This window comes from Streptomyces sp. NPDC054866 (genome assembly GCF_053610745.1).
Genome location: NZ_JBSGZA010000003.1, coordinates 505,046 through 559,534 on the forward strand (window position 1 = coordinate 505,046; position 54,489 = coordinate 559,534).

The 54,489-nt window shown below is 70.6% G+C and carries 54 protein-coding genes (2 of these 54 only partly in view); 25 read left to right on the forward strand and 29 right to left on the reverse strand.

What is annotated here, in order from left to right:
• Positions 1-417: the 5' portion of a sigma-70 family RNA polymerase sigma factor gene (locus ACWGI2_RS17745; protein WP_453397288.1), read on the reverse strand. 591 nt of this gene lie to the left of the window's left edge; only the first 417 of its 1,008 coding nucleotides appear in the window; its start codon is at positions 415-417; its stop codon lies off the left edge, out of view.
• Between the two features lie 138 nt (positions 418-555).
• Positions 556-1,857 (reverse strand): MFS transporter, encoded by a 1,302-nt coding sequence (locus tag ACWGI2_RS17750; protein WP_453696201.1) that lies wholly within the window; start codon positions 1,855-1,857, stop codon positions 556-558.
• 62 nt (positions 1,858-1,919) lie between these two features.
• On the opposite strand from ACWGI2_RS17750, the gene ACWGI2_RS17755 reads away from it, so the two are divergent.
• Positions 1,920-2,918 carry a LysR family transcriptional regulator gene (locus ACWGI2_RS17755; RefSeq protein ID WP_160506833.1) on the forward strand — a complete coding sequence of 333 codons (999 nt, stop codon included), beginning with the start codon at positions 1,920-1,922 and terminating at the stop codon, positions 2,916-2,918.
• 166 nt (positions 2,919-3,084) lie between these two features.
• On the opposite strand, the gene ACWGI2_RS17760 is transcribed toward ACWGI2_RS17755, so the two are convergent.
• The gene (locus ACWGI2_RS17760) at positions 3,085-3,849 is read right to left on the reverse strand and encodes an alpha/beta hydrolase (RefSeq protein WP_453397286.1); all 765 of its coding nucleotides are present in this window, start codon (positions 3,847-3,849) and stop codon (positions 3,085-3,087) included.
• 114 nt (positions 3,850-3,963) lie between these two features.
• Between ACWGI2_RS17760 and ACWGI2_RS17765 the strand changes: the two genes are divergently transcribed.
• Positions 3,964-5,133: an adenosine deaminase gene (locus tag ACWGI2_RS17765; RefSeq protein WP_453397285.1), complete on the forward strand. Its 1,170-nt coding sequence runs from the start codon at positions 3,964-3,966 to the stop codon at positions 5,131-5,133.
• Between the two features lie 142 nt (positions 5,134-5,275).
• Positions 5,276-5,695 (forward strand): ATP-binding protein, encoded by a 420-nt coding sequence (locus ACWGI2_RS17770; protein ID WP_453397645.1) that lies wholly within the window; start codon positions 5,276-5,278, stop codon positions 5,693-5,695.
• 92 nt (positions 5,696-5,787) lie between these two features.
• Here ACWGI2_RS17770 and ACWGI2_RS17775 read toward each other — a convergent pair whose 3' ends face one another.
• The 5 genes from ACWGI2_RS17775 to afsQ1 form a co-directional block, all read right to left on the reverse strand.
• Positions 5,788-5,991, reverse strand: a complete 204-nt coding sequence (locus tag ACWGI2_RS17775; RefSeq protein ID WP_447050109.1) for a PspC domain-containing protein — start codon at positions 5,989-5,991, stop codon at positions 5,788-5,790.
• A 108-nt stretch (positions 5,992-6,099) separates the two neighbouring features.
• Entirely contained in the window at positions 6,100-6,690 is a 591-nt protein-coding gene (locus tag ACWGI2_RS17780) for a VanZ family protein (protein ID WP_160506837.1), read from the reverse strand.
• Positions 6,691-6,779: 89 nt separating this feature from the next.
• Positions 6,780-7,382 carry a hypothetical protein gene (locus ACWGI2_RS17785; RefSeq protein ID WP_453696202.1) on the reverse strand — a complete coding sequence of 201 codons (603 nt, stop codon included), beginning with the start codon at positions 7,380-7,382 and terminating at the stop codon, positions 6,780-6,782.
• Positions 7,382-8,959: an ATP-binding protein gene (locus tag ACWGI2_RS17790; protein WP_453397282.1), complete on the reverse strand. Its 1,578-nt coding sequence runs from the start codon at positions 8,957-8,959 to the stop codon at positions 7,382-7,384. The genes ACWGI2_RS17785 and ACWGI2_RS17790 overlap by 1 nt, the downstream gene beginning before the upstream one ends.
• Positions 8,956-9,633, reverse strand: coding sequence for a two-component system response regulator AfsQ1 (gene afsQ1, locus ACWGI2_RS17795; protein ID WP_030562528.1), 678 nt, complete (start codon positions 9,631-9,633; stop codon positions 8,956-8,958). Before afsQ1 ends, ACWGI2_RS17790 begins: the two co-directional genes overlap by 4 nt.
• Positions 9,634-9,814: 181 nt before the next feature.
• Here afsQ1 and ACWGI2_RS17800 point away from each other — a divergent pair, with 181 nt between their 5' ends.
• Positions 9,815-10,582, forward strand: coding sequence for a SigE family RNA polymerase sigma factor (locus tag ACWGI2_RS17800; protein ID WP_453397281.1), 768 nt, complete (start codon positions 9,815-9,817; stop codon positions 10,580-10,582).
• Between the two features lie 181 nt (positions 10,583-10,763).
• On the opposite strand, the gene ACWGI2_RS17805 is transcribed toward ACWGI2_RS17800, so the two are convergent.
• Positions 10,764-11,402, reverse strand: coding sequence for a uridine kinase family protein (locus tag ACWGI2_RS17805; RefSeq protein ID WP_453397280.1), 639 nt, complete (start codon positions 11,400-11,402; stop codon positions 10,764-10,766).
• A 123-nt stretch (positions 11,403-11,525) separates the two neighbouring features.
• On the opposite strand from ACWGI2_RS17805, the gene ACWGI2_RS17810 reads away from it, so the two are divergent.
• Positions 11,526-11,930, forward strand: a complete 405-nt coding sequence (locus ACWGI2_RS17810; protein ID WP_453397279.1) for a hypothetical protein — start codon at positions 11,526-11,528, stop codon at positions 11,928-11,930.
• A 25-nt stretch (positions 11,931-11,955) separates the two neighbouring features.
• Here the strand turns inward: ACWGI2_RS17810 and ACWGI2_RS17815 are convergent, their stop codons facing one another.
• On the reverse strand, positions 11,956-13,491 hold the full coding sequence (locus ACWGI2_RS17815) for an MDR family MFS transporter (RefSeq protein ID WP_453696203.1): 1,536 nt from the start codon (positions 13,489-13,491) through the stop codon (positions 11,956-11,958).
• A gap of 32 nt (positions 13,492-13,523) precedes the next feature.
• On the reverse strand, positions 13,524-14,123 hold the full coding sequence (locus ACWGI2_RS17820) for an NADPH-dependent FMN reductase (RefSeq protein ID WP_453696204.1): 600 nt from the start codon (positions 14,121-14,123) through the stop codon (positions 13,524-13,526).
• 126 nt (positions 14,124-14,249) lie between these two features.
• On the opposite strand from ACWGI2_RS17820, the gene ACWGI2_RS17825 reads away from it, so the two are divergent.
• Complete coding sequence (locus ACWGI2_RS17825) at positions 14,250-14,987, forward strand: TetR/AcrR family transcriptional regulator (RefSeq protein ID WP_453397276.1); 738 nt, start codon at positions 14,250-14,252, stop codon at positions 14,985-14,987.
• A gap of 104 nt (positions 14,988-15,091) precedes the next feature.
• Here ACWGI2_RS17825 and ACWGI2_RS17830 read toward each other — a convergent pair whose 3' ends face one another.
• The 3 genes from ACWGI2_RS17830 to deoC are packed head-to-tail and all read right to left on the reverse strand — an operon-like array spanning position 15,092 to position 18,379.
• Complete coding sequence (locus ACWGI2_RS17830; protein WP_453696205.1) at positions 15,092-15,982, reverse strand: aldehyde dehydrogenase family protein; 891 nt, start codon at positions 15,980-15,982, stop codon at positions 15,092-15,094.
• Positions 15,975-17,411, reverse strand: coding sequence for an aldehyde dehydrogenase family protein (locus tag ACWGI2_RS17835; protein WP_453696207.1), 1,437 nt, complete (start codon positions 17,409-17,411; stop codon positions 15,975-15,977). The genes ACWGI2_RS17830 and ACWGI2_RS17835 overlap by 8 nt, the downstream gene beginning before the upstream one ends.
• Positions 17,412-17,416: 5 nt before the next feature.
• Positions 17,417-18,379 carry a deoxyribose-phosphate aldolase gene (deoC, locus tag ACWGI2_RS17840; RefSeq protein WP_453696754.1) on the reverse strand — a complete coding sequence of 321 codons (963 nt, stop codon included), beginning with the start codon at positions 18,377-18,379 and terminating at the stop codon, positions 17,417-17,419.
• 122 nt (positions 18,380-18,501) lie between these two features.
• On the opposite strand from deoC, the gene ACWGI2_RS17845 reads away from it, so the two are divergent.
• Positions 18,502-19,161 (forward strand): PH domain-containing protein, encoded by a 660-nt coding sequence (locus tag ACWGI2_RS17845; RefSeq protein WP_453397272.1) that lies wholly within the window; start codon positions 18,502-18,504, stop codon positions 19,159-19,161.
• 27 nt (positions 19,162-19,188) lie between these two features.
• On the opposite strand, the gene ACWGI2_RS17850 is transcribed toward ACWGI2_RS17845, so the two are convergent.
• The 4 genes from ACWGI2_RS17850 to ACWGI2_RS17865 all read right to left on the reverse strand — a co-directional run bounded on the left by ACWGI2_RS17850 (position 19,189) and on the right by ACWGI2_RS17865 (position 24,149).
• Positions 19,189-20,427: a hypothetical protein gene (locus tag ACWGI2_RS17850; RefSeq protein ID WP_453696208.1), complete on the reverse strand. Its 1,239-nt coding sequence runs from the start codon at positions 20,425-20,427 to the stop codon at positions 19,189-19,191.
• Between the two features lie 152 nt (positions 20,428-20,579).
• Positions 20,580-22,214 carry a phospho-sugar mutase gene (locus ACWGI2_RS17855; protein WP_453696756.1) on the reverse strand — a complete coding sequence of 545 codons (1,635 nt, stop codon included), beginning with the start codon at positions 22,212-22,214 and terminating at the stop codon, positions 20,580-20,582.
• A 539-nt stretch (positions 22,215-22,753) separates the two neighbouring features.
• Positions 22,754-23,578, reverse strand: coding sequence for a purine-nucleoside phosphorylase (locus tag ACWGI2_RS17860; protein WP_453397270.1), 825 nt, complete (start codon positions 23,576-23,578; stop codon positions 22,754-22,756).
• Positions 23,579-23,711: 133 nt separating this feature from the next.
• Entirely contained in the window at positions 23,712-24,149 is a 438-nt protein-coding gene (locus tag ACWGI2_RS17865; RefSeq protein WP_160506851.1) for a gamma-glutamylcyclotransferase, read from the reverse strand.
• 118 nt (positions 24,150-24,267) lie between these two features.
• Here ACWGI2_RS17865 and ACWGI2_RS17870 point away from each other — a divergent pair, with 118 nt between their 5' ends.
• The gene (locus tag ACWGI2_RS17870) at positions 24,268-25,716 is read left to right on the forward strand and encodes an NAD(P)H-quinone dehydrogenase (protein WP_453696210.1); all 1,449 of its coding nucleotides are present in this window, start codon (positions 24,268-24,270) and stop codon (positions 25,714-25,716) included.
• A 166-nt stretch (positions 25,717-25,882) separates the two neighbouring features.
• The gene (locus tag ACWGI2_RS17875; RefSeq protein ID WP_453397268.1) at positions 25,883-26,860 is read left to right on the forward strand and encodes a DeoR/GlpR family DNA-binding transcription regulator; all 978 of its coding nucleotides are present in this window, start codon (positions 25,883-25,885) and stop codon (positions 26,858-26,860) included.
• On the opposite strand, the gene ACWGI2_RS17880 is transcribed toward ACWGI2_RS17875, so the two are convergent.
• The gene (locus tag ACWGI2_RS17880; RefSeq protein WP_453397267.1) at positions 26,846-27,487 is read right to left on the reverse strand and encodes a TetR/AcrR family transcriptional regulator; all 642 of its coding nucleotides are present in this window, start codon (positions 27,485-27,487) and stop codon (positions 26,846-26,848) included. The two genes, ACWGI2_RS17875 and ACWGI2_RS17880, sit on opposite strands and share 15 nt — an antisense overlap.
• A gap of 172 nt (positions 27,488-27,659) precedes the next feature.
• Positions 27,660-29,432, reverse strand: coding sequence for an acetyl/propionyl/methylcrotonyl-CoA carboxylase subunit alpha (locus ACWGI2_RS17885; protein WP_453696212.1), 1,773 nt, complete (start codon positions 29,430-29,432; stop codon positions 27,660-27,662).
• A 349-nt stretch (positions 29,433-29,781) separates the two neighbouring features.
• Between ACWGI2_RS17885 and ACWGI2_RS17890 the strand changes: the two genes are divergently transcribed.
• Positions 29,782-30,258: a hypothetical protein gene (locus tag ACWGI2_RS17890; protein WP_453397265.1), complete on the forward strand. Its 477-nt coding sequence runs from the start codon at positions 29,782-29,784 to the stop codon at positions 30,256-30,258.
• Positions 30,259-30,313: 55 nt separating this feature from the next.
• On the opposite strand, the gene ACWGI2_RS17895 is transcribed toward ACWGI2_RS17890, so the two are convergent.
• From ACWGI2_RS17895 to ACWGI2_RS17910, 4 genes are all read right to left on the reverse strand, one after another.
• Entirely contained in the window at positions 30,314-30,922 is a 609-nt protein-coding gene (locus ACWGI2_RS17895; protein WP_453696213.1) for a nucleoside triphosphate pyrophosphatase, read from the reverse strand.
• 46 nt (positions 30,923-30,968) lie between these two features.
• Positions 30,969-31,097, reverse strand: a complete 129-nt coding sequence (mmpB, locus tag ACWGI2_RS17900; protein WP_272902837.1) for a morphogenic membrane protein MmpB — start codon at positions 31,095-31,097, stop codon at positions 30,969-30,971.
• A 96-nt stretch (positions 31,098-31,193) separates the two neighbouring features.
• The gene (locus ACWGI2_RS17905; protein ID WP_160506857.1) at positions 31,194-31,400 is read right to left on the reverse strand and encodes an acyl-CoA carboxylase subunit epsilon; all 207 of its coding nucleotides are present in this window, start codon (positions 31,398-31,400) and stop codon (positions 31,194-31,196) included.
• Between the two features lie 26 nt (positions 31,401-31,426).
• Complete coding sequence (locus tag ACWGI2_RS17910; protein WP_453397263.1) at positions 31,427-33,040, reverse strand: acyl-CoA carboxylase subunit beta; 1,614 nt, start codon at positions 33,038-33,040, stop codon at positions 31,427-31,429.
• Positions 33,041-33,178: 138 nt separating this feature from the next.
• On the opposite strand from ACWGI2_RS17910, the gene ACWGI2_RS17915 reads away from it, so the two are divergent.
• The 5 genes from ACWGI2_RS17915 to hutH all read left to right on the forward strand — a co-directional run bounded on the left by ACWGI2_RS17915 (position 33,179) and on the right by hutH (position 39,482).
• Entirely contained in the window at positions 33,179-34,066 is an 888-nt protein-coding gene (locus tag ACWGI2_RS17915) for a biotin--[acetyl-CoA-carboxylase] ligase (RefSeq protein ID WP_453696214.1), read from the forward strand.
• Positions 34,067-34,285: 219 nt separating this feature from the next.
• Complete coding sequence (locus ACWGI2_RS17920) at positions 34,286-35,464, forward strand: adenylate/guanylate cyclase domain-containing protein (RefSeq protein WP_453696216.1); 1,179 nt, start codon at positions 34,286-34,288, stop codon at positions 35,462-35,464.
• A 123-nt stretch (positions 35,465-35,587) separates the two neighbouring features.
• Complete coding sequence (locus ACWGI2_RS17925; protein WP_453397260.1) at positions 35,588-36,385, forward strand: enoyl-CoA hydratase/isomerase family protein; 798 nt, start codon at positions 35,588-35,590, stop codon at positions 36,383-36,385.
• Positions 36,386-36,476: 91 nt separating this feature from the next.
• Complete coding sequence (locus ACWGI2_RS17930; protein WP_453696218.1) at positions 36,477-37,661, forward strand: diguanylate cyclase domain-containing protein; 1,185 nt, start codon at positions 36,477-36,479, stop codon at positions 37,659-37,661.
• A 282-nt stretch (positions 37,662-37,943) separates the two neighbouring features.
• A complete protein-coding gene (gene hutH / locus ACWGI2_RS17935; protein WP_453696758.1) occupies positions 37,944-39,482 on the forward strand; it encodes a histidine ammonia-lyase in 1,539 nt (512 codons plus the stop codon).
• A gap of 75 nt (positions 39,483-39,557) precedes the next feature.
• On the opposite strand, the gene ACWGI2_RS17940 is transcribed toward hutH, so the two are convergent.
• A complete protein-coding gene (locus ACWGI2_RS17940) occupies positions 39,558-40,334 on the reverse strand; it encodes a PepSY domain-containing protein (protein WP_453397258.1) in 777 nt (258 codons plus the stop codon).
• Between the two features lie 85 nt (positions 40,335-40,419).
• Complete coding sequence (locus ACWGI2_RS17945) at positions 40,420-40,722, reverse strand: LPXTG cell wall anchor domain-containing protein (RefSeq protein ID WP_453397642.1); 303 nt, start codon at positions 40,720-40,722, stop codon at positions 40,420-40,422.
• 128 nt (positions 40,723-40,850) lie between these two features.
• Between ACWGI2_RS17945 and ACWGI2_RS17950 the strand changes: the two genes are divergently transcribed.
• From ACWGI2_RS17950 to ACWGI2_RS17970, 5 genes are all read left to right on the forward strand, one after another.
• Positions 40,851-41,219: a hypothetical protein gene (locus ACWGI2_RS17950; RefSeq protein WP_453397257.1), complete on the forward strand. Its 369-nt coding sequence runs from the start codon at positions 40,851-40,853 to the stop codon at positions 41,217-41,219.
• A 236-nt stretch (positions 41,220-41,455) separates the two neighbouring features.
• Positions 41,456-42,733 carry a L,D-transpeptidase gene (locus ACWGI2_RS17955; RefSeq protein ID WP_453696220.1) on the forward strand — a complete coding sequence of 426 codons (1,278 nt, stop codon included), beginning with the start codon at positions 41,456-41,458 and terminating at the stop codon, positions 42,731-42,733.
• A 152-nt stretch (positions 42,734-42,885) separates the two neighbouring features.
• On the forward strand, positions 42,886-44,352 hold the full coding sequence (locus ACWGI2_RS17960; protein WP_453696221.1) for an ABC transporter permease: 1,467 nt from the start codon (positions 42,886-42,888) through the stop codon (positions 44,350-44,352).
• Positions 44,353-44,411: 59 nt separating this feature from the next.
• Entirely contained in the window at positions 44,412-45,095 is a 684-nt protein-coding gene (locus ACWGI2_RS17965; protein WP_453696222.1) for an ABC transporter ATP-binding protein, read from the forward strand.
• A gap of 129 nt (positions 45,096-45,224) precedes the next feature.
• A complete protein-coding gene (locus tag ACWGI2_RS17970; protein ID WP_453696224.1) occupies positions 45,225-48,566 on the forward strand; it encodes a S8 family peptidase in 3,342 nt (1,113 codons plus the stop codon).
• A 29-nt stretch (positions 48,567-48,595) separates the two neighbouring features.
• Here ACWGI2_RS17970 and ACWGI2_RS17975 read toward each other — a convergent pair whose 3' ends face one another.
• Positions 48,596-48,967, reverse strand: a complete 372-nt coding sequence (locus ACWGI2_RS17975; RefSeq protein ID WP_453397252.1) for a YybH family protein — start codon at positions 48,965-48,967, stop codon at positions 48,596-48,598.
• Positions 48,968-49,016: 49 nt separating this feature from the next.
• Between ACWGI2_RS17975 and ACWGI2_RS17980 the strand changes: the two genes are divergently transcribed.
• Positions 49,017-49,436, forward strand: a complete 420-nt coding sequence (locus ACWGI2_RS17980) for a winged helix-turn-helix transcriptional regulator (RefSeq protein WP_453696225.1) — start codon at positions 49,017-49,019, stop codon at positions 49,434-49,436.
• Positions 49,433-50,203 carry a globin domain-containing protein gene (locus ACWGI2_RS17985; protein ID WP_453696226.1) on the forward strand — a complete coding sequence of 257 codons (771 nt, stop codon included), beginning with the start codon at positions 49,433-49,435 and terminating at the stop codon, positions 50,201-50,203. The genes ACWGI2_RS17980 and ACWGI2_RS17985 overlap by 4 nt, the downstream gene beginning before the upstream one ends.
• A gap of 18 nt (positions 50,204-50,221) precedes the next feature.
• Here the strand turns inward: ACWGI2_RS17985 and ACWGI2_RS17990 are convergent, their stop codons facing one another.
• The gene (locus ACWGI2_RS17990) at positions 50,222-51,157 is read right to left on the reverse strand and encodes a helix-turn-helix transcriptional regulator (protein ID WP_453696227.1); all 936 of its coding nucleotides are present in this window, start codon (positions 51,155-51,157) and stop codon (positions 50,222-50,224) included.
• A 118-nt stretch (positions 51,158-51,275) separates the two neighbouring features.
• Between ACWGI2_RS17990 and ACWGI2_RS17995 the strand changes: the two genes are divergently transcribed.
• Positions 51,276-52,352, forward strand: coding sequence for an NAD(P)-dependent alcohol dehydrogenase (locus ACWGI2_RS17995; protein WP_453397248.1), 1,077 nt, complete (start codon positions 51,276-51,278; stop codon positions 52,350-52,352).
• A gap of 189 nt (positions 52,353-52,541) precedes the next feature.
• On the forward strand, positions 52,542-52,928 hold the full coding sequence (locus ACWGI2_RS18000) for a VOC family protein (protein WP_453397247.1): 387 nt from the start codon (positions 52,542-52,544) through the stop codon (positions 52,926-52,928).
• On the opposite strand, the gene ACWGI2_RS18005 is transcribed toward ACWGI2_RS18000, so the two are convergent.
• The gene (locus ACWGI2_RS18005) at positions 52,925-53,719 is read right to left on the reverse strand and encodes an alpha/beta fold hydrolase (protein ID WP_453696228.1); all 795 of its coding nucleotides are present in this window, start codon (positions 53,717-53,719) and stop codon (positions 52,925-52,927) included. The genes ACWGI2_RS18000 and ACWGI2_RS18005 overlap by 4 nt on opposite strands.
• Positions 53,720-53,779: 60 nt before the next feature.
• Here ACWGI2_RS18005 and ACWGI2_RS18010 point away from each other — a divergent pair, with 60 nt between their 5' ends.
• On the forward strand, positions 53,780-54,489 hold the 5' portion of the coding sequence (locus ACWGI2_RS18010; RefSeq protein ID WP_453696229.1) for an aminoglycoside phosphotransferase family protein. It continues 211 nt past the right edge of the window; 710 of the gene's 921 nt are visible here — the first part of the coding sequence; it begins with the start codon at positions 53,780-53,782; its stop codon lies off the right edge, out of view.

The window sequence follows — 54,489 nt, forward strand, 5'->3', positions numbered from 1 at the left end:
GGCGACGAACGCTAGCCGCACCGACTCCTTCGCCACGGCGGCCTCGGCGGGGTCGCTGACGGAGGGCAGCACGCGCGCGTCCGGCATCGGCTCCAGCCACACATTGTCCGGGCGGGGAGTGAGCGCGGCCTGGGCCAGCGGCGCCGCCGCGGTCAGGTCCATGGGGCGGGCGCGGCGGTTGCCGGCGTTCAGCATGTCCAGGCAGACGTTCGTCGCGATGCGGTACAGCCACGACCTCAGGCTGGAGCGGCCCTCGAACTTCTCGTGGCTCCGCCAGGCGCGCACCATCGTGTCCTGCACCGCGTCCTCGGCCTCGAAGGCGGAGCCCAGCATGCGATAGCAGTACCCGGTCAGCTCGACCCGGTGCTTCTCCAGCATGACGTCCACTTCGGACGTCGTCCCTGCGATGTCAGTCATCCCAACCCACCCCTGCGGCTGCCACGAAAGTCCCAGCACTTTGGAAGCTACCGCAGCCCACTGACAACGGCCCCCGGAGTCGGAAAACCCGCAGGCGGGAGGGGGTCGCCCGGGACAGCTGGTGCGCGCCCGGGACAGCTAGTGCGCGGCCACAAGCCCCCGCCGGGCCCGCCGCTCCTGGACGCGAGCCACGTGCGACCCCCACACGGTGAGCGACACGACGCCGAGCACCGCGAGAAGGCCCAGAGCCACCGTCCCCGCCCAGCCCCCGGCGTGGAAGGCGACCGCGCCGAGCGTGCCGCCCGCGCTGGAGCCCAGGTAGTACGCGGACTGGTAGAGCGCCGAAGCCTGCGCACGCCCCGTGGTGGCCGTACGGCTCACGGACGACGAGGCGACCGCGTGACCGGCGAAGAAGCCTGCGGTGATCAGGACGAGCCCGAGCAGCACCATGACCAGGGACTCGGAGAGGGAGAGCAACAGCCCGCCCGCCGTCGTACTCACCGCCAAGTACAGCGCCCCGCGCCGGCCGAGCCGAGCCACCAGCTTCCCGGCGGCGGCCGAGGAGACCGTACCGACGAGATAGACCAGGAAGATCGAGCCGATGATGCCCTGCGGGAGCGAGAAGGGCGCCTCGGTGAGGCGGTAGCCGATCACCGTGTAGACCGCGCCGAACACGGTCATGAACAGCGCCCCGATCGCGTACAGACGGCACAGGAGCGGGTTGGAGAGGTGCGAACGGATCGTGCGGCCAAGGGCCTTGGGGTTGAGCGAGCCCGCCGTGAAGTGCCGCGGCGCGGGGAGCAGCGCGCGGAAGGCGAGGGCGCACAGGACGGCCACGACACCCACCACGCCCAAGGCCACGCGCCAGCCCCATGCCTGCGCGACCCAGCCGGTGATGATGCGCCCGCTCATGCCGCCGATGGAGTTCCCCGCCACGAACATGCCGATCGCGGCGACCAGCGCCTTGGGCCTGACCTCCTCCGCGAGGAAGGCCATCGCGGAGGCCGGGAGCCCGGCGAGCGCCGCACCCTGCACGGCACGCAGTGCGATGAGGGCGCCGATGGAGGGTGCGAAGGGGACGAGAAGACCCACGACCACCGCGACCGTCAGCGAAACCGTCATCAGCGTCCGGCGCCCGAACCGCTCGCTGAGCGCGCTCAGGGGCAGTACGAAGAGGGCGAGCGCGCCCGTGGCGGCCGACACCGTCCAGCTCGCGGAGCTCGCGCTGACGCCGAAGTCGGCGGAGACGAGGGGGAGCAGCGCCTGCGTGGAGTAGAGGAGCGCGAAGGTCGCGACACCGGCGAGGAAGAGGGCGAAGCTCATCCGGCGGTAGCCGGGCCCGCCAGGGGTCAGACGTGTGTCGGTGGCTTCGGCGAGAGGGGACGACGGGGTGAGGGCGGCCGCGTGGGTGGCGGACGCCCCGCTACTGGCAGGAGGCATGCGTCGAACGTAGGCACACAAGACTCATCCGTCCAATGCATGGACTGGCCATAATCGTTCCCATGGTGCATGAGCGCAGTTCAGAGCGGCGTCTGTCGCAGAGCAGTTACGTAGGAGACATCGGCGGCGGCGCGTCGGTGCCCGCCGAGCTGACCCCCGGCTCCTGGTCGGCCCTGCTCTCTCCCCGTCTCGCCTACTTCGCGGGAGTGGCCCGTACCGAGCACGTGACGCGGGCCGCGCAGGAGATGCAGGTGCCGCAGTCGACGTTGTCGCGTGCGCTGGTGCGCCTCGAACAGGACCTGGGGGTGGACCTGTTCGCGCGCCACGGCCGTACGGTGTCGCTCACCCCGGCGGGGCGGACCTTCCTCGCCTCCGTCGAGCGGGCGCTCGGTGAGGTGGAGCGGGCGGCGGAGTCGGTACGGGCGGACGCGGACCCGGCGTCGGGCAAGGTGGCCTTCGGCTTCCTGCACACGATGGGCTCGGAGACCGTCCCAGGCCTGATCCGCGCCTTCCGCGCGGACCATCCGAGGGTTCGCTTCAGCCTCGTACAGAACTACGGGGAGGCGATGATCGAGCGGCTTCGGGCGGGGGAGCTGGACCTGTGCCTGACGTCGCCCGTGCCGGACGCTCCCGATCTCGTCGCCCGGCGCCTGGACGAGCAACGCCTGCGTCTCGTCGTGCCGGACGACCACCGTCTCGCTTCCCGGAAGCGGGTCCGCCTCGCGGAGGCGGCGGACGAGGCCTTCGTGACCCTCGAACCCGGCTACGGCCTGCGGCGCATCACGGACGACCTCTGCCAGGAGGCCGGCTTCAAGCCGCGGATCGCGTTCGAGGGGGAGGAGGCGGAGACGCTGAGGGGGCTGGTGGCGGCGGGCCTCGGGGTGGCGCTGCTCCCGCCACCGGCCGTTCCCCGTCCGGGGGTTGTCGAGTTGACGGTGACGGGGCAGCGGGCGGTGCGGGAGATCGGCGTGGCTTGGCTGGACGGCCACCCGGACACTCCGCCGGTGGCGGCGTTCAAGAGGTTCCTGCTGGGGAGGCGGGGGCGGCTGCTGCCGGAGTAGCTTCCTTTTCCCCAACCCCACCCCTTCCCGGCTGTGACATTTGCGGCTCCGCCGCGGGCCGCTCTGGCATTTCAGCCCCTCCGGCGTTTGAGGAGCGGGGTCTGGGGCGGAGCCCCAGTTTCGGGAAGGGGCGGGATTGGGGAGAGCCCCGCAGGGACCGCCCCGCTCAGTGCCGCATCGACTCCCCAAAGCCCGCGGCAAGCGGCATCCGCAGCCCCAGCGGCGGCGGAGCCGCCAGTGCGTCCTCCAGGGGGCGCGCGTACGCGTGGCCGAACAGTGAACCCAGGACGAAGTCCGAAGCCAGCGCCTGGACTTCGGCCTGGTGCTGCTGCAACCGATGGCCGTCGGAGTGGACTTCGAACCGGCACACTTCCCGGTTCGCCTTCTTCGCCCGCTCCGCAAGCCGGAACGAAAGCTCCGGATCGGTCCGCTCGTCATTCGTGCCGTGCACGATCAGGACCCGCCGCCCCGCGAGCTGTTTCACCGGTTCGGGGGACGCGGCCACATCGTCCTCGGGCAGCCAAGGAGCCAGCGCGAGGACGGAGTTGACCGCTTCGTGGCCACTGGCCCGCAGGGCGGCCCGGCCGCCCATGTCCCTGCCGACGAGGCAGATGGAGACGTCGCCGTAGAGACGGACGATCTCGTCCGCCGCCCACTCCGCGTCCCGCGCGAGCTGCGCCTGCGCCCCGTTCCACCCGCGGTAGCGGTAGTGCACGACGTGCGCCGCGAGGCCTTCGCCCCGGCCGTCGTGGGCGAGCCTGCGGCCGAGCGCGCGCACCGCGTTCGCGGCGAACGGGGACGGCTTGCGGGCGGAGGTCTCGTGGCCGCCGGGGAGCAGCAGCACCGCGCCGCTGACCGCCGAAGGACGGGTGCCGATCACGCGTCCGAGCCTGGCCGCGCGCGCGGAATCGGGCGTCGCTTGCTGTGCCATGACAGAACAGTGTCAGAAGCGATGGTGTACGCCACCCGTCCGCAGGGTCACTGTTACGTATCGACCCGTGAGATCCCCCGGGCGATCTACGCGCGTAGGCGCTAGAGTGCCGAAATGACGAGCCAGACCACCAAAGCCGGTCAGACGGACCGCGAAACGCCCAGCGCCGAACAGATCCGCCGCGCCCCGAAGGTGCTCCTGCACGACCACCTCGACGGCGGCCTGCGCCCCGGCACGATCGTCGACCTCGCCCGCGAGTCGGGGTACGAGGGCCTGCCCGAGACCGACCCCGACAAGCTGGGGATCTGGTTCAGGGAGGCCGCCGACTCCGGTTCGCTGCCGCGCTATCTGGAGACCTTCGCGCACACCTGCGCTGTCATGCAGACGAAGGACGCCCTCAAGCGCGTGGCGGCCGAGTGCGCCGAGGACCTCGCCGAGGACGGCGTCGTCTACGCCGAGATCCGGTACGCCCCCGAGCAGCACCTGGAGCAGGGCCTCACCCTCGAAGAGGTCGTCGAGGCCGTCAACGAAGGCTTCCGGGAGGGCGAGCGGCGCGCGAAGGCCAACGGTCACCGCATCCGCGTGGGCGCGCTGCTCACCGCGATGCGGCACGCGGCCCGCGCCCTGGAGATCGCCGAACTCGCCAACCGCTACCGCGACCTCGGCGTCGTCGGCTTCGACATCGCGGGCGCGGAGGCGGGCTTCCCGCCCACCCGCCACCTCGACGCCTTCGAGTACCTCAAGCGCGAGAACAACCACTTCACCATCCACGCGGGCGAGGCCTTCGGCCTGCCGTCCATCTGGCAGGCCCTGCAGTGGTGCGGCGCCGACCGCCTCGGCCACGGCGTGCGGATCATCGACGACATCCAGGTCGCCGACGACGGCACCGTGAAGCTCGGCCGCCTCGCCAGCTACGTACGCGACAAGCGCATCCCTCTGGAGATGTGCCCCAGCTCCAACCTGCAGACGGGTGCCGCGAGCTCGTACGCCGAGCACCCCATCGGGCTGCTGCGCAAGCTGCACTTCCGAGCCACGGTGAACACCGACAACCGGCTGATGTCCGGCACCAGCATGAGCCTCGAATTCGAGCACCTGGTCGGCACTTTCGGTTACACGCTCGACGACATGCAGTGGTTCACAGTCAATGCGATGAAATCAGCGTTCATTCCTTTCGATGAACGCCTGGCCATGATCAATGACGTGATCAAGCCCGGATATGCCGAGCTGAAGTCCGAATGGCTGTTCCGTCAGACCGCCTCCACCAGGGCTTCTGTCGATGTGTAACAGAAATTGAGGCAATGTGGACGCGGCCGGGAACATTAATTCCCGGCCGCGTTTTTGCTGTTTCGCTGTTTGCGGACTGCCCCTTCACATGTTTACGGTCATGGGCCGCTCGAAAGTCCCCGTCATCAAGGACGCATTGAAGATGAAGCAGTCTGCCGCCAAGACCCTCGGTGTCGCCGCTCTCGGCGCCGCCTTCGCCGCCGCGGGCGCGGGTGCCGCCAACGCCGCGCCGGCCCTGCCCGACGCCACGGGCGCACTGGGTTCCGCCACCGCCATGCTGCCCATGGAGCAGATCGGCGAGAAGCTGCCCGCCGGTGGCCCCGAGGCGATCGCCGCCGGCCAGAACGTGGTCGGCAGCACCCTGGAGGCCTCCGCGCCGACCGTGGGCAAGCTCGGCGAGAGCATGAAGCACGCCGACGACCGGGGCAAGCCCGCCGCGGCCGACCCGCTCTCGGGCCTGCTCGGTGGCCTGCCGGTCGCCCAGGCCCTGCCCCTCCAGGGTCTGCCCCTCCAGGGCCTGCCCACCGAGGGTCTGGGTGTGAACGGTCTGCCGCTCGGCTGATCCTCACGGTCTCCGCACACGCCGATGGGGCGCATCCCTTCTCCAGGGGTGCGCCCCATCGGCGTACGTACGTGGCGGTGAGGGCCGCCGGTTCACCAGGCTGCCTGCCTGGCCTTGCCCTCCGTGGGCAACAGGACCCAGAGCGCTATGTAGAGCAGGAACTGCGGGCCGGGAAGCAGACACGAGAGCACGAAGATCACGCGCATCGTGGTCGCCGACGTGCCGAAACGCTTGGCGAGGGCGGCGCACACTCCGCCGATCATCCGGCCGTGGGTGGGGCGGGCAAGGGCGGTCATGATGGCTCCTTCGTGAACCGTCGGTATGAGGTCCGGGGGCGATTCCCCGTCCGGGGGCGTTTCCCCGATGACTCAAAGCTACGTTCACGAAGCGGGCAAAGCGTCGCTCTAGGGTGCGATACCGACCCTGGGAATCGTCGGGGTCGACCCCTGAGAAGCGTCCTCCCGCAGGAGGGCCGCGCGATGCTCCACATCAGTACGGCGGCGGAGCCTGGCCCTGGCCGCGGGCACCACGGCAAGATGCGCGAGAGCCACGCCCACGGCGTTCAGGAACAGCGAGTCGATGTCGACGACCTGCCCCGGCACCCCGGTCTGCAGCAGCTCGATGCCGAGCGAGATCAGCGCGCCCGCCGCGACCGTCCGCACCAGCGAACCGAGCGGTGACACGTGAACCCGCCCACCGGCGAGCGGAAGCAGCACGCCGAGCGGGGCAAGGAGCAGCAGACTGCCGCCTATCTGCCGCGCCGCCTGGACAGGGCCGAGCGCCAGATCCGCCTTGATGCCGGCGAACGGCTGAAGATTCGCCGCGCTGACCCAGGGCACGTCCAGTGGACGCAGCGTGAACCATCCGACGAGCAGAAGATGCGCGACGAGGAGGAATCCCCCTGTCGCACGGAAGCGGATGGCGGCCCCGTGGCCGCCCGAGCCTTGACGCACGCCCCCCAAGACGCGACTAGCGGCAGGATCGGTTCCGCGCATCTACTCCCGGTACGCGGCACTGTCCTGATCGCACACCGTGACTGTCCTGATCGGCTACTTCACCGTCCCGGCCGCTTCACCGTTCTCGGCTACTTCACCGTCTCCGTGGGCGGAGCCACCGTCCCGGGGCGCTGGCGGACCGCCTGGGTGCATTCGTAACGGCGCAGCGGGGAGTCACCGGGGCCGCCCATGATCACCTCGCGGTCGTCGCCCGCCGCCGCGCTGTCCGCGAACGTGCAGACGACCTGGGCGAGTGCGAACGCCGACAGATCCTCCGGGGACGTGCTGAACCGCAGCGCGTCCTCGGGGTCCCCCTTCCCGGGGCCGCTGACGACCGTGCCGCCGCGTACGTCCGTGGCGAAGCCCGCCTGTTTCTCCGGGGCCGACGGCGCGTGCGACAGCTCGTCGAGGAGCGCCTGCGCGATACGGACCCGGTCCGTCGTCGCCTTGTCGGTGGGGATCCGCACCGACCGGTCGACAGTCACGAGCTGCGCCGCGCACACCAGGAAGACCTGCACCGGGACCCCGTTCGTGGACTGCGAGGCGATGCTCGACCCGGACATCACGCAGGGCACGCGCGAGGGGCCGGGGCCGAAGTCCGTCGGCACCTCCGTCGAGCGGATCCCGCAGCCCGCGAGGGTCGCGGTCAGTACGGTGGCGAGCAGCGCGGCGCGCAGCCGTCGGCGGTTCATCACTTCTCTCCCTCGACGGCGGTGTCGCCGTCGGTGTCCTGCTCCGACTCGTCCGCGGGCAGCAGCGCCGACGGATCGCGCGGCAGCCACAGCGTGAACACCGCGCCGCCCTTGGGCGAGTTCGCGGCGGTGATCTCCCCGCCGTGGATGTGGGCGTTCTCCAGGGCGATGGAGAGCCCGAGCCCGCTGCCCTCCGAACGCGGCCGGGACGCGCTCGCCTTGTAGAAGCGGTCGAAGACGTGCGGCAGTACGTCCTCGGGGATGCCGGGGCCTCCGTCACGCACCGCGATGAGGAGCTTCTCGCCCGCGAGCCGCACCGAGACCTCCACCGGGGAGCCACCGTGCTTGAGCGCGTTGCCGATCAGGTTCGCCAGGATCACGTCGAGGCGGCGCGGGTCGAGCCGCACCATGATGCCGCGCTCGGCGTCCAGCTCGACCGCGTCGAGCCAGGCACGGGCGTCGATGCAGGCCGTGATCTGGTCGGCGATGTCGACGTGGTCCAGGACGAGCCTGGCCGTGCCCGCGTCGAAGCGGGTGACCTCCATCAGGTTCTCCACCAGGTCGTTGAGCCTGCGGGTCTCGCTGACCACCAGACGTACGGCGGGCTCGATCATCGGGTCGACGCTGCCGGTCTCCGCGTCGAGCTCCTCCTCCAGGACCTCCGTCACCGCGGTGATCGCGGTCAGCGGCGTACGCAGCTCGTGCGACATGTCGGCGACGAAGCGCCGCGACGCCTCGTCACGGGCGCTCATGTCGTCGACCTTCTTCTCCAGGCTCTCGGCGGTCCGGTTGAACGTCCGTGACAGATCGGCCAGTTCGTCCGTGCCCGACACGCGAAGGCGCGTGTCCAGCTTGCCCTCGCCGAGCCGCCGCGCGGCGACGCCGAGCCGGTGCACCGGTTTGAGTACGGTCGTCGCCGCGGCCTGCGCGAGCAGCGCGGAACCGATGAGCGCGAGCCCGGTGGCGATCGCGAGCGACCAGCCGAGCGAACTGAGGTCCTTCGCCTCCGGCTCAAGGGACTTGAGCATGTAACCGGTCGGCCCGCCGCCGATGACCTTGGCACCGCCCACGAGGTACGGGGTGCCGCCGTCGACGGTCCGCTGCCAGTACAGGTGATACGGACTCTTGTTGCTGGAGGTGAGCGGCTGCTCCTTGTTCACCGTCTTGCGCAGGGACTTGGGCACGTCGGCGAGCGTGAAGGCGTCCAGGTCGGAGTAGCCGACGATCGTGTCACCGTCGGCGTCCTTCCCGATCAGGAGCACGCTGTAGCGCTGGCTGCTGTTGGCCATCGTCCCGGCGGCCTGCTGCAGTTCGTCCTGGGTCGGATTGGGCGGCAGCGCGCCGGCGCGGGTCTGCATCTCCTGCTGGAAGTCCTTCAGGGCCGCGTCCTGCGCGCGCGTCAGGACCGCCTCGCGGTTCAGCCAGTACGCGATCCCGGAAGCCGTCACGGCGGCGGTGAGCGCCACGAGACCGAACACCACGACAAGCCGCAGCCTGAGGCTCGTGAAGCGAAGCCCCGCCAGTATCGCCTTGCGCGCCGCGGCCCAACCGCGGAGCTTGTCCTGCGGTTTGGTCACTGAGGAGTGTCCAGCCGGTAGCCGACCCCACGCACCGTACGGATCAGTGTCGGCGAGGACGGGACGTCCTCCACCTTCGCGCGCAGCCGCTGCACACACGCGTCGACGAGCCGGGAGTCACCGAGGTAGTCGTGCTCCCACACCAGGCGCAGCAACTGCTGCCGCGACAGGGCCTGTCCGGGCCTGCGGCTCAGTTCGAGGAGCAGCCGCAGCTCGGTCGGCGTGAGCTGGAGGTCCTCGCCGTTCTTCGTGACGGTCATCGCGGCGCGGTCGATGACGAGCGAACCGAACGTCGCCGCGTCATTGGCCTCCCTCTCACCGCGCCGCAGAACCGCACGGATACGGGCGTCGAGCACCCGTCCCTGCACGGGTTTCACGACATAGTCGTCGGCACCGGACTCGAGCCCGACGACCACGTCGATGTCATCACTGCGCGCGGTCAGCAGGATGATCGGCAACTGGTCGGTGCGCCGGATGCGACGGCACACCTCGAATCCGTCGATGCCCGGCAGCATCACATCCAGCACGATCAGGTCCGGCCGCTGCTCACTGAGCAGTTTCAGGCCGTCCTCGCCGGTGGCAGCAGTAGCCACCCGATGCCCTTGGCGGGTGAGCGAAAGCTCAAGGGCCGTACGGATGGCGTCGTCGTCCTCGATCAGCAACAGGGAAGGCACGGACGTCATTCTGTCCCATGGCACGGGCACAGTTCGACTGTTGGAGCGCTCCCACACTTCTCCCCTACAAGCAGATTGGCTGTTGCAGGCCTGTGACAGTCGGCGGACACCGTCATGAAGTGGGTCCGGCAGAGTTCTGGTCACACGGAAAAAGCCGGACTCCACCGACGGGGGGCGCGAGATGAACACACTGCACAGCACCAGCTCAAGCGCAGTAATCACGCGTCTCCACGACGTGATCCGGCCTGCCGAGAGGCACGAGAAGTCCGGTGCCGTGAGCGGGCGGGGGTGCGCTCGCGGCACCGGGCGTCAGCACGCCGCGTACATGACGGTGGTTGACGCGTTCCGGGGGGAAACCCGCGGAGACGATGGGGGGGCTCACGGGGGAGCCGCGTACAGGGAGGACACGGGGGAGCGCACATCGGCGTCGGAGGCGGAGTTCACCGCCTACGTCCAGGAGCGTCGTGCCTCCCTGTACGCAACCGCCTACCACCTGACCGGTGACCGTTTCGAGGCGGAGGACCTGCTCCAGAGCGCCCTCTTCTCGACGTACCGGGCCTGGGACAGGATCAGCGACAAGGCCGCGGTCGGCGGATACCTCCGCCGCACCATGACCAACCTGCACATCAGCGCCTGGCGGCGCCGCAAGCTCAACGAATACCCGACCGAGGAGCTGCCGGAGACGGCGGGCGACACGGACGCGATGCGTGGCACCGAACTCCGCGCGGTTCTCTGGCAGGCCCTGGCCCGCCTCCCCGAACTGCAGCGGACGATGCTGGTCCTGCGTTACTACGAGGGCCGCACGGACCCCGAGATCGCGGACATCCTCGACATCAGCGTGGGCACGGTGAAGTCCAGCATCTGGCGCTCCCTGCGCCGGCTGCGCGAGGACGAGGTCCTCAGCTTCGGCCGTGACCAGGAGGAGTCCTTCGGCGAGTTGGTCGCCTAGGGATTACGGGGGGCCGCCGCTCCCGGGGGGAGGCGGCGGTAGCAGGGGGGACACGGGGGAAAACGGGGATCACGGGGGATCCACGGGGGAAACAAGTAGCGGGACCGGAAGGCCGGGGGGTCTTTCCGGTCCTTCTGCTTTGCAGGGGCGGCTTGCCGGCCGCCCCCTCGCCCGCGCGGAGCTACGCGGCCTCCGCGCGAGCCTTGGCGCACCGGCCCGCGGCAGCGGCCGCGAGCCGCCCCAGGGCCTCGTCCTTGCCGCAGGGATGGGCGCCGAGCGCGGTCTGCCGGGCGACGATCGCGCGCTCGGCCCGCATCAGCCGCCACCCGCGCCGCAGCAGGAACGCCACGGACTTGCGCCCCTCGCGCAGATCCCGCAGGAGCCGCCGCCGGAACGTGGTGGACGGCCGCCCCCGGAGACAGAGCGCGTCGGCGAGCACGCCGATCTCCCGGCACCGCTCCACGATGTCCGCCGCGAAGATCCCCTCCGCGATGAAGAGGGGCGTGCGCTCGATGTCCATCGCGGACTCGCCCGTACGCGAGCTGGTGGCGATGTCGTAGACGGGGACGCGCGTACGTCCCGTGCGGCACAGCTGCTCGATGGCGGCGACGGCGACGTCCGTGTCCCAGGACGCGGGAGAGTCCCAGTCGATGTCCGTGCTGCCGGGGACCTGCGGCAGTGTCGGGTCGTCACCCTCCTTGTAGAAGTCGTCGAGGCACAGGACGGGCAGCCCGGAGCGGGCGGCGAACGACGACTTGCCTGAGCCCGAGGGACCGGCGAGCAGCACGACTCGGGTGGGTATCGGGGGATGGGAACTCACGAGAGACCAGTGTGCTGCATTGAGCCGCCCAGGCGACCCGAAGGGTAGGGCTTTGGTGCCCACATCGCCCCTCAACTACGCTGTGTGCGCATCTGATTACTCAAGCGGATAAGGGCGGAACCCATGGCACGGCACGCAACAGCCTCCAAGCACCTCTCCCGCGTCCTGCTGCGGGCGGGTCTGACGGTCAGCGTCGCGGGCACGGCGCTCGGCATCGGCGGCGCGGCGACGGCCAACGCCGCGCCGGCCCCGACGCCTCCGGCGTCCGAGAATCTGCCGGCCGCCGGGGCGGGGGTGCTCCGGGCGGTGGAGGAGGTCACAGCCGGAGGACTCGGGCCCGCCAAGCACCTGAAGCTCAATCCGCTCGCGGGGACGGGGTCCGACCCGCTGGACAACGCCCTGGGCACCCAGATCGCGGACTTCAAGCCGGTCTCGACGGCGCCGCTGACGGCCCCGCTGACCAAGGGCGGCGGGTCCCTGAGCGACCTGCCGCTCGTCGGCCAGGCCACGAGCGTGCTGCCCGGCTAGGGTCTGCTGACGCGGAGTCCCCCTGTCACCCCTTTCGCAGGGGGACTTCCCGCACGAGCCATGCCACCGCGAAGGCCGCCGCGCCAAGAATCGCGGCGCCGAGGGCCACGCCGTGCATGCCGCCGGTGACAGCTGTGCGCACCGATTCCCGCACTCCCTCCGGCATCTCCCTGACCGCCTCGGGGGTCCATGCGGAGCCGCCCTCCGGCATGCCGCCCGATGTCAGGCGGTTCGCATAGACGGCGCCCATGACGGCGATGCCCAGTGAGCCGCCGATCGTGCGCAGGAGTGTGGTGGTTCCGGTGGCGGCGCCCATGTCGCGCGGTTCCGCGCTGTTGATGGTGATGAGCAGGGTGCTCTGGATCAGGAAGCCCATGCCCGTACCGAGCACGAACGTCAGCGCGGATGTCACGGCGGTGGGGGTGTCCGCGCCGACCGCGAGGAGCGCGAGACTGCCGACGGCCGTCAACGCACCGCCGATGATGGGGTAGGCGCGGTAGCCGCCGCCCTTGGACGTGATCCGGCCGAGCAGGAGTTGCGCCCCGAACATCCCTGCCATCAGCGGGAGCAGCAGCATGCCGCTGGCCGTGGACGAGGCGCCGCGTACGAACTGCATGTACTGCGGCAGATACGCGGACGCCGCGAGCATGGCCGCGCCCACCAGGAAGGTGAGGACCTGGGCGAGCGTGAAGTTGCGGTCGGCGAAGAGTCGGGGCGGGATGACCGGTTCGGCCGCCCGCCGCTCGACCCGCGCGAACCAGACCAGGGATCCGGCGCCGATCACGCCGAGTCCGAGGATCTGCGGCGACGACCAGCCGTACGTCGTCCCGCCCCAACTGCCGAGGAGCGTCAGGGCGAGGATGCCCGTGGAGAGGAGGGCGGCGCCGGCGAAGTCGATACGGGCCCTGACCCGCTCGGTGCGCAGGCGCAGCCGCAGGCCGATGATGAGCAGGGCGAGTCCGCCGATGGGGACGTTGACGTAGAAGACCCAGCGCCAGTCCAGTTGGTCGGTGAGGAAACCGCCGAGCAGTGGTCCGCCGACCAGCGCCACCGGCATCATCGCGCCGACCATCGACTGCGAGCGGCCCGCCTGTGACGGCGGCAGCATGACACCGATGATCGATATGGCGCCGACCATCAGACCGCCCGCGCCGAGGCCCTGTACGGCGCGGAAGGCGATGAGCTGCGCCATGTCCTGGGCGATCCCGGAGAGGACCGAGCCCGCGAGGAACACCGTGATCGACCAGATGAAGCTGCCCTTGCGTCCGTACAAATCGCCGAGCTTTCCCCAGATGGGCGTGGAGACGGAGGCGGTGAGCAGATAGGCGGTGACCACCCAGGAGAGGTGGTCAAGGCCGCCGAGGTCGCCGACGATGGTGGGCAGGGCGGTGCCCACGATCGTGCCGTCGAGCAGTCCGAGCATCAGGCCGAGCAGCAGCCCGAAGAGGACGAGCTTGGACGGGCCTTCCGACTCGGCGGTCGGCTCGATGGGCGGCTCGGCGGGCGGCTGTTCGACGCCCGCAGAGGCCGGGACGCTCGTCTCTTCCGTACGTTGACTCATGGTTGTTCCCCCTCAGCGAACGTGATGTGACGTCAGGCGTTGTACGGGCGCGCAGACTTGGCGTCCCGCAGGGCGTGCGCCCACCAGGTCAGCTGGTCGAGCAGCGCCTTGGCTGCCGTGTCGACCTGGGGGTCCTCGACGGTGCCGTCCTCGCCGAACCGGCCCCAGGCGTTGTGGAAGCTGACCGTGTTGCGGATGGTCGTGGCGTTCAACTCGGCCATGACGACGCGGAGTTGTTCCACCGCGCGCAGGCCGCCCGACAGGCCGCCGTAGGAGACGAAGCCGATCGGCTTCGCGTGCCACTGCTCGTTGTGCCAGTCGATGGCGTTCTTCAGGGATGCCGGGAAGCTGTGGTTGTACTCCGGCGTGATGAAGATGAACGCGTCGGCCGCCGCGAGGCGGGGTGAGACCAGGGCGAGCGCCTCCTCGGTGCCGGGGGCGGGCGGCTGCCCGAAGGCGGGGAAGACGGTGGGCAGCGGGGTCTCGGCGAGGTCGACGACATCGGCGGTCAGGTCGTCACGCTGGGCGAGGTGTGCGGTCAGCCACCGTGTGACGACGGGTGCGAACCGGCCCTCGCGGGTGCTGCCGACGAGGACGGCCACGCGAAGGGGCTGGGTGTCGCTGCTGGTCATTGGGGTCCCCCTGAAAACACTGGATGTGTACGGCGTATCTGGATGCGTACAACGTACACGTCGGTGTGTACAGCGTCTACACAGGGATACGTTGTACGCTCACGCCCTGACGAGAGGAGCCCTGCTGTGGCCGGCCAGAAGAAGGACGGAAAGGTGACGGTGCCGGACAAGTCGCTCTGGGAGCGCCTGGAGCAGCCGACGGCGCCCCGCGCTTCGCTGTCCCTGGAGCGCATCGGGGCCGTCGCGGTGGAGGTCGCCGACGCCGAGGGCTTCGCCGCCGTCACCATGCGGCGGCTCGCCACGGAGCTGGGGGTCGCGCCCATGGCGGCGTACCGGCATGTCTCGGGCAAGGACGACCTGTGGGCGCTGATGGCCGAGCGGGTGGCGGCCGAGCACCGGATTCCCGAGGAACTGACCGAATGGCGTGAGGTGCTGCGGGCCTTCGCCCTGCTGACCCGGGAGATGATGCTGCGCCACCCGTGGGTGGGTCAGCTGCCCACGGCCCTGTTCGTGCTCACGCCGGGCCGGATGGCCATCGCAGAGCGGCAGTTGGCGGCGCTTGACGGCCTTGGCCTGGACGAGGACGCCATGATGATGGCCTTCCGCACGGTCAGCTCCTATGCGCACGGCGCCGCCTCGTCCGAAGTGGCCCTGCGGGACTGGACGGAGTCGGAGGGCTGGTCGTCCGGCGCCGAGACCCGGATGGGCCTCGCGCCGCAGATGACGTACCTCATGGACACCGGCCGCTACCCCACCTACCGGCGCTACGGTCTGCGGTCGCGCCGCAAGGACGACGCCACCTGGACGTTCGAGACGGGCCTCGACTGCGTACTGGACGGGATCGCGGCCCGGCTCGGCATCTGACCGAGCCGGTGAAAGGGCGAAGCCCCGGCTCTCCTGGACGGAGGAGGGCCGGGGCTTCGCTGTGCGGGGTGGTTCCAGGTGGCCTCGGGGGGCCTCGGGTGGTCTCAGTACGAGGAGCCCGACGCGCCCAGCGAACCCGTGGGGTGCCAGACCGTCTTGGTCTCCAGGAAGGCCGTCAGGCGGTGCGTGCCCGGATCCGCCGACCAGTCCACAGCCTGTGGACGGACGACGCGCTTGAGGTTGTCCGCCGCGGCGACTTCGAGCTCCTTCGCCAGTACGTCGTCCTCGACACCCGCCAGGTCGATCGCGTTCACGTCCTGGTGCGCGGCGAGCGACGGGGTGATCTCCGCCGTACGGCCCGAGAGGATGTTGACCACGCCGCCCGGCAGGTCGGAGGTGGCGAGCACCTCGCCCAGCGAGAGCGCCGGGAGCGGGGAGTCCTCGCTCGCGATCACCACGGCCGTGTTGCCCGTCGCGATCACCGGGGCGATGACGGAGATCAGGCCGAGGAACGACGACTTCTGCGGGGCGACGACCGTCACCACGCCCGTCGGCTCCGGCGAGGAGAGGTTGAAGAACGGGCCCGCGACAGGGTTTCCGCCGCCCACGATCTGGGCGATCTTGTCCGTCCAGCCCGCGTACCAGACCCAGCGGTCGATCGCGGCGTCCACGACGGCGGCGGCCTTCGACTTGGACAGGCCCTCCGCCTCGGCGACCTCGCGGACGAACTGGTCCTTGCGGCCCTCCAGCATCTCCGCGACGCGGTAGAGGATCTGGCCGCGCAGGTAGGCCGTCTTGCCCGCCCAGGAGCCCTGCGCCTTGCGCGCGGCCACGACCGCGTCACGCGCGTCCTTGCGGGACGACAGCGGGGCGTTGGCCAGCCACTTGTTCTTCGAGTCGGACACCTCGTACACCCGGCCGCTCTCGCTGCGGGGGAACTTGCCCCCTACGTACAGCTTGTAGGTCTTGAAGACGCTCAAACGCTGCTCAGACATCGAGGTAAGCCTCCAGGCCGTGGCGGCCGCCCTCGCGGCCGTAACCCGATTCCTTGTAGCCGCCGAAGGGCGAGGTCGGGTCGAACTTGTTGAACGTGTTGGCCCAGATGACGCCCGCGCGCAGGCGATCGGCGACCGCGAGGATGCGGGAGCCCTTCTCCGTCCAGATGCCGGCGGAGAGGCCGTACTGGGTGTTGTTGGCCTTGGCGACGGCCTCTTCCGGCGTACGGAACGTGAGCACCGAGAGCACCGGGCCGAAGATCTCGTCGCGCGCGACGGTGTGCGCCTGCGTGACGTTCGTGAAGAGGGTCGGCGCGAACCAGTAACCGGCGGAGGGGAGTTCGCACGGGGCGGACCAGCGCTCGGCGCCCTCGGCCTCGCCCGTCTCGGTGAGGGCCTTGATCCGGGCGAGCTGCTCGGCGGAGTTGATCGCGCCGATGTCGGTGTTCTTGTCCAGCGGGTCGCCCAGGCGCAGGGTGGTCAGGCGCCGCTTGAGGGCGTCCAGGACCTCGTCCTGGACCGACTCCTGTACGAGGAGGCGGGAGCCCGCGCAGCAGACCTGGCCCTGGTTGAAGAAGATGCCGGTGACGATGCCCTCGACGGCCTGGTCGATGGGGGCGTCGTCGAAGACGATGTTGGCGCCCTTGCCGCCCAGTTCGAGGGTGACCTTCTTGTCCGTGCCCGCGACCTGGCGCGCGATGGCCTTGCCGACGGCGGTCGAGCCGGTGAAGGCGACCTTGTTCACGTCCGGGTGGGCGGTGAGGGCCGCGCCCGCGTCGCCGTACCCGGGAAGGATGTTGACGACGCCCTTGGGCAGGCCCGCCTGGCGGCAGATGTCCGCGAAGAACAGGGCGCTCAGGGGCGTGGTCTCGGCGGGCTTCAGGACGACCGTGTTGCCCGTCGCGAGGGCCGGGGCGATCTTCCACGCCAGCATCAGGAGCGGGAAGTTCCAGGGGATGACCTGGCCCGCGACGCCGAGGGGCCTCGGGTCCGCGCCGTACCCGGCGTGGTCGAGCTTGTCGGCCCAGCCCGCGTAGTAGAAGAAGTGCGCGGCGACCAGGGGGAGGTCGGCGTCGCGCGTCTCCTTGATGGGCTTTCCGTTGTCGAGGGTCTCCAGGACGGCCAGTTCGCGGCTGCGCTCCTGGATGATCCGGGCGATCCGGAAGAGGTACTTGGCGCGCTCGGCGCCCGGCAGCGCCGACCACTTCTCGAAGGCCTTGCGGGCGGCCTTCACCGCGCGGTCGACGTCTTCGGAGGAGGCCTGCGCGACTTCGGAGAGGACCTCTTCGGTGGAGGGCGAGACGGTCTTGAAGACCTTGCCGTCGGCGGCCTCCACGAACTCGCCGTCGATGAACAGGCCGTACGACGGCGCGATGTCGACGACGGAGCGGGACTCGGGCGCCGGTGCGTATTCGAAGGGGGAAGTCATCTTGGTCAGTCCACCGTCACGTAGTCGGGGCCGGAGTAGCGGCCCGTGGCCAGCTTCTGGCGCTGCATCAGCAGGTCGTTGAGGAGCGATGAGGCGCCGAAGCGGAACCAGTGGTTGTCCAGCCAGTCCGCGCCCGCGGTCTCGTTCACCAGGACGAGGAACTTGATCGCGTCCTTGGAGGTGCGGATGCCGCCCGCGGGCTTCACCCCGACCTGTACCCCGGTCTGCTCGCGGAAGTCGCGTACGGCTTCCAGCATCAGGAGGGTGTTCGCGGGGGTGGCGTTCACGCCGACCTTGCCGGTCGAGGTCTTGATGAAGTCCGCGCCCGCGAGCATGCCGATCCAGGAGGCACGCCGGATGTTGTCGTACGTGGACAGCTCGCCGGTCTCGAAGATGACCTTGAGCCGGGCCTCGCCGGAGGCTTCCTTCACGGCGCGGATCTGCTCGAACACCGTCATGTAGTCACCGGCGAGGAAGGCGCCGCGGTCGATGACCATGTCGATCTCGTCGGCACCCGCGGCGACGGCCTCGCGGACGTCACCGAGCTTCACGTCGATGGCGGCGCGGCCCGCGGGGAAGGCGGTCGCGACCGAGGCGACCTTGACCCCGCTGTCGCCGACGGCTTCCTTGGCGGTGGCCACCATGTCCGGATAGACGCAGACCGCGGCGGTCCTCGGGGTGCCGCGGTCGGTCGGATCGGGGTGCACGGCCTTCGCGCCGAGTGCCCGGACCTTGCCCGGGGTGTCGGCGCCCTCGAGCGTCGTCAGGTCGATCATCGAGATGGCGAGGTCGATGGCGTACGCCTTCGCCGTGCTCTTGATCGAACGGGTGCCGAGCGCTGAGGCGCGTGCCTCCAGGCCGACCGTGTCGACGCCGGGCAGCCCGTGGAGGAAGCGGCGCAGCGTGCGGTCCGACGCTGTGGCGTCCGCGAGCGCGTGTGCGGATGCAGTTGCGGGAGCAGTGGGCATGGTCACGAGGGGAGCATATCTACGCGCGTAGCGGCTGTACAGGGGGCGGGTCGCGCGAGAGACCGGGCGTCCGCGGCGGACCCGTGGCCGCCCCGCGGCGGACCTCAGGCAGAATCAAGGGTATGACCGACCCCCAGCCCCCCATGGCGGAGCCCGAGTACCCCGAGTACAAGGACCGGACCTTCCGGTCGTCCGGCGGCATCGCCGGAGGCGTCCTGCTGCTCGCCCTCGGCGGCTGGCTCGGCATCGACGCGATGATCCGGGGGGAGGGCCGCACCCCGTGGCTCGCGCTCGCCGGGCTGCTCCTGGCGGTGCCGATCGTCGTCGCCTTCACCGTGCGCCCCGCCGTGTACGCCAACGACGACCGGCTGCGCATCCGCAACCCCTTCCGGACGATCACGCTGCCGTGGGCGTCCGTCGCGACCCTGCGCTCCGGGTACTCGAACGAAGTCCTCACCCAGTCCGGCACCAAGTACCAGCTCTGGGCCATCCCGGTCTCCCTGCGAGGCCGCAAGAAGGCCGCGAGGAGGAGTGCGCAGGGGGCGGCCGCCGGTGACCCGAGTGTCGGCGGCCCGGGTCTGCGTGCTTCGCTGAGGCCCGGTCAGTCGTCGTCCCCGCGCGCCGCAGGCGACCAGATCATGGACGACCTGCGCGAACTCTCCGAGCAGCGCGCCGCCGCGGAGTCCGCGCAGGGCGAGCCCGTGGTGCGCTGGGGTTACGAGATCCTCGCGCCCGCCGTGGCCGGTGCGGTGCTGCTCGCGGTGGTGCTGGCCGTCGTCTAGGGGCCGGCCGTCGCCTGGGGGCCTGGCCTACGGCGGGCCCATCCACGCGAGCAGCATGTGGCCCCCGAACGCCGCCGACGTCACGGCGGCGGCCACCGTCACCGTCACGGCGACATGCGTCCGCGCGCGGGCCAGCGCCGCCGCGAGCGGCAGCAGCAGGGGGAAACCGGGGAGCAGGAAGCGCGCCCGGGGGAAGTAAACCCCCTTGCTGCCGAGCACGATCAGGAGCAGCAGCCCCGTGAAGACCAGCAGCGGCAGCGGCTGCCGGTCAGCCACCGACAGGACGAACAGCGCCACCGACGCGAGCAGCGTCGCCGTCACCATCGTCAGGAACAGCTGCGGCCGTTGCACCGCGAGCAGGTCGTACATCGTCCGCAGGGTCGCCACCCCGCCGTCCCACTCGTTGCGCCACAGCTTCTGTACGGCGAAGTAGCCGTCCCAGCGGCCGAGCCGGAACCCCACCCAGCCGACGTACGAAAGCCAGCCGAGCGGGGCCAGCACGGCGCCCAGGAGCGTGCGTACGCGGCTGTCGCCGCCCTCCCCGCGGCGCGTGCGCCACAGCGTGAGCAGCGCCGTCAGGGAGACGGCCGCCGCGAGCGCGACACCCGTCGGGCGGGTCAGGCCCGCGAGCGCGGCCAGCGAACCCGCCCAGATCCAGCGGCCGGTGAGCACGGAGTGCAGCGCCCACGCCGTGAGTGCCGTGAAGAGCGACTCCGTGTAGCCCATCCACTGCACGAGCGCGATGGGCAGCGAACCCCAGAGGGCGGCGAGCAGGACCCCGGTCCTGCGTCCGTACAGGTGGTCGCCCACCGCGAAGATCCCCCACGCCGCGAGGAACGAGCAGGTGACGGCGACCGCGAGCCCCACGGCACCGCGCGGCTCCGGGACGATCACGCTGCCCGCCCTGATGAGCAGCGGGTGCAGCGGGAAGAAGGCGAGGTTGTTCGCGTCGATCTGGGTGCCCAGGGTGTGCGCGTACCCCTTGTCGGCGATCTTCAGGTACCAGTCGCAGTCCCACGACTCCGCCAGGAGGTGCCAGACGTCCCGCTGCTCCCTGCGCGCCCAGAGGGAGAAGACCAGGGCGCCGAAGAGGCGTACGGCGGCGTACGCGAGGAGTGCGGGAGAAGCGTGCCGCAGGGCGCGGGCGGCGCGGCCCGACGGGCGGCCCGGGGCGATGCGAGGGAGGCGGGACGGGGCGACGACCCGGGGCGAGGCGGCGGAAGGCGATGCGGGCGAGGTGGTCTCGGGGGTCGGTCCGTACGGCACTGCGGCAGCTCCTGGAACGTGATCGTGCGCTGCCGGTCACCCTTCCTGGGGGACCGGCAGCGCACGGATCGCTGCGGCAACTGCGCCGACCGAACCACTCGGACGGGTGGCGGCCCTGCGCCACCCGCCTCGGAGGTCCCGCCGGACGGTGTCTAGATGCCCGCCGCCGCGGCCAGGTCGCGCTTGATCGCCGCGAGGAGGTCCGTCGCCTCGGTGCGGGCGGCGGGCAGGCCGGCCTTCGCCGCCACCGGGACCACCACCTCCAGGTAGCACTTCAGCTTCGGCTCCGTGCCGCTCGGGCGCACGATGACGCGGGCGCCGTCGAGCGTGTAGCGCAGGCCGTCCGTGGGCGGCAGCGTGTCCGTGCCCTGTGTGAGGTCCTCGGCCTTGGTGACCGGCAGGCCCGCGAGCGCGGTCGGCGGCTGCTCGCGCAGGCGGCGCATCGCGTCCGCGATCAGGGAGAGGTCCTCGACGCGGACCGACAACTGGTCGGTGGCGTGCAGGCCGTGCTCCACGGCAAGGTCGTCAAGGAGGTCGAGGAGGGTGCGCCCCTCTTCCTTCAGCTCGGACGCCAGCTCGGTCAGCAGGAGCGCCGCCGTGATGCCGTCCTTGTCGCGTACGCCTTCGGGGTCCACGCAGTAGCCGAGGGCCTCTTCGTAGCCGTAGCGCAGGCCCTCCACGCGGGCGATCCACTTGAAGCCGGTGAGGGTCTCCTCGTACGGCAGACCCGCCTTCTCCGCGATCCGGCCGAGCAGGGACGAGGAGACGATCGACTCGGCGAACGTGCCGCGGGCGCCCCGGCGTACGAGATGGGCCGCGAGGAGCGCGCCGACCTCATCGCCCCGGAGCATGCGCCAGTCCGGGCCGTCCTTGACCGCCGCCGCGCAGCGGTCCGCGTCCGGGTCGTTGGCGATGATCAGGTCCGGGTCCGCCTCGCGGGCCTTCGCGAAGGAGAGGTCCATCGCGCCCGGCTCCTCCGGGTTGGGGAACGCGACGGTCGGGAAGTCCGGGTCGGGCTCCGCCTGCTCCGCGACGAGTACGGGGGCGGGGAACCCGGCCCGCTCGAACGCCGCGAGGAGGGTGTCCTTGCCGACGCCGTGCATCGCTGTGTAGACGGTGCGGGCGGTGCGGGGGGAGCCGGGGGACAGGACGGCGTCGGTGCGGGCCAGATAGGCGTCGAGGACGTCGTCGCCGAGGATCTCCCAGCCGGCGTCGGGGCGCGGGACGTCGTGGAGGGTGGCGACGGCGTCGATCTGCGCCGCGATCTCCGCGTCGGCGGGCGGGACGATCTGGGAGCCGTCGCCGAGGTAGACCTTGTAGCCGTTGTCGCGCGGGGGGTTGTGGCTCGCCGTCACCTCCACGCCCGCGACGGCGCCGAGGTGCCTTATGGCGAAGGCGAGTACGGGGGTGGGGAGCGGGCGGGGGAGCACCGCCGCCCTGAGTCCGGCGCCGGTCATGACGGCGGCGGTGTCGCGCGCGAAGTCCGCGGACTTGTGGCGGGCGTCGTAGCCGATGACGACGAGGCCGTCGGTCCGGCCCTTGGACTTCAGGTACGCGGCGAGGCCCGCTGCCGCGCGGATGACCACGGAGCGGTTCATGCGCATGGGGCCCGCGCCGAGTTCGCCGCGGAGGCCGGCGGTGCCGAACTGGAGGGTGCCGCTGAAACGGGCGCTCAGCTCTTCGGTGTCCGTGGCGTCGATGAGCTTCGCGAGTTCCTCGCGGGTCTCGGGGTCCGGGTCCTCGGCCAGCCAGGCCTGGGCCCGCGCGATGAGTTCAGAGTCGTCCAGCACGTGACGTCAGCCTCTCGTATGCGGAGTTCGATTGCGGGGCCCGGGTGCTCCTACCCGGAGCGAGGCCCTGCGGGGCGTTCTTGCCCGCGGGGATTACGTCTACCCGGCGGGGCCCGGCGGGCTGATCCCCGCCTGCCCCGCACCGGCTGCGCCACCGGGTGCGGCCCGGTGGGAGGGCTTGTCCCGCCGCTTCGCGGCGGATCTTTCCCGCCCACCCACCCGATCACCCCGCGGCGAAAGGTTTTGTCCCCCTCCGACGCTCCGGGGCAATCGGGCGGGTGGGCGGGAAGGCCTGTTCGGCAACGGGCGATGCTGCCGGGAAAGCCCGTGCGGCAGGAGCCGAAGCCGCGGGGTGAACGGGTGGGTGGGCGGGAAAGCTTGTGCGGCAAGGAGCCCAGCTGCGGGGCAAGCCAAGTCCCCACCGGCAAGGCTCGCCCCCGGCCAAGCGGCCCACCCGGCAGAGGCAACCCCGCCGGGCAAGGCCCCCCGCCAAGCAGGGTGCCCGCCAGGCAAGCAAGGCGCCCCGCCAGGGGAGGTTAGATGCGGCCCAGAACCTGGCCCAGCAGCTCGCCCATGCGGGTAGCGCTGTCGCGGCCCGCCTGGAGGACCTCCTCGTGGTTCAGCGGCTCGCCCGTCATACCCGCGGCGAGGTTCGTGACCAGGGAGATGCCGAGCACCTCCGCCCCCGCCTCGCGCGCGGCGATCGCCTCGAGGACCGTCGACATGCCCACCAGGTCCGCACCGATCGTGCGGGCCATGCGGATCTCCGCCGGAGTCTCGTAGTGCGGGCCGGGGAACTGCGCGTAGACGCCCTCTTCGAGAGTGGGGTCGATCTCCTTGCAGAGGGTGCGCAGCCGCGGGGAGTACAGGTCCGTGAGGTCCACGAAGTTCGCGCCGACGATCGGCGACGTGGCCGTCAGGTTGAGGTGGTCACTGATCAGGACCGGCTGACCGGGGCGCATGCCCTCACGCAGGCCACCGCAGCCGTTCGTCAGCACGATCGTCTTGCAGCCCGCGGCCACCGCCGTACGCACGCCGTGCGCGACGGCGGCGACGCCACGGCCCTCGTAGTAGTGGGTGCGGCCCAGGAACACGAGGGCGCGCTTGTCACCCACCTGGAAGGAGCGGATGCGGCCGCCGTGCCCCTCGACCGCCGGCGGCGGGAAGCCGGGCAGCTCGGTGACGGGGAACTCGGCGTCGGGCACGCCGAGCGCGTCCACCGCCGGCGCCCAGCCGGAGCCCATCACAAGGGCTACGTCGTGGGTCTCGGCGCCCGTCAGCTCACGCAGGCGCGCGGCGGCGGCGTCGGCGGCGGCGTAGGGGTCGCCCTGGATGTCGTCCGGAATAACTGAAGCGTTCACGCGGACGAGAGTAGCCGCTCACGCCCTACGCGCGTAGATGACGATGCTCACGGGATTCGGATCGTTGTCTTGTCGTTTCCGACGAGAGCACTGCGGGCACCCTCCGCGCACCGGGTGGGCACCCTCCGCGCGCCTAGCAGGGCCGCTTCCGCAGCTCCATCACATAGTCGTGCGGCGCCCCCGCGGTCTCCGCCGCGTCCGCCAGCTCCCCCAGATATCGCGCCGACGGCAGGCCGCCCTCGTAACCATTGAGTACGTACACCCAGGCGGGTTCCTCGCCGTCGAGCGTGTGCACACGCACCCGCATCCTGCGGTAGACGTCGAGCCCCACGCCCTCCCACCGGTCCAGGGAGTCCTCGTCCATGGGGGCGACGTCGTACAGCGTGACGAAGACCTGCGAGCGCGGCGCCTCGACGATGGTGGCGAGCGCGCCCTCCCACCCCATGTGCTCCCCGCCGAAGGTCAGCCGCCAGCCGTTCAGCCAGCCGGTCTGGCGCAGCGGCGAGTGCGGGGCGCGGCGTGACATGAGCCGCGGATCCAGATTGCCGGCGTACGCGGCGTAGAGCGACATGGGGTCGAGGGTACGGCAGGCGACGCGTGCGTCCCTCCCGTAACGGAAGTGCCCTTCTTGTAGGGAGAACGGCCCGGATGGAGCCCCCGGGGCGAAGCACCTTGAAGCGTGCGGGACAATGGAGTACGTGACTCGGATCGTGATCATTGGCGGCGGACCCGGCGGATACGAGGCGGCACTGGTTGCCGCCCAGCTCGGCGCGGAGGTGACCGTCGTCGACTGCGACGGTCTTGGCGGGGCGTCGGTGCTCACCGACTGCGTCCCGTCGAAGACTCTGATCGCCACGGCCGAGGTGATGACCACCTTCGACTCCTCCTATGAAGAGCTCGGGATCATCGTCGCGGACGACACTCCGCACATCGACACTCCCGCGCGCGTAGTCGGCGTCGACCTCGGCAAGGTCAACCGCCGTGTGAAGCGCCTGGCGCTCGCGCAGTCCCACGACATCACCGCGTCCGTCACGCGTGCGGGCGCCCGCGTGCTGCGCGGCCGTGGCCGCCTGGAGGGCCAGCAGGACACCGACGGCTCGCGCAAGGTCGTCGTGCGCGCCGCCGACGGCACCGAGGAGACCCTCGTCGCCGACGCCGTGCTCATCGCCACCGGCGGGCACCCGCGCGAGGTTCCCGACGCGCTGCCCGACGGCGAGCGGATCCTCAACTGGACCCAGGTGTACGACCTGGACGAGCTCCCCGAGGAGCTCATCGTGGTCGGGTCCGGTGTCACCGGTGCCGAGTTCGCCGGCGCCTATCAGGCGCTCGGTTCGAACGTCACGCTCGTCTCCAGCCGCGACCGCGTGCTGCCCGGCGAGGACCCGGACGCCGCCGCCGTCCTGGAGGACGTCTTCCGCCGCCGTGGCATGAACGTGATGTCGCGCTCCCGCGCCGCCTCCGCCAAGCGCGTGGGCGACCGCGTGGAGGTGACGCTCAACGACGGCCGCGTCATCTCCGGTACGCACTGTCTGATGGCCGTGGGTGCCATCCCGAACAGCAGCGGCATGGGCCTTGAGGAGGCCGGGGTCAACCTCAAGGACTCCGGGCACATCTGGACCGACAAGGTGTCGCGCACGTCCGCGCCGGGCGTGTACGCCGCCGGTGACGTGACCGGGATCTTCGCGCTCGCCTCCGTCGCCGCCATGCAGGGGCGCATCGCGATGTACCACTTCCTGGGCGACGCGGTGACGCCGCTGAACCTGAAGACCGTGTCGTCGAACGTCTTCACCGACCCCGAGATCGCGACCGTCGGCTACAGCCAGTCCGACGTCGACAGCGGGAAGATCGACGCCCGCGTCGTCAAGCTGCCGCTCCTTCGCAACCCGCGCGCGAAGATGCAGGGCATCCGCGACGGCTTCGTCAAGATCTTCTGCCGTCCCGGTACGGGCATCGTGGTGGGCGGAGTGGTCGTCGCGCCGCGCGCTTCGGAACTGATCCACCCCATCTCGATCGCGGTCGACAACAATCTGACGGTCGAGCAGATCGCGAATGCGTTCACCGTGTATCCATCGCTTTCGGGGTCGATCGCCGAGGTCGCGCGTCAACTCCACACGCGGAAGTCGGCGGGCGAAGCCTGATCGCGGACCGATCGGTGCGCAGGTCACGGGCTGTTGTCGCCCATTCGCCCGGCATAAGCGGGGTGGGTAGGCCCGTATACCACTTCCCACCCAACCGTGCGAACAACTTCTGTAATTCGGCGCAAACTGCTGAAAGCAGACGGTCGTTGGGGTTACTGTCAGTTTCGTGTTCGCTGCAGAACGTCGCCAATTGATCCTCGAAATGGTGCGGGCCAACGGAGCTGTATCGCTCCGGGAGCTCGCCCGCGTCGTCCAGACCTCCGAAGTGACCGTACGGCGGGACGTGCGCGCGCTGGAGGCAGAAGGACTCCTCGACCGCAGACATGGCGGTGCGGTATTGCCGGGCGGATTCACGCGGGAGTCCGGCTTTCCGCAGAAATCACATCTCGCGACCGCCGAGAAGACGGCCATCGCCGATCTCGCGGCGGGACTCGTCGAAGAAGGCGAAGCCATCGTCGTCGGGGCGGGTACGACCACGCAGGAGCTGGCCCGACGGCTCGCGCGGGTGCCCGGTCTGACCGTCGTCACCAACTCCCTCCTGGTGGCACAGGCCCTGGCTCATGCCAACCGCGTCGAGGTCGTCATGACCGGCGGCACCCTGCGCGGGTCCAACTACGCGCTCGTGGGCAGCGGGGCCGAACAGTCCTTGCAGGGCCTGCGGGTCTCGCGCGCCTTCCTGTCGGGCAGTGGTCTGACCGCCGAACGCGGGCTCTCCACGTCCAACATGCTCTCGGCGAGCGTGGACCGTGCGCTCGTCCAGGCGGCTGCCGAGGTCGTGGTCCTCGCCGACCACACCAAGCTCGGCACCGACACGATGTTCCAGACGGTGCCGACGGACGTCATCACCCGCCTGGTCACGGACGAACCGCCCACGCACGACGACCGCGCGGCCACCGAGCTGCAGGCCCTGGCGGACCAGGGTGTGCAGATCGCGGTGGCGGGCGGCTCGGCGAGCCCCAACTCCGGATCAGGGGTGGATTCGGTCCCGGCGCGACAGCCGCGCCGGGACGTGCCACTGCCGGGGCAGCGCCGTAACCACGGCGGTCATGGGGCAGGCCCCGGGGCGCAGTTGCGCAGTGCGGTGCTCGGGGAGCAGCAGCCCGGGGAGCGCGCCGCGCGGGTGGCGGATCTACGCCGCCGCTGATCCGGCCGCCTGGTCGGCACCGCACCCGTCGGGTGCCGATCCTTCGGGCTTCAGGCCGCGCAGGGTCAGCATCAGGAGGCGGTCGGCCAACTCGGGGTCGTCGGGGGTCTCTTCGGCGGCCAGCGCGATCGCGTTGGTCAGCTGCATCAGGTCGCCGATCGAGACACCGGGGCGCACGGCACCGGCCTGCTGCGCCCGCACGAGCAGGGCCGTGCCCGCCTCACGCATGGGCCTGCTGCATCGGGAGAGTGCTGAACTGTCGTCGTGCGACGCCGACATGAGGGCGCGGGAGAGCCCGCGGTACTCACCCGCATGAGTGATGATGGCGCGCAGCCAGGTCACCAGGGCCGAGCAGGGCTGCGTGTCCTCAAGGAGCGCGCGGGAGCGGTCCAGAAGGTCGCTCAACGCCTCTTCGAAGACGGCGCTCATCAGGGCGTGACGGTTGGGGAAGTGGCGGTAGAGGGTGCCGATGCCTACGTTCGCGTGGCGGGCGATGTCCTCTAGCGAGGCGTCCGTGCCGTGCTCGGCGAAGGCGGCGCGGGCCTCTGCGAGGAGCCGGTCGTAGTTGCGGCGCGCGTCCGCTCTTTTCAAGCGGGGGCGCTCTTGCGGGCTCTCTGCCTCTGCCATGGCGGGCCTCCCTGACCTGAACGTACGCGTGTGCCTCAAGTCTGCCCGAAGCGTGCGTGCCGTCTGTCACCGGCTTCGCCGAGTTCGTCCTCAAGCGCCGGACGGGCTGAATACTGCGCTGGCCGGGCTGGATGCTCCAGCCCGGCCAGCGTATAAGTACTGCTCTGCGGGACTAGTCCTTGATCTCGCAGATCACCGCGCCGGAGGTCAGGCTCGCGCCCACCTCCGCGGTGAGGCCCTTGATGGTGCCCGTGCGGTGTGCGTTCAGGGGCTGTTCCATCTTCATGGCCTCCAGGACGACGACCAGGTCGCCCTCCTGGACCTCCTGGCCCTCCTCGACAGCGATCTTGACGATCGTGCCCTGCATGGGGGACGCCAGGGTGTCACCGGACGCCGCCGGGCCCGACTTCTTCGCCGCGCGCCGCTTGGGGCGGGCGCCGCCCGCGGCAGCGGTGCGGGCGATCGTCATGCCCAGCGAGGAGGGGAGCGAGACCTCAAGACGCTTGCCGCCGACCTCGACGACGACCGTCTCGCGGCCGGGCTCCTCGTCCGTCTCGGTGTCGGCCGCCGCGGCGAACGCGGGGATCTCGTTGACGAACTCGGTCTCGATCCAGCGGGTGTGGACCGTGAACGGGTCGGTGGAGCCGGTCAGTTCGGGGGCGAACGCCGGGTCCACGACGACCGCGCGGTGGAACGGGATGGCCGTGGCCATGCCCTCCACGTTGAACTCCGCAAGGGCACGCGCGGCACGCTGCAACGCCTGCTGACGCGTCGCGCCGGACACGATCAGCTTGGCCAGGAGCGAGTCCCAGGCGGGGCCGATGACGCTGCCGGACTCCACGCCCGCGTCCAGGCGCACGCCCGGACCCGACGGCGGGGCGAAGGTGGTCACGGTACCCGGAGCGGGCAGGAAGCCACGGCCCGGGTCCTCGCCGTTGATGCGGAACTCGAAGGAGTGGCCGCGCATCTCCGGGTCGCCGTAGCCCAGTTCCTCGCCGTCGGCGATGCGGAACATCTCGCGGACCAGGTCGATGCCGGTGATCTCTTCGGTGACCGGGTGCTCCACCTGGAGACGGGTGTTGACCTCCAGGAAGGAGATCGTGCCGTCGGTGCCGACGAGGAACTCGACGGTGCCGGCGCCCTCGTAGCCCGCTTCCTTCAGGATCGCCTTCGACGCCGCGTACAGCTCGGCGTTCTGGGCCTCGCTCAGGAACGGCGCGGGCGCCTCCTCCACCAGCTTCTGGTGGCGGCGCTGGAGCGAGCAGTCACGGGTGGACACGACGACCACGTTGCCGTGCTTGTCGGCCAGGCACTGCGTCTCCACGTGCCGCGGCTTGTCGAGGTAGCGCTCCACGAAGCACTCGCCGCGGCCGAAGGCCGCGACGGCCTCGCGCACCGCGGAGTCGTACAGCTCGGGCACCTCTTCGAGGGTCCTGGCCACCTTCAGACCGCGCCCGCCGCCACCGAAGGCGGCCTTGATCGCGATCGGCAGGCCGTGCTCCTCGGCGAAGGCCACGACCTCGTCGGAACCGCTGACGGGGTCCGGCGTACCGGCCACCAGCGGGGCTCCCGCGCGCTGCGCGATGTGCCGGGCCGCGACCTTGTCACCGAGGTCACGGATGGCTTGCGGCGGCGGGCCGATCCAGATCAGGCCCGCGTCCAGGACGGCCTGCGCGAAGTCGGCGTTCTCCGAAAGGAAGCCGTAGCCGGGGTGGACCGCGTCCGCCCCCGCGTCCTTGGCCGCTGCCAGCACCTTGGAAATGTCCAGGTAGCTGGTGGCCGGAGTGTCACCGCCCAGCGCGAACGCCTCATCTGCCGCGCGGACGTGCAGAGCGTCCCGGTCAGGATCTGCGTAGACGGCTACGCTCGCGATCCCTGCATCCCGGCATGCCCGAGCAACGCGGACAGCGATTTCGCCACGGTTGGCGATGAGCACCTTGCGCACGATGGCTCCCTCCTTGAAACAAGCCGAGTTTAGGGACTGCCGACACGACCTTTCGACCCGTCCCCAATGGTGAGCTTGCCCACACGGAGCGTGATCCGGGGCCTGCCCGTCCGCGAAATCCCTTGTCGCACCACGGTACGCAGGGTCCCTTACCGGCAGACTAACGTCCCGATGTGGTCAAGGTCTCTGTGAGAGCGCGCTGCGGCAGGGGGGCAATCTTTGTGGAGTCCCTACGAATGGCCCAATGATTCTTTGCCTTCGGTAGAAGCCTTGTCCCCCGGTTTACCCGTTAGTAGCGTTCGCGATGTCTCGGACGTACTAGCGGTAACAGCGGAAGTGGGTGGGCGCCGTGGCGCGTAGACCGGTGGCCTTGGTGGGCGCGATCGTGCTTCTGGTGGAGGCGGTGGGCATCGCGCTCCTCAACTGGTTCCTCGGACTCGTGGTCAACAAGCAGGACATGTCCCTCGCGGGCCTCGACCCGCACGCCATGTCCGTGTCGACGTGGATCGCGGGCGGCGTCTTCGGCTGCTACCTCGTGCTCTGCGGCGTCGTCATGGCGCGCTCGGCGATCCGCGACCGCGCGCCGGGCCGCTTCGGCCGGCTGCTCCTGATCAGCGCCGCCGTGGTGCACGGGCTGCTCGGGGCGTTCTCGGTCGGCCTGGTCGGCTGGCCCGCCTTCGCGTTCATGATGGTCGTGCTCGGCCTGATCGTCCTGACGTTGGTGGCCTACGACAAGAAGCCCGACGAGGTCGCCGACGAGCCGCGCCCCGGCCACGGGGCGGCGGGCGGCGGCGCGCCGGAGAACGGCGCCCCACAGCCCGCCTGAAGCCCTCCAGGGCCGCTCCAGCCGGCCTGAGCCCTTCCGAGAGCGTCGCGCGAGCCTACTTCGCCCACAACTCCGTGATGCCGACGCCCAATTCGGACAGGAGGCGGCGCAGCAGCGGCAGTGAGAGGCCGATGACGTTGCCGTGGTCGCCCTCGATCGAGTCGACGAAGGGGGCCGAGCGGCCGTCGAGCGTGAACGCGCCCGCCACGTGCAGCGGTTCACCGCTCGCCACGTACGCGGCGATCTCCTCGTCCGAGGGATCGCCGAAGCGGACGACGGTCGAGGCGACCGCGGACACGTGGCGGCCCGCCACGGTGTCGTACACGCAGTGGCCGGTCTGCAGGACGCCCGCGCGCCCGCGCATCGACTTCCAGCGGGCCGTGGCCTCCTCGGCGTCGGCGGGCTTGCCGAGCGCCTCACCATCCAGTTCCAGGACCGAGTCGCAGCCGACGACCAGCGCGCCCTGCACGTCGGGGCGCGCGGAGACGACCGACGCCTTGGCCTCGGCGAGGGCGAGGGCGAGCTCGGCGGGGGTCGGTGCGGAGATCGCGTCCTCGTCGACCCCGCTGACGATCACCTCGGGGGCGAGACCGGCCTGGCGCAGGAGGCCGAGCCGGGCGGGGGACTTGGAGGCGAGGACGAGACGGCGGGGCTGATCAGTCATGACGTTAGGTTAGCGAGCCGCAGGTCGGCGAGCCGCCGTGCGGGTCTCAGTGGATGCCCAGGACGAACATCGCCACGACCATGGCCAGGGCGAGGACGAGTCCCGCACGGCGCATCTTCGCCTGCATGTCCCGCATGTCCTTGGGCGGGTTGTTCTCCGGGTCCGACCACAGCATGCAACCGATACTGCGCGCGGTGACGCCGGGGCGCCTGAGTACGCGTACTCAGGCGCCCCGGCCCGTCTCACTCATTCTCGGACCGCGCGGCCCGGCTCACCCGGGCCAGTAGGTGCGGCCCCACGACGTCGGCCCCGGTGCGGGGAGCCGGTGGCGGGCCACCCGCGCGGGGTCCGCCCAGGCGTCGAGCACCGCGGGCGCGCCGGACGGCTGGTTCGCGACCGCCGCGGCGCGCGCTTGGACCACCGCGAGCGCGGCGGCAAGCTCCTCCGGGGTGGGGTTGCCCCGTACGACCTTGATCATGAACGGTCTCCTTACTGCGGCACGGCCTAGAGGGGGATGTTGCCGTGCTTCTTCGGGGGAAGGGATTCCCGCTTCGTACGCAGCTGACGCAGGCCCCGCACCAGATGCGAGCGGGTCTCCGACGGCATGATCACAGCGTCGATGTAGCCGCGCTCGGCGGCCGTGTACGGGTTGAGCAGCCGGTCCTCGTACTCCTGGATCAGGCGGGCGCGGGTCGCCTCCACGTCCCCGGAGGCCTCGGCCGCGGCGATGGTCTTGCGGTGCAGGATGTTGACCGCGCCCTGCGCGCCCATCACCGCGATCTGCGCGGTCGGCCAGGCCAGGTTGAGGTCGGCGCCCAGGTGCTTGGAGCCCATGACGTCGTACGCGCCGCCGAACGCCTTGCGGGTGATGACGGTGATCAGCGGGACCGTCGCCTCCGCGTACGCGTAGATCAGCTTGGCGCCGCGGCGGATGATGCCCGTGTGCTCCTGCTCGACGCCCGGCAGGAAGCCCGGCACGTCGACGAAGGTGATGACCGGGACGTTGAACGCGTCGCAGGTGCGGACGAAGCGCGCGCCCTTCTCGGAGGCGTCGATGTTCAGGCAACCGGCGAACTGCGTCGGCTGGTTGGCGACGATGCCGACCGGGCGGCCCTCGATCCGGCCGAAGCCGGTGACGATGTTCGGCGCGAAGAGCGGCTGCGTCTCGAAGAACTCGGCGTCGTCCAGGACGTGTTCGATCACCGTGTGCATGTCGTACGGCTGGTTCGCGCTGTCCGGGATCAGCGTGTCGAGCTCGCGGTCCTCGTCCGTGAACTCCAGGTCCGCCTCCTCGGGGAAGGCGGGGGGATCGCTGAGGTTGTTCGAAGGCAGGTAGGAGAGAAGGGACTTGACGTACTCGATCGCGTCCTTCTCGTCGCCCGCCATGTGGTGCGCGACGCCGGAGGTGCTGTTGTGGGTGCGGGCGCCGCCGAGCTCCTCGAAGCCGACGTCCTCGCCGGTGACCGTCTTGATGACGTCGGGTCCCGTGATGAACATGTGCGACGTCTGGTCGACCATGACCGTGAAGTCGGTGATGGCCGGGGAGTAGACGGCGCCGCCCGCGCACGGCCCGACGACCAGGCTGATCTGGGGGATCACACCCGACGCGTGGGTGTTCCGGCGGAAGATCTCCCCGTACATCCCGAGGGCCATGACGCCCTCCTGGATGCGGGCGCCACCGGAGTCGTTGATGCCGACGACCGGACAGCCGGTCTTCAGGGCGAAGTCCATGACCTTGACGATCTTCTGCCCGAAGACCTCGCCGAGCGCACCGCCGAAGACGGTGAAGTCCTGGGAGAAGACGGCCACGGGGCGGCCGTCGACGGTTCCGTAACCCGTCACGACACCATCGCCGTACGGGCGGTTGGCGTCGAGGCCGAAGTCGTGCGAGCGGTGCTGGGCGAACTCGTCGAACTCGACGAAGGAGTTCTCGTCCAGGAGCAGCTCGACGCGCTCACGCGCCGTCAACTTGCCCTTCGCGTGCTGCTTCTCGACCGCGCGAGCCGAACCGGCGTGCTTGGCCTCCTCGATGCGGCGCTGCAGATCAGCGAGCTTTCCCGCAGTCGTATGGATGTCGGTACTGGGCACGGGCACGTTGGGCTCTTCCGGCTCGGACATACGGATGCGGCTCCCTGCCTGCTCAAAGGGGCGACGGGCGGCTTGCGGCTGCTGGTGACTCGCTTGCTACTGACTCGTAGGGTATCGGCGCGCATACGGTTCGGCAGTGCGGCGTTTACCACACCTAAGGTGGCTTGCATGACGCCGCGAGATGCTTCAGACGACCCTTCCGACCTCCCTGAGGGCAACCGCTGGTCCGACCTCGAAAGGCCGCCCCTGAACGCCGCGTCGCTGCGGCGCGCACTGGTGCGGGACGGGGGCCTTTGGACCTCTCTGGACGTGGTGCCCGCGACGGGGTCGACCAACACGGATCTGGCCGCCCGCGCGGACGAGCTGCCCGAGGGGGCGGTCCTCGTCGCCGAGGAACAGAGCTCGGGGCGCGGCCGCCTCGACCGCCGCTGGTCGGCGCCGGCCCGCTCGGGCCTCTTCTTCTCGGTGCTCCTGAAGCCGGGGCCCGAGGTGCCGGTGGAGCGGTGGGGGTGGCTTCCGCTGCTGACCGGTGTCGCCGTCGCCACGGGCCTCTCGCGGGCGGCCGGGGTGGACACGGCGCTCAAGTGGCCGAACGACCTGCTGGTGACGGTGGCGGGCGAGGAGCGGAAGGCCGGGGGCATCCTCGCGGAGCGCGCGGGTTCCGGTGACGGCGGGGGTGTGGTGGTCGGCATCGGCATCAACGTGACCCTGCGGGCGGACGAACTGCCGGTGCCGGGAGCGGGTTCGCTCGCGCTGGCCGGGGCCGCTTCGACGGACCGGGACACGGTGCTGCGGGCGGTGCTGCGTTCCCTGGAGCAGTGGTACGGGGACTGGCGCGCGGCGGAGGGCGATCCGGTGGCCTCCCGCCTCCAGGAGACGTACGCGGCGGGCTGCGCGACGCTGGGCCGCAAGGTCAGGGCAGAGCTGCCGGGCGACCGGTCGATCACGGGGGAGGCGGTGGCGGTGGACGGCGACGGCCGCTTGGTGCTGGCTACGGGGGACGGGGTGCAGGAGCCTGTGGGGGCGGGGGATGTGGTGCATTTGCGGGGGGCGTAGCTGCGGGGCAAACGGGCGGGTGGGTGGGAGAGGCTTGTTCGTTCAGGTGAGGATGCGGGGCAAACGGGCGGGTGGGTGGGGAAGAGGTGTTCGTCCCCGCAGCTGCGGGGACCCACTGCTCAAGGCGCCCCGCCAGAGAAAGGCGTGAGCTGCGGCACACCTGCCGTAAAGTTGGCGCCGGTCGATACCTGACCGCGGCAGATCGGAAGGGCAGCAGGCGTGACCGTCGACGACACGGGCTCCGGCACGGGTGCATCCCCCGGCCCCGACGGTGAGCCCGGACGTACCGCAGGGCCCGCCACAGACGCGTTCGACTCGATGGACTCCGGGGACGAAAAGCCGGGAGATCCGGAGAAGGACCCCCTCGCCCTGCGCCTCGAAGGGCTGATCCTCGGCGCGGACCGCCGCTACACCCCGTTCCAGGCGGCCCGCAGCGCCGGCGTATCCATGGAGCTTGCCTCCCGCTTCTGGCGGGCCATGGGCTTTCCCGACATCGGCCAGGCCAAGGCCCTGACCGAGGCCGACGTCCTCGCGCTGCGCCGCCTCGCGGGCCTCGTCGAGGCGGGGCTGCTCAGCGAGGCGATGGCGGTGCAGGTGGCCCGGTCGACCGGGCAGACCACCGCCCGCCTGGCCGAATGGCAGATCGACTCCTTCCTGGAGGGTCTGACGGAGCCGCCCGAGCCGGGCATGACGCGGACCGAAGTCACGTATCCGCTGATAGAGCTCCTCCTTCCCGAGCTCGAGGAATTCCTCGTCTACGTGTGGCGGCGCCAGCTCGCCGCCGCCACCGGACGGGTCGTGCAGGCCGCGGACGACGAAGAAATGGTCGACCGGCGCCTCGCCGTCGGATTCGCCGACCTCGTCGGCTTCACGCGGCTCACCCGGCGCATGGAGGAAGAGGAACTCGGCGAGCTCGTCGAGGCCTTCGAGACCACAGCCGCCGACCTGGTGGCCGCGCACGGAGGGCGGCTCATCAAGACGCTGGGCGACGAAGTGCTGTACGCCGCCGACGACCCGGGCGTGGCCGCGGAGATCGCCCTGCGGCTGATCGAGACCATGGCCAACGACGAGACGATGCCCGAGCTGCGCGTCGGTATCGCCTTCGGCACGGTCACGACGCGGATGGGCGACGTCTTCGGTACGACGGTGAACCTCGCGAGCCGCCTCACGTCGATAGCGCCTCGGGACGCCGTCCTGGTGGACGGCGCGCTCGCCGAGGAGCTGACGCGGACGGGGGACGCTCCCGCCTCCGAGACCGAGGCGGCGGAGGCGGCCGAGCTGGCCGAGAAGGAGGGCTCCGAGCCGCCCTCCTATCGCTTCGCCCTGCAACCGATGTGGCAGCGGCCCGTACGAGGTCTCGGCGTCGTCGAGCCCTGGCTGCTGGCCCGGCGTAGCTGAGCCTGCCCCTTGAACCGCCGCTTCGCGGCGGAATTTTCCCGCCCGCCCACCCGGCACTCCGTAGCGGTGACATGATCCTCGTACAGTGCGGTAACGGGCGTTAACCAGACGTGGAGGAAAGCCATGGGTGGCGAGCAGCGGTTCGGGGAATTCGTCAGCGTCAGGCGGCACGCCTACGTCGCCGAGCTCGTCCTCGACCGGCCCAAGGCCATGAACGCCGTGTCCACGGACATGGCCCGCTCCATCGGCTCCGCCTGCGAGGCCCTCGCTCAGGACCGTGACGCCCGCGTCGTGGTCCTCACCTCCACCCATGAGCGGGCCTTCTGCGTCGGCGCCGACCTGAAGGAGCGCAATTCGCTCTCCGACGCCGAGTTGGTGCGGCAGCGGCCCACCTCGCGGGCCGCCTACACCGGCGTACTCGAACTGCCCATGCCGACCGTCGCGGCCCTGCACGGCTTCGCGCTCGGGGGCGGGTTCGAGCTCGCGCTCGCCTGCGATCTCATCGTCGCCGACCCGACCGCCGTGGTCGGGCTCCCCGAGGTGTCGGTCGGCGTGATCCCGGGCGGCGGCGGTACGCAGCTGCTTCCGCGCCGGGTGGGGGCGGCGCGGGCCGCCGAGCTGATCTTCACCGCGCGGCGCCTTGAGGCGGGCGAGGCGCGGGAGTTGGGGCTCGTCGACCAGCTGGTGGGTGAGGGTGAGGACCGTACGGAAGCGCTCGCGCTCGCCGCGCGGATCGCCGCCAACTCGCCCGTCGGGCTGCGCGCCGCCAAGCGCGCCCTGCGGCTCGGGCACGGGCTCGACCTGCGTGCCGGCCTTGAGGTCGAGGACGCGGCCTGGCGTTCGGTGGCCTTCTCCGGTGACCGGGCCGAGGGTGTCGCGGCGTTCAACGAGAAGCGGAAGCCGCAGTGGCCCGGGGAGTGAGCGGATCCCCTGGATCTCCTGGAGCTCTCGGTCCACACGCTGCGTAATGTTCCAAACGCCCAAATTGTCGCAAATCTCCTAGCCTAGGGAGATGGGAGAGGATGTCCGGCTGCGGGCCGTGGTCGTGCTGGCGCAGGGGATGGCCGCCGCGCACACTCCACGTGAGTCCTGGCGGGCGGCCGCCCACGGCGCTTGCCGCGCGCTGGCCGGGAGTTTCGCGGCCCTGTCCGTCTGGGAGCGTGACCTCGGGCGGCTGAGGGTGCTCGTGAACGTGGGCGAACGGGCCGAGGGGGAGGAAGAGTTCCCGGAGCGCGAGGCGTATCCGGTGAACGAGTTCCCGGAGATCACCGAGTTCCTGCATGAGCGCTGGGCGGGCGGCGGTGAGCCGCACGCCTGGGTCGAGACGGCGCGGGGGCCCGCGGAGGCCACGGCTCCCGGTTACTGCCACCAGCGCGTCGCGGCCCTGCGCAGGCGTGGCCGCGGTTGCTGCGTGGTCGCGCCGATCGTGCTGCACGGGCGGGCGTGGGGCGAGCTGTACGTGGCGCGGCCGGTGGGGGCGCTGCCCTTCGGGCGCGCGGACGCGGACTTCGCGACGGTGCTCGCCTCGGTCGTCGCGGCGGGCATCGCGCAGACCGAACGCCTGGAGGAGGCGCGGCGCCTCGCCTTCACCGACGCGCTGACGGGGCTCGCCAACCGGCGTGCGGTCGATCTCCGCCTTGAGGAGGCGGTGGAGCGGCACCGTGCGGAGGGGACGGTGGTGAGTCTGGTCGTGTGCGACGTGAACGGTTTGAAATGGGTCAACGACACCCAGGGGCACGCGGTCGGCGACCGCCTCCTCGAACGCTTCGGTTCGGTGCTCTCCCTGTGCGGGGCGATGCTGCCGGGGACCCTGGCCGCGCGGCTCGGCGGGGACGAGTTCTGCCTGCTCTCGGCGGGTCCCTCCGCCGACGAGGTGGTGCGGGTCGCGGACGAACTCTGCGTGCGGGCTGCCGAGTTGGATGTGGGGGAGGGGGTCGCGTGCGGGGTCGCCTCCACGGAGGATCCGATCGGCGAGGTCCGCTCGGCCCGCCGCCTGTTCCGCCTCGCGGACGCGGCTCAGTACCGCGCGAAGGCTGCGCGGGCGGCGAAGCCGGTGGTTGCGGGACGTGAGGGGGCGGATGATCCTGTGGTGCGGTTGGCGGACTCGGAGGGGGTTGGGCCTGCGGGGGAGCGGCGGCGGTTCCGTGGGCGCGGGGCCTCCCGGCGGGGTGGGGAGGGTGGGGAGGGGGCTCGGTGAATTCCCTGCGGGGCGGTGGGGGCTCGTCGCGCAGTTCCCCGCGCCCCTGACTGGGCTGGGCGTGTTGTTTCCTGCGGGCCGGTGGGGGTTTGTCGCGCAGTTCCCCGCGCCCCTGACTGGGCTGGGCGTGTTGGTTCCCTGCGGGGCGGTGGGGGTTTCTCGCGCAGTTCCCCGCGCCCCTTACGGGGCTTGGCGCGTCCGCCCCCTGCTCTCGGTAAGAGGCTCAGGGTGTATCCGCCCGTGACACCTGGCGATTCAAACCGTACGCTGCTGAATATGGATATGCACACCGTGGTCCTGGGGACGTCCGGGACAACCGCTGCGGATGTCGTCGCCGTTGCGCGTGGCAATGCCCGCATCGAGCTTTCGGCCGAAGCCGTGGCCGCTCTTGCCGCCTCGCGGGAGATCGTCGACGCGCTCGCCGCCAAGCCCGATCCCGTCTACGGCGTATCGACCGGCTTCGGCGCCCTCGCCACCCGGCACATCGGCCCGGACCTCCGCGCCCAGTTGCAGCGCAACATCGTTCGCTCGCACGCGGCCGGGATGGGCCCGCGCGTGGAGCGCGAGGTCGTGCGCGCGCTGATGTTCCTGCGGCTGAAGACGGTCTGCTCGGGGCGTACCGGCGTACGGCCCGAGGTCGCGCAGACCATGGCCGACGTGCTCAACGCGGGGATCACGCCCGTCGTCCACGAGTACGGCTCGCTCGGCTGCTCCGGCGACCTCGCGCCGCTCAGCCACTGCGCGCTGACGCTCATGGGCGAGGGGGACGCCGAAGGGCCAGACGGCGAGCTGAAGCCGGCCGGTGACCTGCTCGCCGCGCACGGCATCACCCCCGTAGAGCTGCGCGAGAAGGAGGGTCTCGCCCTCCTGAACGGCACCGACGGCATGCTCGGCATGCTGGTGATGGCCCTCGCGGACCTCGACGCCCTCTACAAGTCCGCCGACATCACCGCGGCCCTCACCCTTGAGGCGCTCCTCGGCACCGCCAAGGTCCTCGCTCCCGAGCTGCACGCCATCCGGCCGCACCCGGGCCAGGGAGCCTCCGCGGCCAACATGCTCGCCGTTCTCGAAGGGTCGGGGCTGACCGGCCACCACCAGGACGACGCGCCGCGCGTCCAGGACGCGTACTCGGTGCGGTGCGCGCCGCAGGTCGCGGGCGCCGGGCGAGACACCCTCGCCCACGCCCGTACGGTCGCCGAGCGCGAGCTGGCCTCCGCCGTCGACAACCCCGTGGTCCTGCCCGACGGCCGCGTCGAGTCCAACGGCAACTTCCACGGGGCGCCGGTCGCCTACGTCCTGGACTTCCTCGCGATCGCCGCCGCCGATCTCGGCTCGATCGCGGAGCGCCGCACGGACCGGCTGCTCGACAAGAACCGCTCGCACGGCCTGCCGCCGTTCCTCGCGGACGACGCGGGCGTGGACTCCGGCCTGATGATCGCCCAGTACACGCAGGCGGCCCTGGTGAGTGAGATGAAGCGGCTCGCCGTCCCGGCGTCCGCCGACTCCATCCCCTCCTCCGCGATGCAGGAGGACCACGTCTCGATGGGCTGGTCCGCGGCCCGCAAGCTCCGTACGGCGGTCGACAACCTGACCCGCATCGTCGCCATCGAGCTGTACGCGGCGACGCGCGCCGTCGAACTCCGCGAGGGCCTCACGCCGGCCCCGGCGACCCGCGCGGTCATCGACGCGGTCCGCAAGGCGGGCGTCCAGGGCCCGGGTCCGGACCGCTTCCTCGCGCCCGACCTGGCGGCGGCGGACGAGTTCGTGCGTTCCGGCGCGCTGCTCGACGCGGTCGAACCGGTGACGGGTCCGCTGGCCTAGCCGACGGCTGTAGGCCGTACGCCGAAGGGGGCGCCGTCAGCGGATGACGGCGCCCCCTTTCGCTGCGACAGCACGTCAGTCGCGGTCGACGTGCTCACGGGTGATGTTGCCCTTGACCGCGTCGATCTCGAAGTCGGTCTTGTTCCAGTCGTCGGTGACGACGTCGACGGACCAGACGAGCGCCTTGTTGTCGTTGTCGTCGAGGCCGATCGACGTGACCGTGCCCTTCTTCTTGTCCGTCGCGGTCTTGGCCGCCTGCTCCGGCGTCTGCTTGACGCGGGAGAGCCAGTCGGCCGTCTCCTTCTTGTCGTCGGCGTCCTGGTCGTTGTCGGGGGCGGAGCTGATCACCTTGCCCGAGACCGCGTCGATGCGGACGTTGTGCACGGTGCCGTTCTTCTCGGCGACCTCGGCGACCCATTGCGGGGTGCCCGCGCTGCCGCTCGGGCTCGGACTGGGGCTCGGGCTCGGGCTTCCGCTCGCGTCGTCTTCGTCGGTGTCGTCGCTGTCGTCGTCCACGCCCTTCAGGTCGAGGTCGGTCAGCTTGCCGCCCGAGACCTTCCCCACCGCCGTGGTGGCGGCCTTGTCGTAGGTGACCTTGGTGGTGGCGAGCAGCGCCTTGCGCTCCTGCTGGTCCTGCGTGAGGGACGCGCTGCCCGTGGGGCTCTGCGTCGGCGCCTCCTTCGGAACGGACTTCGCCGCCTTCGAGGTCGCTTCGGCGGACGACTTGCCGTTGTCGTCTCCGCAGCCTGTCACCAGTGCCGCTGAGGCCACGAGGGCGCACACGGCGCCGACGCGACGGAGATGGCGGGCGCGCGGGGCGCCGCTCTTGCTGTGCCGGGGCTCGAATCTCATAACGGCATGACTAGCCGTCAGCCCGCCCGGCCGTGCTGTCCGACGCGCCAGGGTCACCCGATCGATGTGAGCGCCTGAGCGCCCGTCAGTAAGCCGGGCCCTGCCGCTCGCGTCGTACCGAATACGCCACGAAGCCCGCCCCGAGGCCCAGGAACGCCGTCCCGCCGATCAGGTACGGGGTCGTGTCGGCGCCGGCACCGGTGTCGGCGAGGCGGTCGTCCGTGGCGGCGGCGGTGTTCTCCGGGTTCAGCGTCGCGCGGCGCTGTTCGGTGTGGACGACCCGGGGGGCGTCGGGCGCCTCCGGGGATCGATACGTCGCCGTCGCATTCGCGGAGGGAACGAACCACAGGGCGCCGAGGAGGGCCCCTGCGGCAGTGGCGGTGAGCAGCGATCGACGTGCGGACACGGAATCGGATCCCCCTTGTGGCGCTGGCGAATTGGCCGTGTGGGGCGATGGTAATGAAAGGCGCGGGTCGCGGGAAAGCCGCGGGGGCCATGGGTCGTACGCTCCGACTCATGAGCACATCTGAGACATCACGTTTTGTACGCCTCCGAGTCGAATTGGTGGTGGAGGTCGACGATTCCGGCGAGCTGTCGTCGTCCGCCCTGCGCCGGATCGCGGAGGACGAGCACATGCCCGCCGAGGAGCGGCTGCACGCCGAGACGGCCGTCAAGGAGGACGACGCGGAGGCACTCGCCTATCTGGTGGACCCGTTCGACCTGGTCAGCAAGTTGCCGGGGGTGGAGCTCTCGCAGGCCTCCTGGAGCAGCGAGCAGATCGACTACGACCCCGATTCGCCGGACTGGGACCCGGACGAGGATGATGACGACGACGAGGCCGACGAGGACGTGGCCCGGGACGGCGCTGGTGGCCGGGGGCTGTAGACGGTAGACGAGAGGTCCTACGTCTACCGGACGGAAAAAACGGAACCCGTAGCCCCGGACGGCAACCGCCGCCCGGGGTTCCGTCGTCTCAGTGGTGCACGGATGTCACCGGCGCACCGCATGACGTGGTGTTCCCCACATCTTCCGCGGAAGTGGAACGGGACGAACCGGGCAGGACGTTATGCGGGATTACGGGGACTCCCGGCGTTCTTGGCGTGTTGGGGATTTCGGCAACGATGGAGAAGCGTGTGATGACGGACAGTAGGCGGCAGCGCGGACGGCGCAAGGGTCTTGCGGCCGTGTCCGCCCTGGTCGGCGGCGTCCTGGTGCTCTCGGCCTGTAGCAGCGACGACGGCGACAAGAACAGTGCCGGCGGCGGCAAGGAGTCACAGAACCAGGTCGACGAAGCGGCTGCCAAGAAGTCTTCCGACGCCGAGATCAAGATCGCGCCGAAGGACGGCTCCGACAACGCGAGCATCAACAGCGCGGCCAAGGTCACGGTGAGCAAGGGTTCGCTCACGGACGTCAAGATGACGACCGAGACCGGTTCCGCGGTCGAGGGACAGATAGCTGCGGACAAGAAGAGCTGGAAGCCGAGCGGCCAGCTCGAGCGGGCGACCACCTACAAGATCTCCGCGACCGCCAAGGACTCCGACGGCCGCAAGGCGCACGAGAACTCGAAGTTCACGACGGTCTCGCCGGCCAACAGCTTCATCGGGAACTTCACGCCCGAGGACGGCTCCACGGTCGGCGTGGGCATGCCGGTGTCGATCAACTTCGACAAGGCGATCACGAACAAGAAGGACGTCCAGTCCCACATCAAGGTGTCGTCGAGCAGCGGCCAGGAAGTCGTCGGCCACTGGTTCGGCAACAACCGTCTGGACTTCCGCCCCGAGAAGTACTGGCAGGGCAACTCCACGGTCACCCTGAAGCTGGCCCTGGACGGCGTCGAGGGCGCGGACGGCGTCACCGGCGTCCAGGAGAAGACGGTCCAGTTCAAGATCGGCCGTAACCAGGTCTCGATCGTCGACGCCAAGACGAAGCAGATGAAGGTCATGCGGGACGGCAAGGTCATCAAGACCATCCCGATCTCCGCGGGCTCCCCGGAGAACAAGACGTACGAAGGTCAGATGGTGGTCTCCGAGATGTTCAAGGAGACCCGCATGAACGGCGCGACCGTCGGCTTCACCGACGACGACGGCAAGGGCGAGTACGACATCAAGGACGTGCCGCACGCCATGCGCCTGTCGAACTCGGGCACGTTCATCCACGGCAATTACTGGGGCGCGAAGTCCATCTTCGGCGGCGCCAACACCAGCCACGGCTGTGTCGGCCTGGAAGACGCCAAGGGCGCGGGCGACAAGAGCACCCCGGGTGCCTGGTTCTACGACAACTCGATGGTCGGTGACGTCGTGGACGTCAGGAACACCGGCGACAAGACGGTCCAGCCCGACAACGGCTTCAACGGCTGGGTCATGGACTGGGCGCAGTGGAAGGCCGGTTCGGCCGTCTAGGACAGCCTTCGGCAGTCCAGGACAGCCCGAACAGACGCAGGCAGCGGCCCGCATCCCTCAACAGGGGTGCGGGCCGCCGCCGTTGGGGCTTCTCATGCATCTCTTATGCCGCCCTTATCCGTTCATCACGGTGCGTACCTAGCTTCACGCACATGTTCTTCACCTACCTGCGGCGCGAGCTGCACCGCCGCAGAAAAGCGGCCCTCGTCGTGGCATCCGGACTCGCGCTGGGCATCGCGCTGGTCATCGTCGTCAGTTCCGTGTCGTCCGGCATGAAGCAGGCGCAGGGCAAGGTCCTGGAGTCGCTCTACGGGCTCGGCACCGACATGACCGTCACCAAGGCGGCGACGCCGCCCGAGGAGGGGAGCGGATCGACCGGGCGCCCGCGCTTCAAATTCGACGCCAAGGACGCCGACGAGGGCGGCAAGGAGCAGAGCAGCGACCGCGTCATGGTGCAGGGCTTCCAGACGCTGTCCTCGTCCACCGTCGCGAAGGTCGGCGGCCAGAGCGGGGTCGCGGACGCCGTCGGCGGGCTGAGCCTGCACGTCATGAAGGTCAACGGCCAGTTCGAGCGCGGTGAGTTCGAGAAGGCGCCGGGCACGGACGGCAAGGCTCAGCCGCCCGGCGGCAGCGATCAGCAGAACGGGAAGGTGCGCGGCGGCGGCGCCGACTTCGACGTCGACTCCTACAGCGTCTACGGCACGGACGTCGGCAAGCTCGGCCTGGGCCCGCTGACGTCCTCCAGGATCAGCGAGGGGCGTACGTTCACGGGGGCGGAGTCCGACGCCAAGGTGGCCGTCGCGGATGCCTCGTACGCCAAGGAGAAGAAGCTCTCCGTGGGCGACACCGTCACGATCTCCGGCACGAAGATCGAGGTCGTCGGCATCGCGACGCCCGACAGCGGGGACGCCGCGGCCAACCTCTACCTCCCGCTCGAGCGCGCGCAGACCCTCGCCGACGCGAAGAACAAGATCACGACGGTGTACGTCAAGGCCGCGGACTCGCAGCAGATCGACGCGGTCAAGAGCGCCATCCAGAAGAACGTCTCCGGGACGACCGTGACCACGTCGGCCGACCTCGCCGACACCGTATCGGGCTCGCTCTCCACCGCATCCGACCTCGCGTCCAGCGTCGGCAAGTGGCTGTCCATCGCCGTGCTCGTCGCGGCCTTCCTGGTCGCGGGACTCCTGACGTCGGCCGCGGTCAGCCGTCGTGTACGGGAGTTCGGCACCCTGAAGGCGCTCGGCTGGAAGAGCGGCCGTGTCACCCGGCAGGTCGTCGGCGAGGCGGTCGTCAACGGCCTCGTGGGCGGAGTGCTCGGCATCGCGGCCGGTCTCGGCGGCGCGTACGTGGTGACGGCGATCAGCCCCACCCTGACGGCGGAACTCGGCTCGGCCGGCGGGCAGTCGGGCGGCGGACCCGGCGGCGGGGGCCCCGGCGGCGCGCTGAGTGATTCGGCGTCGAAGGCCCTGGACATCTCGCTGACCGCGCCGGTCAGCGCCACCACCATCGCGCTCGCCGTCGGCCTCGCCGTGGCCGGTGGTCTCATCGCGGGCGCCTTCGGCGGCTGGCGTGCCTCGCGGCTGCGGCCCGCGGACGCCCTGCGCCGCGTCGAGTAGGCGGCCCGAGCGACCCTCACCGTGCCGCCAACCCCCTTACGTATCGCAGGAGTCACAGCATGTATCAGCTCAAGGGCGTCACCAAGCAGTACCGCAGGGGCAAGGAGACCGTCGACGCGCTGGCCGGGGTCGACCTGGCCATCGGCGACGGTGACCGGCTCGTCATCCAGGGGCCGACGGGCGGCGGCAAGTCCACGCTCCTGCAAATGCTCGGCGGGCTCGACCGGCCGACGTCCGGCAGCGTCGAGCTCGACGGCGTCGATCTGGCCGCGCTGCCCGAGGCGCGCCTGACCAAGGTGCGCGCCGAGTCCATCGGCTTCGTCTTCCAGTCCTTCAACCTGATCCCCACGCTCAGCGCCCAGGAGAACGTCGAGACGGCGCTCGTCCCGCTGGGCCTCGGCGCCGCGGACCGCCGCGAACGCGCCGCCGGCGCCCTGGAGTCGGTGGGCCTCGGCGAACGGAGCAGCCATCTGCCCGCCGAACTCTCCGGGGGCCAGCAGCAGCGCGTGGCCATCGCCCGCGCCCTGGTCAAGCGGCCGAAGGTGCTGCTCGCCGACGAGCCGACCGGCAACCTCGACGAGTCCATGCGCGACGAGATCATGGAGCTGCTCGAAGGGCTCTGGAAGGAGCACGGCCTGACGTTCGTGATGGTCACGCACGACAGCGCGATCGCACGGAAGGCGCCGCGGCTCGCGACGATCAAGCGCGGCCAGATCAAGGTCACCGAGCGGGCCCCTCAGTGACCAACTCATCACATGTGACGCGGTATTGAACTTCTGACGCACTATTGAGCAGATGTTCGGCCCTGGGCAATACTTCCTCGTCCAGGGGCGGGAGCCCCTTGACCTCCAGGGGGAGACTTGCGCAGAAAAGTGAAGAGAGCCTACGGGGCCACGATCGCCACAGCGGCGGCCGTGGCCCTCGCCGCGGGCATGACCAGCCCGGCGTCGGCGGCGAAGCAGTCGCCCGACGCACTCCCGGCGGCCGCGCAGGCGGCGGGCCTCAACAGCGCCGAACAGACCACGCACCGCATCACCCTCATCACCGGCGACCGCGTCACCGCCGACTCCAAGGGCCGCGTCACCGCCTTCGAGCGGGCCGAGGGACGCGAGCGGATACCCGTACTGACCAAGCGCGTCGGCGGCCACACGCTCGCGATCCCGGCCGACGCGCAGCGCCTGATAGCCGCCGGCAAGCTCGACCAGCGGCTCTTCGACATCACCGAGCTGAGCAAGAAGGACAACCGCAGGGCCCAGAAGAAGGGCCTCAAGCTGATCGTCGGCTACAAGGGAGCCGCCGCCGGTGCCAAGGCCGATGTGCGCGCGGCGGGTGACACCACGGTCCGCAGGACCCTCAAGTCCCTCAACGCCGACGCCATCACCACCCCGCGGCAGGACGCCACCGACCTGTGGTCCGCCCTGATCGCGGAGAAGGGCGACGCCACGGCGTCCGGCGTCAGCCGCGTATGGCTGGACGGCGTCCGCAAGGCGAGCCTCGACAAGAGCGTCAAGCAGATCGGCGCCGACAAGGCGTGGGCCGCCGGCTTCGACGGCAAGGGCGTCAAGGTCGCCGTCCTGGACACCGGCGTCGACGCCACGCACGCCGACCTGAAGGACCAGGTCGTCGGCGAGAAGAACTTCACGAAGGCGGCGGACGCCAAGGACCGCTACGGCCACGGCACCCACGTCGCCTCCATCGCGGCCGGCACCGGCGCGAAGTCGGGCGGCAAGTTCAAGGGCGTGGCGCCCGGCGCCAAGCTCCTGAACGGCAAGGTCCTGGACGACAGCGGCTACGGCGACGACTCCGGGATCATCGCGGGCATGGAGTGGGCGGCCGAGCAGGGCGCCGACATCGTGAACCTGAGCCTGGGCGGCGGCGACACCCCCGGCGTCGACCCGCTCGAAGCCGAGGTGAACAAGCTCTCCGCGGACAAGGGCATCCTCTTCGCGATCGCGGCGGGCAACGACGGAGAGCCCGGCAGCGTCGGCTCCCCGGGCAGCGCGGACGCGGCCCTCACGGTCGGCGCGGTCGACGACGGCGACAAGCTCGCCAACTTCTCCAGCCAGGGCCCGCGTGTCGGCGACGGCGCCATCAAGCCCGACGTGACGGCCCCCGGCGTGGACATCACCGCGGCCGCGGCCGACGGCAGCGTCATCGACCAGGAGGTCGGACAGGAGCCCGAGGGCTATCTGACGATCTCCGGTACGTCGATGGCCACCCCGCACGTGGCGGGCGCCGCCGCTCTGCTGAAGCAGCAGCACCCGGAGTGGAAGTACGCCGAGCTCAAGGGCGCGCTCACCGCGTCCACCAAGGGCGGCAAGTACACGCCGTTCCAGCAGGGTTCGGGCCGTATCGCCGTCGACAAGGCCATCAAGCAGTCGGTGATCGCCGAGCCGGTGTCCCTCTCCTTCGAGACGCAGCAGTGGCCGCACGTCGACGACAAGCCGGCCACGAAGAAGGTGACGTACAAGAACCTCGGCAAGGAGGACGTCACCCTCGACCTGACGGTGACGGGCACGAACCCCAAGGGCGCCCCGGCTCCCGCGGGCTTCTTCAAGCTCGGCGCGAAGACGGTGAAGGTCCCCGCGGGCGGTACCGCGGCGGTCGACCTGACCATCGACACCAAACTCGGCGGAACGGTCGACGGCGCGTACTCCGCGTACGTCGTGGCGACGGGCGGCGGGCAGTCCGTGCGCACGGCGGCCGCGGTCGAGCGCGAGGTCGAGTCGTACGACCTGACGCTGAAGCACGTCGGGCGCGACGGACAGGCCCCGAAGTACTACGACAGCGACCTGGAGGGTGTCTCCGGGCTCGCCACCGACAAGTCCTTCAACCCGTTCGACGCATCCGGCACGGTCAAGGTCCGTGTCCCCAAGGGCGGTTACCTGCTGAACACCAGCATGTACGCCGACCCGGAGGACTTCACCAAGGGCGCCGACTGGATCGCCCAGCCGAAGCTGAGCGTCACCAAGGACACGACGGTGACGCTGGACGCCCGCAAGGGCAAGCCGGTCGACATCACGGTCCCGTCGGCGGACGCCAAGTCGTTCTTCGCGTCGCCCGACTACACGGTCGAAACGGCCCGCGGCAGCTACTCCTTCGGCTGGTTGCTCGACTCGTACACCGACTTCCGGACCTCGCACCTGGGCCAGCAGGTCACCGACGGCTCGCTGCACCAGCAGTGGGACGGGCACTGGACCAAGGGTGACGACGCCCAGTACGACACCGTGCTCGGCGGCAACGTCAAGCAGGTCGCGACCGGCTACACCAAGCACTTCAAGGCGTCCGAACTCGCCACGGTGAAGGTGGGCATGGGCGCCTCGGCCAAGGACAAGAAGGGCGCGGTCAGTGCCCTTGGCTACCTGCCCGGCAGCTCGGGCGGCTCCTCGATCAGCGTTCCGCAGCCGCTGCCCGGCACCCGGACGGTGTATCTGTCCACGGCCGACGACGTGAAGTGGAGCATGGACTTCGAGCAGCACGCCGGGGTCGACCAGACAGGCTGGCCGAAGGTCGACGCGGCCTACTCGCTGGGCGCCGGGCAGAAGTTCGTGGGCGGCAAGAGCTACGACAAGACGTTCAACACGGCCGTCTTCGGCCCGCGCATCGGCGGCGCGTACGGCGTCTCGCGTAAGGGCAACGAGATCAGCGGCTCTCTGCCGCTGTTCGCCGACGGCAAGACGCACGTGGGCTCCTCGCTCTACACGTCGGTGAAGACGACCCTCTACAAGGGCGACACGAAGATCGGCGAGAACGAGGACCCGCTGGCAAGCGGAACGCCGTTCAAGGTCCCCGCGGCCGAGGCCGAGTACAAGCTCTCCACGTCCGTGAAGCGCAGCGTCAAGGTGGCGTCCGCCTCCACGCGCATCGACGCGAGCTGGACGTTCCGCTCCAAGAAGGCCGACAACGCGAAGCTGCCGGTCTCCACCGCGCGGTTCGCCGCGGCGACCGACCTGAGCAGCAAGGCCAAGGCCGGCGAGACCCAGTCCGTGCCGGTGACGGTGCAGGGCGCGGCCGCGGGCTCGAACCTCAAGTCCCTTGCCGCGTACGTGTCGTACGACTACGGCCAGACCTGGAAGAAGGCCACCGTCAGCGGCGGCAAGATCAAGGTCAAGAACCCGGCCGCGGGCAAGGGGATCTCCTTCCACGCCAAGATCACGGACAAGAAGGGGAACAAGTCGACGCTGTCGATCTACAACGCGTACTACGGCAAGTGAGTTGGCCGCACCACGCGCTGTCTGAGCATCTAGGCGGGAACCGCGGCGCCGAAGGGACTGTCGATCACATATCGCCAGTACCCGTCGGCGCCGCGGCGTGCCACGTCCGTGGCGGTGGACCGCACGACGCCCTCGATCTCCCAGTCGACGACTAGCAGCGCGATGTCCCCGGAGACGTGTACGTGGCGGGGGCGCACGGAGATGGGCAGCCCGATCGCGAGGAACGGGCCGTTCTCCTTCGCGATGGCCGCGAGCCCGTGCACCGCGTCCCCCGACTCCGGCACGAAGGCGGCACGCTCCTCGTACAGCTCGTGCACCGCCTCCGGATCGCCGCTGTTGAACCGCTCGGCGAAGGCCGCGGGGACGTCCTCGGCACGCGTGGGAAGAGCTGTCGTCGCCATGTGTAACCCTCCTGGGGTGGTCCTGTCGGCAACAGTAGGAGGCGGCTTCGTGACTCACCGAACGGTAAGCCAGGGGCCGGACCAGAGGCCTGACCAGGGGCTCCCGGACGATCCCAGGGCCCGCGTCACCGCACCCGCCCCCGGCTGCCCCGTGGAGATCACCCTCGCCGCCCTGCGCGGCCGCTGGACCACCTTGATCGTCCGCGAACTCCTTCGCATCGACTCCTACGCGTACAGCGAACTGGCCTCCACGCTCCCGGAGTTGTCGGACAAGGTGCTCACAGAGCGGCTCGCCCAGCTGGTCGCCGCGGGTGTCGTCCTGCGTACCAGGACACCCGGCTGGCCCCCCACGGTCACCTACGAACTGACCCCCCACGGAAGAGAACTCGGCCCGGTCCTACAGGCGTTGTGGGACTGGGGAGCACGCGTGCCGGCACCACCCACCGCAGAGGAAGCCGACGTCACATGACCGCCCACACCGTCGAGTACATCCGCTACCGCATCCCGTCCGAGCGCTCCGCGGAGTTCCTCTCCGCGTACACCCGCGCCGCCGTCCCGCTGTCCGCGGCACCGCAGTGCATCGACTACGAACTCACGCGCTGCGAGGAGGACTTCGAGCACTTCATCCTCCGCATCACCTGGACGTCGACCAAGGACCACCTGGAGGGCTTCAGGCGCTCGGAGCACTTCCGTGACTTCTTCGCGGAGATCCGCCCGTACGTCGAGAACATCGAGGAGATGCGCCACTACACCCCCACCGCCGTGCGCGGGACGGGCGCGTCGACGCCGACCCTGTACGCGTGGGCGGGCGGCGAGGAGAACCTCGCGCGCCTGACGGAGGTCTTCTACGAGAAAGTCCTCAAGGACGACCTCCTCGCCCCGCTCTTCGACGGCCTGCCCGCCGAGCACGCCCTGCACGTCGCCCAGTGGCTCGGCGAGGTCTTCGGCGGCCCGGCCACGTACTCCAAGGAGCACGGCGGCCACTCCGAGATGGTCGGCAAGCACCTCGGCAAGGGCATCACCGAGCCGCAGCGCCGCCGCTGGGTCAACCTCATGCAGGACGCGGCGGACGACGCGGGCCTGCCGACGGACGCCGAGTTCCGGTCCGCCTTCGTCGCCTACGTCGAGTGGGGCACCCGCCTCGCGGTCTACTTCTCCGGCCCCGAAGCGAGCCGCCCCACCGACCAGCCGGTGCCGCTGTGGAACTGGGGCGCGGCGCCCCCGTACCAGCCCTGACGCGCGGAGCGGCGGGGCCTACTTCGGGGTGCCCGCCGCACCCGTGCCCGCCGCACCCGTACGCGTCGCGTCTGCTCCCCAGCTGGCGAGCAGCCGCAGCGCGTCGGCCGACGCCGAGTCCGGCTCCGCGTGGTACGTCACCAGTGACTGATCGTGATCATCAGGAAGTCGCAGCGTCTCAAACGACAGGGTCAGATCGCCCACCAGGGAGTGGTGCAGGCGCTTGACGCCGTGGCCCTTCTCGCGCACGTCATGCGTGGCCCACAGGCCCCGGAACTCCTCGCTCTTCACGGAGAGCTCGCCGACCAGGGCCGAGAGCAGCGGATCGTTCGGGAAGCAGCCCGCGTCCATCCGCAGGAAGCTCACGATGTCCGACGCCTTCTGCTCCCAGTCACGGAACAGGGAGCGGGCCTCGGGGTGCAGGAAACAGATCCGCGCCCAGTTCCGCTCCTCGGGCGGCAGCGCGCCCCAGTCGCCGAAGAGCGCGGCGGCCATGCGGTTCCAGCCGAGGATGTCCGAGCGGCGGCCGACCACGTAGGCGGGGATGCCGTCCATGGCGTCCATGAGCTGGAGCAGCGCGGGCCGCACGTGCTGGGGGCGGGCCGGGCGCTTCTTCTTGTGCTGCTTCGGCTTGGCCATGTGCGTCAGGTGGGCGTGCTCGGCGTCCGTGAGGCGCAGGGCGCGCGCGATCGCGTCAAGGACCTCGCCCGAGACATTGCGGCCGTTGCCCTGCTCAAGACGGGTGTAGTACGCCACGGACACCCCCGCGAGCTGCGCGAGCTCCTCGCGGCGCAGCCCGGGCACCCGCCGGTGGCGCCCGAAGTTCGGCAGGCCGACGTCCTCCGGCTGCAGCCGGGCCCTGCGGGTGCGCAGGAACTCGCTGAGCTCGGCGCGGTTGTCGAGGGGCTCGGGGGCGGGGGAGGAGTGCGGGGGCTGCGCGGCGTCGGCGTCCATGTATTCCAGTATCCGGGCTCGCGGGCGTACGAGCCTGTCCCCGCCAGTAGTAGGACCACTGGACGTACGCAAAGCTGTGACCTGGGTAGATGTCCGCGTGGCTGGCACGGTTGATGCCATGACCGCACAGACAAGCACCCCTAGCGCCACCAGCACCACCACCGTTTCCGCCTACGCCGCTCCGGCCGCCAAGGCACCCCTGGAGCGGACCACCGTGCCGCGCCGCCCGGTGGGCGCGTCCGACGTACTGATCGACATCAAGTACGCCGGCATCTGCCACTCGGACATCCACCAGGCCCGCGACGGCTGGGGTGAGGGCATCTTCCCGATGGTTCCGGGCCACGAGATCGCCGGTGTCGTCACCGAGGTCGGCTCCGCCGTCACCAAGTTCGCGGTCGGCGACCGCGTCGGCGTCGGCTGCATGGTCGACTCCTGCCGCGAGTGCGAGAACTGCAAGGCAGGCCTGGAGCAGTACTGCCTCAAGGGCAACGTGCCGACGTACAACGGCCTCGGCAAGGACGGTGAGCCGACGTACGGCGGCTACTCCACGCACGTCGTCGTCGACGAGGCGTTCACCGTCCGCATCCCCGAGGGCCTCGCGCTCGACGAGGCCGCGCCGCTGCTGTGCGCGGGCATCACGACGTACTCCCCGCTCCACCGCTGGAACGCGGGCCCCGGCAAGAAGATCGCCGTCGTGGGCCTCGGCGGTCTCGGCCACATGGCCGTCAAGATCGCGCACGCCATGGGCGCCGAGGTCACCGTCCTCTCGCAGTCCCTGCGCAAGAAGGACGACGGCCTGAAGCTGGGCGCCGACCACTACTACGCGACCAGCGACGAAGCCACCTTCGAGCAGCTCGCCGGCTCCTTCGACCTGATCCTCTCGACGGTCTCCGCGCCGCTGCCCCTGGACAAGTACCTGGGCCTGCTGCGCTCGGAGGGTGCCTTTGTGAACGTCGGCGCTCCCGAGGAGCCGGTCTCCCTCAACCTCTTCTCGGTGATCGGCGGCGGCAAGACCCTCGCGGGCTCCATGATCGGCGGCATCCAGGAGACCCAGGAAATGCTGGACTTCTGCGCCGAGCACGGCCTGGGCTCGGAGATCGAGCTGATCAACGCCGACCAGATCAACGAGGCGTACGAGCGTGTCCTCGCCAGTGACGTGCGCTACCGCTTCGTGATCGACGCGTCGACGATCTGAGGCACGGCCTCGGGCCGGGTCGGGCGTTACCTCGTGAGGGAAGTGGCCGGATCTCGACTCGGCCCGCGGCCCTAGGCCGCATTGCGCAGCAGGTGGGGGGCCGTGTGGCCGATGTCGGCCGGTGGGGGCGTGCCTAGTGTGGAGTGCGTCAGGACGGGCACTCCAGCCGCACGGGAAAGAGGTCGCACGATGTCCATCGAGCTCAATCACACCATCGTCACCGCGGAGGACAAGAAAGCTTCCGCCCAGTTCCTCGCCGACATCCTCGGCCTCGAAGTGAGCCCCCAGTACGGCCCGTTCATCCCCGTCGAGATCCCGAACGGCGTCACGCTGGACTACATGGAGAGCGACGGCGGCCCGATCACCCCCCAGCACTACGCCTTCCTGGTCTCCGAGGACGAGTTCGACGCCATCTTCGGCCGCATCAAGGCCGCCGGGCTCACCTACTGGGCCGACCCGCACCACACAGTCGTCAACGAGATCAACACCAACGACGGCGGCCGGGGCACGTACTGGGACGACCCGAACGGCCACAGCCTGGAGATCCTCACCAAGCCGTACGGCAGCGGGAGTTAAGCTCCTTCCTCCGCAAGGAAGCCGAGCACCAGCGGCGTCGCGACCTCCGCGAACTCCTCGAAGTACGCATGCCGCGCACCGGAGATGAGTCGCATCCGGGCTCCGGGCACGCGCTCCGTGAGCAGGGGCGCGTTGGCGGCCGGATTGAACTCGTCGTCCGTGCCGTGCACGACGAGCGTCGGCGCCGTGATCCGCGGCAACGCGTCCCAGGAGTCGTGCCGGGCGCTGGCCCGCAGATGGCGCCGGCGGGCGTGCGGGGGCATGTCCGGATCGCCGAGGGTGTGGAACACCCGCCGTTCCCCTTGCCGGGCGATCCAGCCGGGGGTGTACATCAGCTCAAGCAGGGCGCGCCGCGCCGCCGCCGGGTCGCGCTGGGTCAGGGCCGCGCGCACCTCGGGCCCGCGCTCGATGCCGTGCGGCGCCCCCGGCGACGTACAGCCGAGGACGAGCCGGTCGACCCGCTCGGCATGATCGGCGGCGAGCCACTGCGCGACACGGCCGCCCATCGACGTGCCGTACACATGGGCGCGGTCGATCCCCCCGTGGTCGAGCACGGCGACGACGTCGCGGGCGAAGCCGGGCGTGCTGTAGCTGTCGGTGTCGGGGCGCCCGCTCCCGCCGGTGCCGCGCCAGTCGAGTACGACGGTCCGGTACGAGGCGGCGAAATCGTCCCGCACAGGGTCCCACCAGCGGCGGCTGTTGGACTGCCCGCTGAGGAGGACGAGGGGGCGGCCGGAGCCGTGGACTTCGTAGTGCAGGGCGGTGCCGTCGGCGGCTTCAGCGAAGGGCATGGGGTGAACGGTATCCACCGGGCGCCGCGCCCTGTCCGCGGTCCTCGCTAGGGTGCCGGGATGACCGGGACACCCATCGACATCGACGTACCAGAGGGCTTCGCGCTGAGCACGGTCCAGCGGGAGGGCGAGCGGGGCCGCGCCTGGCTCGCGACGCTGCCGGAGCTTGCCGATGAGCTGCTCCGGCGCTGGGACTGCGAGCCGACGGAAGCGGTCACGCACGGGCAGGTCGGCATCGTCGTCCCCGTGAGACGGCGGTACGACGGGACGCCCGCCGTCCTGAAGATCTCCTTCCCGCACCCCGGCAACGTGCACGAGCCGGACGCCTTCGCGGTGTGGGCGGGACGCGGCGCGGTCCGCCTGTACGAGCGGGACGACGAGCGGTTCGCGATGCTCCTTGAGCGGGCGGGGGCCAGTTCCCTCGCCGACGTCGAGGACACCGACGAGGCGGTGACCGTGGCCGGGCGCCTGGCGCGCCGCCTCGCCGTGCCCGCGCCGCCCGGTCTGCCGCGGATGAGCTCGCTCGTGGCCGAGTGGGAGTGTGAACTGCGGGACGAGGACCGGGAGTTGGGCTCCCCGCTGCCCGCGCGCGTGGTGGCCGCGGCGATCGCGACCGTACGCGAACTGGGCCGGGACCAGCCGGACACCCTCGTCCACGGCGACCTGCACTTCACCAACGTACTGAGGTCGGAACGCGAACCCTGGCTCGCCATCGACCCCAAGGGCTACGTCGGCGACCCGGCGTACGACTCGATCACGCTGCTCCGCAC

Coding starts and splice junctions, on each gene's coding strand:
- ACWGI2_RS18000 (WP_453397247.1), top strand. CDS start 52,542: ATGTCCATCGAGCTCAATCACACCATCGTCACCGCGGAGGACAAGAAA.
- ACWGI2_RS17815 (WP_453696203.1), bottom strand. CDS start 13,491: ATGAGTCAACGTACGGAAGAGACGAGCGTCCCGGCCTCTGCGGGCGTC.
- ACWGI2_RS17830 (WP_453696205.1), bottom strand. CDS start 15,982: ATGTCTGAGCAGCGTTTGAGCGTCTTCAAGACCTACAAGCTGTACGTA.
- ACWGI2_RS17800 (WP_453397281.1), top strand. CDS start 9,815: ATGAACACACTGCACAGCACCAGCTCAAGCGCAGTAATCACGCGTCTC.
- ACWGI2_RS17960 (WP_453696221.1), top strand. CDS start 42,886: ATGTTCTTCACCTACCTGCGGCGCGAGCTGCACCGCCGCAGAAAAGCG.
- ACWGI2_RS17905 (WP_160506857.1), bottom strand. CDS start 31,400: ATGATCAAGGTCGTACGGGGCAACCCCACCCCGGAGGAGCTTGCCGCC.
- ACWGI2_RS17780 (WP_160506837.1), bottom strand. CDS start 6,690: ATGCGCGGAACCGATCCTGCCGCTAGTCGCGTCTTGGGGGGCGTGCGT.
- ACWGI2_RS17750 (WP_453696201.1), bottom strand. CDS start 1,857: ATGCCTCCTGCCAGTAGCGGGGCGTCCGCCACCCACGCGGCCGCCCTC.
- ACWGI2_RS17925 (WP_453397260.1), top strand. CDS start 35,588: ATGGGTGGCGAGCAGCGGTTCGGGGAATTCGTCAGCGTCAGGCGGCAC.
- ACWGI2_RS17950 (WP_453397257.1), top strand. CDS start 40,851: ATGAGCACATCTGAGACATCACGTTTTGTACGCCTCCGAGTCGAATTG.
- ACWGI2_RS17810 (WP_453397279.1), top strand. CDS start 11,526: ATGGCACGGCACGCAACAGCCTCCAAGCACCTCTCCCGCGTCCTGCTG.
- ACWGI2_RS17940 (WP_453397258.1), bottom strand. CDS start 40,334: ATGAGATTCGAGCCCCGGCACAGCAAGAGCGGCGCCCCGCGCGCCCGC.
- ACWGI2_RS17845 (WP_453397272.1), top strand. CDS start 18,502: ATGACCGACCCCCAGCCCCCCATGGCGGAGCCCGAGTACCCCGAGTAC.
- ACWGI2_RS17895 (WP_453696213.1), bottom strand. CDS start 30,922: ATGACTGATCAGCCCCGCCGTCTCGTCCTCGCCTCCAAGTCCCCCGCC.
- ACWGI2_RS17765 (WP_453397285.1), top strand. CDS start 3,964: ATGACGAGCCAGACCACCAAAGCCGGTCAGACGGACCGCGAAACGCCC.
- ACWGI2_RS17965 (WP_453696222.1), top strand. CDS start 44,412: ATGTATCAGCTCAAGGGCGTCACCAAGCAGTACCGCAGGGGCAAGGAG.
- ACWGI2_RS17930 (WP_453696218.1), top strand. CDS start 36,477: ATGGGAGAGGATGTCCGGCTGCGGGCCGTGGTCGTGCTGGCGCAGGGG.
- ACWGI2_RS18005 (WP_453696228.1), bottom strand. CDS start 53,719: ATGCCCTTCGCTGAAGCCGCCGACGGCACCGCCCTGCACTACGAAGTC.
- ACWGI2_RS17915 (WP_453696214.1), top strand. CDS start 33,179: ATGACGCCGCGAGATGCTTCAGACGACCCTTCCGACCTCCCTGAGGGC.
- ACWGI2_RS17820 (WP_453696204.1), bottom strand. CDS start 14,123: ATGACCAGCAGCGACACCCAGCCCCTTCGCGTGGCCGTCCTCGTCGGC.
- ACWGI2_RS17975 (WP_453397252.1), bottom strand. CDS start 48,967: ATGGCGACGACAGCTCTTCCCACGCGTGCCGAGGACGTCCCCGCGGCC.
- deoC (WP_453696754.1), bottom strand. CDS start 18,379: ATGCCCACTGCTCCCGCAACTGCATCCGCACACGCGCTCGCGGACGCC.
- ACWGI2_RS17785 (WP_453696202.1), bottom strand. CDS start 7,382: ATGAACCGCCGACGGCTGCGCGCCGCGCTGCTCGCCACCGTACTGACC.
- ACWGI2_RS17770 (WP_453397645.1), top strand. CDS start 5,276: ATGAAGCAGTCTGCCGCCAAGACCCTCGGTGTCGCCGCTCTCGGCGCC.
- ACWGI2_RS17760 (WP_453397286.1), bottom strand. CDS start 3,849: ATGGCACAGCAAGCGACGCCCGATTCCGCGCGCGCGGCCAGGCTCGGA.
- ACWGI2_RS17995 (WP_453397248.1), top strand. CDS start 51,276: ATGACCGCACAGACAAGCACCCCTAGCGCCACCAGCACCACCACCGTT.
- hutH (WP_453696758.1), top strand. CDS start 37,944: ATGCACACCGTGGTCCTGGGGACGTCCGGGACAACCGCTGCGGATGTC.
- ACWGI2_RS17835 (WP_453696207.1), bottom strand. CDS start 17,411: ATGACTTCCCCCTTCGAATACGCACCGGCGCCCGAGTCCCGCTCCGTC.
- ACWGI2_RS17880 (WP_453397267.1), bottom strand. CDS start 27,487: ATGGCAGAGGCAGAGAGCCCGCAAGAGCGCCCCCGCTTGAAAAGAGCG.
- ACWGI2_RS17990 (WP_453696227.1), bottom strand. CDS start 51,157: ATGGACGCCGACGCCGCGCAGCCCCCGCACTCCTCCCCCGCCCCCGAG.
- ACWGI2_RS17870 (WP_453696210.1), top strand. CDS start 24,268: ATGGAGTACGTGACTCGGATCGTGATCATTGGCGGCGGACCCGGCGGA.
- mmpB (WP_272902837.1), bottom strand. CDS start 31,097: ATGCTGTGGTCGGACCCGGAGAACAACCCGCCCAAGGACATGCGGGAC.
- ACWGI2_RS17755 (WP_160506833.1), top strand. CDS start 1,920: ATGGTGCATGAGCGCAGTTCAGAGCGGCGTCTGTCGCAGAGCAGTTAC.
- ACWGI2_RS17985 (WP_453696226.1), top strand. CDS start 49,433: ATGACCGCCCACACCGTCGAGTACATCCGCTACCGCATCCCGTCCGAG.
- ACWGI2_RS17865 (WP_160506851.1), bottom strand. CDS start 24,149: ATGTCGCTCTACGCCGCGTACGCCGGCAATCTGGATCCGCGGCTCATG.
- ACWGI2_RS17775 (WP_447050109.1), bottom strand. CDS start 5,991: ATGACCGCCCTTGCCCGCCCCACCCACGGCCGGATGATCGGCGGAGTG.
- ACWGI2_RS17955 (WP_453696220.1), top strand. CDS start 41,456: ATGGAGAAGCGTGTGATGACGGACAGTAGGCGGCAGCGCGGACGGCGC.
- ACWGI2_RS17910 (WP_453397263.1), bottom strand. CDS start 33,040: ATGTCCGAGCCGGAAGAGCCCAACGTGCCCGTGCCCAGTACCGACATC.